The sequence below is a fragment of the Neisseria zalophi genome (genome assembly GCF_008807015.1).
GTDB classification, from domain to species: domain Bacteria; phylum Pseudomonadota; class Gammaproteobacteria; order Burkholderiales; family Neisseriaceae; genus Neisseria; species Neisseria zalophi.
Genome location: NZ_CP031700.1, coordinates 1,671,689 through 1,729,359 on the forward strand (window position 1 = coordinate 1,671,689; position 57,671 = coordinate 1,729,359).

General features: G+C 47.2%; 50 protein-coding genes, 1 other RNA gene and 1 pseudogene (1 of these 52 cut by a window edge). 22 read left to right on the forward strand and 30 right to left on the reverse strand.

Annotation, left to right across the window (positions count from 1 at the left end):
* Positions 1-87 precede the first annotated feature (87 nt).
* Complete coding sequence (locus tag D0T92_RS07745) at positions 88-822, reverse strand: uroporphyrinogen-III synthase (protein WP_151051737.1); 735 nt, start codon at positions 820-822, stop codon at positions 88-90.
* Between the two features lie 472 nt (positions 823-1,294).
* On the opposite strand from D0T92_RS07745, the gene D0T92_RS07750 reads away from it, so the two are divergent.
* Positions 1,295-5,125 carry a DUF3683 domain-containing protein gene (locus tag D0T92_RS07750; RefSeq protein ID WP_151051739.1) on the forward strand — a complete coding sequence of 1,277 codons (3,831 nt, stop codon included), beginning with the start codon at positions 1,295-1,297 and terminating at the stop codon, positions 5,123-5,125.
* 87 nt (positions 5,126-5,212) lie between these two features.
* Here the strand turns inward: D0T92_RS07750 and trmA are convergent, their stop codons facing one another.
* The 5 genes from trmA to D0T92_RS07775 form a co-directional block, all read right to left on the reverse strand.
* Complete coding sequence (gene trmA / locus D0T92_RS07755) at positions 5,213-6,304, reverse strand: tRNA (uridine(54)-C5)-methyltransferase TrmA (protein ID WP_151051741.1); 1,092 nt, start codon at positions 6,302-6,304, stop codon at positions 5,213-5,215.
* 161 nt (positions 6,305-6,465) lie between these two features.
* A complete protein-coding gene (locus tag D0T92_RS07760; protein WP_151051743.1) occupies positions 6,466-7,659 on the reverse strand; it encodes a molybdopterin molybdotransferase MoeA in 1,194 nt (397 codons plus the stop codon).
* Entirely contained in the window at positions 7,653-8,237 is a 585-nt protein-coding gene (mobA, locus tag D0T92_RS07765; RefSeq protein ID WP_151051745.1) for a molybdenum cofactor guanylyltransferase MobA, read from the reverse strand. The genes D0T92_RS07760 and mobA overlap by 7 nt, the downstream gene beginning before the upstream one ends.
* The gene (locus D0T92_RS07770; RefSeq protein WP_151051747.1) at positions 8,237-8,701 is read right to left on the reverse strand and encodes a molybdenum cofactor biosynthesis protein MoaE; all 465 of its coding nucleotides are present in this window, start codon (positions 8,699-8,701) and stop codon (positions 8,237-8,239) included. Before D0T92_RS07770 ends, mobA begins: the two co-directional genes overlap by 1 nt.
* A 2-nt stretch (positions 8,702-8,703) precedes the next feature.
* Complete coding sequence (locus D0T92_RS07775; RefSeq protein WP_151051749.1) at positions 8,704-8,952, reverse strand: MoaD/ThiS family protein; 249 nt, start codon at positions 8,950-8,952, stop codon at positions 8,704-8,706.
* A gap of 280 nt (positions 8,953-9,232) precedes the next feature.
* On the opposite strand from D0T92_RS07775, the gene modA reads away from it, so the two are divergent.
* From modA to D0T92_RS07790, 3 genes are all read left to right on the forward strand, one after another.
* The gene (modA, locus tag D0T92_RS07780) at positions 9,233-9,982 is read left to right on the forward strand and encodes a molybdate ABC transporter substrate-binding protein (RefSeq protein WP_151051751.1); all 750 of its coding nucleotides are present in this window, start codon (positions 9,233-9,235) and stop codon (positions 9,980-9,982) included.
* 70 nt (positions 9,983-10,052) lie between these two features.
* A complete protein-coding gene (modB, locus tag D0T92_RS07785; RefSeq protein ID WP_151053026.1) occupies positions 10,053-10,727 on the forward strand; it encodes a molybdate ABC transporter permease subunit in 675 nt (224 codons plus the stop codon).
* Positions 10,727-11,377 carry a sulfate/molybdate ABC transporter ATP-binding protein gene (locus D0T92_RS07790; protein ID WP_151051753.1) on the forward strand — a complete coding sequence of 217 codons (651 nt, stop codon included), beginning with the start codon at positions 10,727-10,729 and terminating at the stop codon, positions 11,375-11,377. The genes modB and D0T92_RS07790 overlap by 1 nt, the downstream gene beginning before the upstream one ends.
* A gap of 55 nt (positions 11,378-11,432) precedes the next feature.
* Here D0T92_RS07790 and D0T92_RS07795 read toward each other — a convergent pair whose 3' ends face one another.
* From D0T92_RS07795 to lolA, 4 genes are all read right to left on the reverse strand, one after another.
* Positions 11,433-12,926 (reverse strand): surface lipoprotein assembly modifier, encoded by a 1,494-nt coding sequence (locus tag D0T92_RS07795; protein ID WP_191963621.1) that lies wholly within the window; start codon positions 12,924-12,926, stop codon positions 11,433-11,435.
* A gap of 180 nt (positions 12,927-13,106) precedes the next feature.
* Positions 13,107-14,048 carry a tRNA (adenosine(37)-N6)-dimethylallyltransferase MiaA gene (gene miaA / locus D0T92_RS07800; RefSeq protein WP_151051755.1) on the reverse strand — a complete coding sequence of 314 codons (942 nt, stop codon included), beginning with the start codon at positions 14,046-14,048 and terminating at the stop codon, positions 13,107-13,109.
* Between the two features lie 136 nt (positions 14,049-14,184).
* Complete coding sequence (mfd, locus tag D0T92_RS07805; protein WP_151053028.1) at positions 14,185-17,580, reverse strand: transcription-repair coupling factor; 3,396 nt, start codon at positions 17,578-17,580, stop codon at positions 14,185-14,187.
* Between the two features lie 280 nt (positions 17,581-17,860).
* On the reverse strand, positions 17,861-18,481 hold the full coding sequence (gene lolA, locus D0T92_RS07810) for an outer membrane lipoprotein chaperone LolA (protein WP_151051757.1): 621 nt from the start codon (positions 18,479-18,481) through the stop codon (positions 17,861-17,863).
* 219 nt (positions 18,482-18,700) lie between these two features.
* Here lolA and D0T92_RS07815 point away from each other — a divergent pair, with 219 nt between their 5' ends.
* Positions 18,701-19,528 carry a ferritin-like domain-containing protein gene (locus tag D0T92_RS07815; protein ID WP_151051759.1) on the forward strand — a complete coding sequence of 276 codons (828 nt, stop codon included), beginning with the start codon at positions 18,701-18,703 and terminating at the stop codon, positions 19,526-19,528.
* 56 nt (positions 19,529-19,584) lie between these two features.
* Positions 19,585-20,460 (forward strand): cation diffusion facilitator family transporter, encoded by an 876-nt coding sequence (locus D0T92_RS07820; RefSeq protein ID WP_151051761.1) that lies wholly within the window; start codon positions 19,585-19,587, stop codon positions 20,458-20,460.
* A gap of 125 nt (positions 20,461-20,585) precedes the next feature.
* Here D0T92_RS07820 and D0T92_RS07825 read toward each other — a convergent pair whose 3' ends face one another.
* Positions 20,586-21,545 carry an acetyl-CoA carboxylase carboxyltransferase subunit alpha gene (locus D0T92_RS07825; protein WP_151051763.1) on the reverse strand — a complete coding sequence of 320 codons (960 nt, stop codon included), beginning with the start codon at positions 21,543-21,545 and terminating at the stop codon, positions 20,586-20,588.
* Positions 21,546-21,791: 246 nt separating this feature from the next.
* Between D0T92_RS07825 and D0T92_RS07830 the strand changes: the two genes are divergently transcribed.
* From D0T92_RS07830 to ruvX, 4 genes are all read left to right on the forward strand, one after another.
* Entirely contained in the window at positions 21,792-22,193 is a 402-nt protein-coding gene (locus D0T92_RS07830) for an RNA-binding S4 domain-containing protein (RefSeq protein ID WP_151051765.1), read from the forward strand.
* 130 nt (positions 22,194-22,323) lie between these two features.
* Positions 22,324-23,583, forward strand: coding sequence for an RsmB/NOP family class I SAM-dependent RNA methyltransferase (locus tag D0T92_RS07835; protein ID WP_151051767.1), 1,260 nt, complete (start codon positions 22,324-22,326; stop codon positions 23,581-23,583).
* A gap of 233 nt (positions 23,584-23,816) precedes the next feature.
* On the forward strand, positions 23,817-24,365 hold the full coding sequence (locus D0T92_RS07840) for a YqgE/AlgH family protein (RefSeq protein WP_151051769.1): 549 nt from the start codon (positions 23,817-23,819) through the stop codon (positions 24,363-24,365).
* The gene (ruvX, locus tag D0T92_RS07845; protein WP_151051771.1) at positions 24,358-24,816 is read left to right on the forward strand and encodes a Holliday junction resolvase RuvX; all 459 of its coding nucleotides are present in this window, start codon (positions 24,358-24,360) and stop codon (positions 24,814-24,816) included. Before D0T92_RS07840 ends, ruvX begins: the two co-directional genes overlap by 8 nt.
* 59 nt (positions 24,817-24,875) lie before the next feature.
* Here the strand turns inward: ruvX and hpnC are convergent, their stop codons facing one another.
* From hpnC to D0T92_RS07865, 4 genes are all read right to left on the reverse strand, one after another.
* Positions 24,876-25,691 carry a squalene synthase HpnC gene (gene hpnC, locus D0T92_RS07850; RefSeq protein WP_151051774.1) on the reverse strand — a complete coding sequence of 272 codons (816 nt, stop codon included), beginning with the start codon at positions 25,689-25,691 and terminating at the stop codon, positions 24,876-24,878.
* A 95-nt stretch (positions 25,692-25,786) separates the two neighbouring features.
* An RNA gene (gene ffs / locus D0T92_RS07855) (signal recognition particle sRNA small type) lies at positions 25,787-25,883 on the reverse strand.
* A 196-nt stretch (positions 25,884-26,079) separates the two neighbouring features.
* On the reverse strand, positions 26,080-26,904 hold the full coding sequence (locus tag D0T92_RS07860) for a class I SAM-dependent methyltransferase (protein ID WP_151051776.1): 825 nt from the start codon (positions 26,902-26,904) through the stop codon (positions 26,080-26,082).
* Between the two features lie 235 nt (positions 26,905-27,139).
* The gene (locus D0T92_RS07865) at positions 27,140-28,303 is read right to left on the reverse strand and encodes a trans-sulfuration enzyme family protein (protein WP_151051778.1); all 1,164 of its coding nucleotides are present in this window, start codon (positions 28,301-28,303) and stop codon (positions 27,140-27,142) included.
* Positions 28,304-28,534: 231 nt separating this feature from the next.
* On the opposite strand from D0T92_RS07865, the gene folE2 reads away from it, so the two are divergent.
* On the forward strand, positions 28,535-29,308 hold the full coding sequence (folE2, locus tag D0T92_RS07870) for a GTP cyclohydrolase FolE2 (protein ID WP_151051780.1): 774 nt from the start codon (positions 28,535-28,537) through the stop codon (positions 29,306-29,308).
* Between the two features lie 95 nt (positions 29,309-29,403).
* Here folE2 and accD read toward each other — a convergent pair whose 3' ends face one another.
* The 3 genes from accD to D0T92_RS07885 all read right to left on the reverse strand — a co-directional run bounded on the left by accD (position 29,404) and on the right by D0T92_RS07885 (position 32,019).
* The gene (gene accD, locus D0T92_RS07875; RefSeq protein ID WP_151051782.1) at positions 29,404-30,276 is read right to left on the reverse strand and encodes an acetyl-CoA carboxylase, carboxyltransferase subunit beta; all 873 of its coding nucleotides are present in this window, start codon (positions 30,274-30,276) and stop codon (positions 29,404-29,406) included.
* Positions 30,277-30,554: 278 nt separating this feature from the next.
* Entirely contained in the window at positions 30,555-31,337 is a 783-nt protein-coding gene (gene trpA / locus D0T92_RS07880) for a tryptophan synthase subunit alpha (protein WP_151051784.1), read from the reverse strand.
* A 199-nt stretch (positions 31,338-31,536) separates the two neighbouring features.
* Positions 31,537-32,019, reverse strand: coding sequence for an FxsA family protein (locus D0T92_RS07885; RefSeq protein ID WP_151051786.1), 483 nt, complete (start codon positions 32,017-32,019; stop codon positions 31,537-31,539).
* A 131-nt stretch (positions 32,020-32,150) separates the two neighbouring features.
* On the opposite strand from D0T92_RS07885, the gene D0T92_RS07890 reads away from it, so the two are divergent.
* A complete protein-coding gene (locus D0T92_RS07890) occupies positions 32,151-32,882 on the forward strand; it encodes a peptidoglycan DD-metalloendopeptidase family protein (RefSeq protein WP_404821646.1) in 732 nt (243 codons plus the stop codon).
* A gap of 215 nt (positions 32,883-33,097) precedes the next feature.
* Here D0T92_RS07890 and rplI read toward each other — a convergent pair whose 3' ends face one another.
* The 4 genes from rplI to rpsF are packed head-to-tail and all read right to left on the reverse strand — an operon-like array spanning position 33,098 to position 34,489.
* On the reverse strand, positions 33,098-33,547 hold the full coding sequence (gene rplI / locus D0T92_RS07895; protein ID WP_151051788.1) for a 50S ribosomal protein L9: 450 nt from the start codon (positions 33,545-33,547) through the stop codon (positions 33,098-33,100).
* 17 nt (positions 33,548-33,564) lie between these two features.
* Positions 33,565-33,795 carry a 30S ribosomal protein S18 gene (gene rpsR, locus D0T92_RS07900; protein WP_054599043.1) on the reverse strand — a complete coding sequence of 77 codons (231 nt, stop codon included), beginning with the start codon at positions 33,793-33,795 and terminating at the stop codon, positions 33,565-33,567.
* A gap of 6 nt (positions 33,796-33,801) precedes the next feature.
* Positions 33,802-34,098, reverse strand: coding sequence for a primosomal replication protein N (priB, locus tag D0T92_RS07905; RefSeq protein WP_151051790.1), 297 nt, complete (start codon positions 34,096-34,098; stop codon positions 33,802-33,804).
* Between the two features lie 7 nt (positions 34,099-34,105).
* Positions 34,106-34,489 (reverse strand): 30S ribosomal protein S6, encoded by a 384-nt coding sequence (rpsF, locus tag D0T92_RS07910; RefSeq protein WP_151051792.1) that lies wholly within the window; start codon positions 34,487-34,489, stop codon positions 34,106-34,108.
* 260 nt (positions 34,490-34,749) lie between these two features.
* Between rpsF and mutL the strand changes: the two genes are divergently transcribed.
* The gene (gene mutL, locus D0T92_RS07915; protein ID WP_151051794.1) at positions 34,750-36,693 is read left to right on the forward strand and encodes a DNA mismatch repair endonuclease MutL; all 1,944 of its coding nucleotides are present in this window, start codon (positions 34,750-34,752) and stop codon (positions 36,691-36,693) included.
* A gap of 107 nt (positions 36,694-36,800) precedes the next feature.
* Here the strand turns inward: mutL and D0T92_RS07920 are convergent, their stop codons facing one another.
* The gene (locus D0T92_RS07920) at positions 36,801-37,097 is read right to left on the reverse strand and encodes a DUF2288 domain-containing protein (protein ID WP_151051796.1); all 297 of its coding nucleotides are present in this window, start codon (positions 37,095-37,097) and stop codon (positions 36,801-36,803) included.
* 493 nt (positions 37,098-37,590) lie between these two features.
* Here D0T92_RS07920 and D0T92_RS07925 point away from each other — a divergent pair.
* The 5 genes and pseudogenes from D0T92_RS07925 to D0T92_RS07945 form a co-directional block, all read left to right on the forward strand.
* Positions 37,591-38,220 (forward strand): annotated as a pseudogene (locus D0T92_RS07925) (metal ABC transporter ATP-binding protein); the annotation flags it as partial.
* A 76-nt stretch (positions 38,221-38,296) separates the two neighbouring features.
* A complete protein-coding gene (locus D0T92_RS07930) occupies positions 38,297-39,166 on the forward strand; it encodes a metal ABC transporter permease (protein WP_151051800.1) in 870 nt (289 codons plus the stop codon).
* Between the two features lie 125 nt (positions 39,167-39,291).
* Positions 39,292-40,242 carry a metal ABC transporter solute-binding protein, Zn/Mn family gene (locus D0T92_RS07935; protein ID WP_151051802.1) on the forward strand — a complete coding sequence of 317 codons (951 nt, stop codon included), beginning with the start codon at positions 39,292-39,294 and terminating at the stop codon, positions 40,240-40,242.
* Positions 40,243-40,331: 89 nt separating this feature from the next.
* Positions 40,332-40,679 carry a helix-turn-helix domain-containing protein gene (locus D0T92_RS07940; RefSeq protein WP_151049971.1) on the forward strand — a complete coding sequence of 116 codons (348 nt, stop codon included), beginning with the start codon at positions 40,332-40,334 and terminating at the stop codon, positions 40,677-40,679.
* Between the two features lie 26 nt (positions 40,680-40,705).
* Positions 40,706-41,479 (forward strand): IS3 family transposase, encoded by a 774-nt coding sequence (locus tag D0T92_RS07945; protein ID WP_263641710.1) that lies wholly within the window; start codon positions 40,706-40,708, stop codon positions 41,477-41,479.
* Between the two features lie 114 nt (positions 41,480-41,593).
* On the opposite strand, the gene D0T92_RS07950 is transcribed toward D0T92_RS07945, so the two are convergent.
* Entirely contained in the window at positions 41,594-42,223 is a 630-nt protein-coding gene (locus tag D0T92_RS07950) for a nitroreductase family protein (RefSeq protein WP_151051806.1), read from the reverse strand.
* A 355-nt stretch (positions 42,224-42,578) separates the two neighbouring features.
* Here D0T92_RS07950 and D0T92_RS07955 point away from each other — a divergent pair, with 355 nt between their 5' ends.
* Entirely contained in the window at positions 42,579-43,487 is a 909-nt protein-coding gene (locus D0T92_RS07955) for a LysR family transcriptional regulator (RefSeq protein WP_151051808.1), read from the forward strand.
* Positions 43,488-43,607: 120 nt separating this feature from the next.
* On the opposite strand, the gene D0T92_RS07960 is transcribed toward D0T92_RS07955, so the two are convergent.
* Positions 43,608-44,468, reverse strand: coding sequence for a phosphoribosylaminoimidazolesuccinocarboxamide synthase (locus D0T92_RS07960; protein WP_151051810.1), 861 nt, complete (start codon positions 44,466-44,468; stop codon positions 43,608-43,610).
* 289 nt (positions 44,469-44,757) lie between these two features.
* Between D0T92_RS07960 and ppk1 the strand changes: the two genes are divergently transcribed.
* Positions 44,758-46,815 carry a polyphosphate kinase 1 gene (gene ppk1 / locus D0T92_RS07965; protein WP_151053030.1) on the forward strand — a complete coding sequence of 686 codons (2,058 nt, stop codon included), beginning with the start codon at positions 44,758-44,760 and terminating at the stop codon, positions 46,813-46,815.
* 338 nt (positions 46,816-47,153) lie between these two features.
* Positions 47,154-48,623: a DASS family sodium-coupled anion symporter gene (locus D0T92_RS07970; RefSeq protein ID WP_151051812.1), complete on the forward strand. Its 1,470-nt coding sequence runs from the start codon at positions 47,154-47,156 to the stop codon at positions 48,621-48,623.
* 171 nt (positions 48,624-48,794) lie between these two features.
* On the opposite strand, the gene D0T92_RS07975 is transcribed toward D0T92_RS07970, so the two are convergent.
* From D0T92_RS07975 to ampD, 4 genes are all read right to left on the reverse strand, one after another.
* Positions 48,795-49,988 carry an amino acid aminotransferase gene (locus D0T92_RS07975; RefSeq protein ID WP_151051814.1) on the reverse strand — a complete coding sequence of 398 codons (1,194 nt, stop codon included), beginning with the start codon at positions 49,986-49,988 and terminating at the stop codon, positions 48,795-48,797.
* 282 nt (positions 49,989-50,270) lie between these two features.
* On the reverse strand, positions 50,271-52,142 hold the full coding sequence (locus tag D0T92_RS07980) for an NAD(P)-binding protein (RefSeq protein ID WP_151051816.1): 1,872 nt from the start codon (positions 52,140-52,142) through the stop codon (positions 50,271-50,273).
* Between the two features lie 350 nt (positions 52,143-52,492).
* On the reverse strand, positions 52,493-53,764 hold the full coding sequence (locus D0T92_RS07985; RefSeq protein ID WP_151051818.1) for a cell division protein ZipA C-terminal FtsZ-binding domain-containing protein: 1,272 nt from the start codon (positions 53,762-53,764) through the stop codon (positions 52,493-52,495).
* Positions 53,765-53,879: 115 nt separating this feature from the next.
* On the reverse strand, positions 53,880-54,434 hold the full coding sequence (gene ampD / locus D0T92_RS07990; protein ID WP_151051820.1) for a 1,6-anhydro-N-acetylmuramyl-L-alanine amidase AmpD: 555 nt from the start codon (positions 54,432-54,434) through the stop codon (positions 53,880-53,882).
* 235 nt (positions 54,435-54,669) lie between these two features.
* Between ampD and mltG the strand changes: the two genes are divergently transcribed.
* Positions 54,670-55,665 (forward strand): endolytic transglycosylase MltG, encoded by a 996-nt coding sequence (mltG, locus tag D0T92_RS07995; RefSeq protein ID WP_151051822.1) that lies wholly within the window; start codon positions 54,670-54,672, stop codon positions 55,663-55,665.
* A 72-nt stretch (positions 55,666-55,737) separates the two neighbouring features.
* Here mltG and tkt read toward each other — a convergent pair whose 3' ends face one another.
* Positions 55,738-57,671: the 3' portion of a transketolase gene (gene tkt, locus D0T92_RS08000; RefSeq protein ID WP_151051824.1), read on the reverse strand. The gene runs 67 nt beyond the window's last position; only the last 1,934 of its 2,001 coding nucleotides appear in the window; its start codon lies off the right edge, out of view; it ends in the stop codon at positions 55,738-55,740.

Here is a 57,671-nt window from a genome sequence, read left to right on the forward strand (position 1 = left end):
AACCAGCATCTGTTTTGATGAATCCTGACTGCTTTGCGAGGTATCCGGTGTTTCTTCGGGGGGATTCGCTTTGTTTTCGCTCATGCTTCACTCCGTCTCATTTTCGATTTTTCTTTTATAGCGCATTAATACTTCTTTATCCAACCGTTGCACCAGCTTGATATTCTGTGCACCGCCATTGTGTAAAGCTTCTGCAATACGCGGATGATGTGTGAAGTATAACAAGGTTCTTAACGATTCGGCTATTCCCTCAGGCACACCGCAAAATAAAATGCGGACGGCTTCCGACGATGTAATATAAGCAGCCTGCGGCTTAACTGCCTCAAATAATGCCCAATCGGGGCTTATAGGCCGTCTGAAATACACTTCAGCTGTTTCTACTAAAAACCCATGTTTTATCAAATTATTTTTTAAAAAATCGCGCCCGTCATGACCGCGCACAATCAACACTTTCGCAGCAGGCGGCAGCCGTTGCCAAATATCTAAAGCCAATAAAGCTTCACTATCGTTTCCTGTTGGCGGACAAATAATCTCACCCTGATAAAAAGCTGCCAATGCCTGTTTACTGGCTTCGCCGACTGTCAATTGAACGGGGCCGTCTGAAAAAAATTCAATATGGGGTGCTGCAATTTCTATGGCACTCGGACTTACCCAAAAAACTGCATCCGCTTTCTGAAAACGCTCATTTAGTGAACGCAATTCCTGCTCTTCCGATTCGATACGCGTTAAGCTAAACGGAACGGCCTGCCAGCCGGCCGCTTCACATTCGGCTGCATCGGCAGCAATACGTGCTTGCGGACGCATAATCAAGATAACAGGCATCAATTTCAGACGGCCTTTCTTTATACGATTAATAAAACCATTACTTTTTACAATATGAAGCTTCGGTTATACCGAAACAACCGCCCCTATTCAATCACACACCGAGCGACATTAAAACCAACCGCCTTCAGACGGCCTTTATCTTACAAAAAATCAGCGCAGCATGGAATGTATAAAAATCTATCATAATCATTCTGAAATTTTTTCATAGCCCTATCCTACTTCTTATCACTCAATTCATTGTATTATGATACGGATTGTTAACAATAAAATACACAGATTGTTGACAAAAATAGCAGTCGTATTGAAATATCCATATACGATTTAATGATATTTCCCATTGAAAAACAATCGAAATTACATTAAATTAGCTTAATATTTATCCTTATATTTGCACATTAAAACAAATTTTGGTAATTAATACCCATTGCTTTTATAAATAACAAAATTAAAAAATAATACGGAACCACCCATGACCACAGCTACGCCGCAGCGCATACGCGAAATACCTTATAACTATACTTCTTATTCTGACCGTGAAATCGTGATCCGCCTATTGGGTTCGGAAACGTGGGATGTATTGCAGGATTTACGCGGACAGCGCAAAACAGGCCGTTCGGCACGCATGTTGTTTGAAGTGCTGGGTGATATTTGGGTAGTAATGCGTAATCCCTATCTGATAGACGACCTGCTTGATCACCCCCACCGTCAGGCCGCGCTGGTTAAAGAAATGCGTCACCGCCTTAACGAAATCCAAAAACGCCGCGACGATAACGAACAAGTCGCCCTACTCGTGCAAGCCGCAGAAAAGGCAGTAACCGATTTCGACCAAAACTTTGAGCATACCCGCAGCAAACGCAGCCAGATTTTAAGCCGCCTCAGCAAAATCACCAAAAAACATAATATTATGTTCGACGGCTTGGCGCGAGTGTCGCATGTTACCGATGCCACCGACTGGCGGGTCGAATATCCTTTTGTGGTCATCAATCCCGACACCGAAGATGAAATTGCACCGCTGGTTAAGGCATTAATCGAACTCGAACTCACCATTATCCCGCGTGGCGGCGGTACCGGCTATACCGGCGGCGCCGTTCCCCTCGATGCCATGAGTGCGGTTATCAACACCGAAAAACTGGACAAACACCAAGGCGTTCAATACGTTACCCTGCCCGGTTTAGAAGGTGAACATCCGATTATCCATTGCGGTGCCGGCGTGGTTACACGGCGTGTGGAAGAAACCGCCACTGCAAACAAACTGGTTTTTGCGGTCGATCCGACTTCCGCCGATGCCTCATGCGTGGGCGGCAATGTCGCCATGAATGCCGGCGGTAAAAAAGCCGTATTGTGGGGCACTGCCTTAGACAATCTGGCCTACTGGAAAATGGTGAATCCGCAAGGCGAATGGCTGAAAATCGAACGGGTACGCCATAATTTCGGCAAAATCCACGATGAAGAAACCGCCATATTCGATGTGCACACACTCGATTCAGACGGCCGCAATATCGTTAAAACCGAACGCCTCGAAATTCCCGGCCACAAATTCCGCAAAGTCGGCTTGGGTAAAGACGTTACCGACAAATTCCTCAGCGGCCTGCCCGGCGTACAAAAAGAAGGCACCGACGGCATCATTACCAGCGTGGCGTTTGTCTTACACACCATGCCGAAATATACCCGCACCGTATGTTTGGAATTTTTCGGCACCGTTGCCAATGCCACCCCGTCTATTGTCGAAATCCGCGATTATCTGCTCGGCCACGACAGCGTGAGACTGGCCGGTTTGGAACACCTCGACTGGCGCTATGTGCGTGCCGTCGGCTATGCCACCAAAGCCGCCGGTAAAGGCCGCCCCAAAATGGTCTTGATTTCCGACATTGTCAGCGACGACGAACAAGCCGTTAGCGAAGCGGCGGAACATATCGTGAAACTGGCGCAGGCGCGCGACGGCGAAGGCTTTATCGCCGTAACCCCCGAAGCACGTAAAACTTTCTGGCTCGATCGTAGCCGTACCGCCGCCATCGCCAAGCACACCAACGCCTTTAAAATCAATGAAGACGTGGTGATTCCGCTCGAACGCTTAGGCGAATATTCAGACGGCATCGAACGCATCAATATCGAATTATCGATTAAAAATAAATTGGCCTTGTGTGACGCCTTAATCCAATACCTGCAAGGCAAGCTGCCTGTGGATAGAATGGACACCGACCTGCCCAGACAAGAAATCTTGGGCGAACGCGGCAATCATGGCTTGGCACATGTACAAGCAGTTAAAGAGCGTTGGGAATGGCTGTTGGCCAACCTCGACGAACCATTGGGTGTTTACAAACAACGCTACGGTTCGGCTATCCATACCGCGCCGGAAGCGAAAGACAATGAAAGCAGCTTTATTGCTTTCCGCGATTTCCGCTTACGCGTATCGATTAAAGCCGATGTGATGAAACCGCTCGCCGAAATTTTCAGCGGTAAAAGCGACATCAAAATCATGGAAGATTTGGCCAAAATCCATGCCAAAGTCGTTCGCGGCCGCGTATTCGTCGCCCTACACATGCACGCGGGCGACGGCAACGTCCACACCAATATCCCGGTGAATTCCGATGATTACGACATGCTGCAAACCGCCCATAAAGCAGTGGCGCGTATTATGAAAATCGCCCGCAGCCTCAACGGCGTGATTTCCGGTGAACACGGTATCGGCATTACCAAACTGGAATTTTTAACCGACGAAGAAATGCAACCCTTCTGGGAATACAAAGCCAAAGTCGATCCCGAAGGCCGCTTCAACCGCCATAAGCTCATGAAAGGTTTCGACCTCAGCTATGCCTATACGCCGTCTTTCGAACTGCTCGGCGTAGAATCGCTGATTATGGAACAGTCCGACTTAGGAACCATTGCCGAATCGGTAAAAGACTGCCTGCGCTGCGGCAAATGTAAACCCGTGTGCAGCACCCATGTTCCGCGTGCCAATCTATTGTATAGCCCGCGCAATAAAATTCTCGGCGTCGGCCTGTTAACGGAAGCGTTTTTATACGAAGAACAAACCCGCCGCGGAGTGTCGTTACGCCATTTCGACGAGCTCAACGATGTCGGCGACCATTGCACCGTCTGCCACCGCTGCGTGAAGCCTTGCCCGGTGAACATCGACTTCGGTGATGTTACCGTTGCTATCCGTAATTATCTGCGCAAAAGCGGCAAGCGCAAATTCAACCCCGCCGTATCCGCCGGTATGGCATTGCTTAACGCCACCGATCCGCGCACCATCAATATATTGCGCAAAGGCGTGGTTCAAGCCGGCTTCAAACTTCAAAATCTGGCTTATGGCTGGGGTAAAAAAGCGCATATCGGCGCCGGCCGTCAGAAAAAGGCACCGAAAGCGACTACCGGCAGTTCACCCATCAAAGAACAAGTGGTGCACTTTATCAACCGCCCGCTGCCGCGCGATGTGCCCATCCGTACCGCCCGCGCCCTATTGAATATCGAAGACAGCAAAACCGTACCGATTATCCGCAATCCGCAACTAAACGAAGACAGCGAAGCCGTTTTCTATTTCCCCGGTTGCGGTTCGGAAAGGCTGTTCAGCCAAGTCGGCTTGGCCACTCAAGCTATGCTCTGGCATGCCGGTGTACAAACCGTTTTGCCGCCGGGCTATCTCTGCTGCGGCTATCCGCAAGATGCTGGCGGTAATAAAGACAAAGCCGAACAGATGACAACGGAAAACCGCGTCCTCTTCCACCGCTTGGCCAACACCTTAAACTACCTTGATATTAAAACCGTGGTCGTCAGCTGCGGCACATGCTACGACCAATTGGCCAAATACCGTTTCGAAGATATTTTCCCCGGCTGCCGCATTATCGACATTCACGAGTTTTTATTGGAAAAAGACATTAAACTCGACGGCATTACCGGGCAACAATATCTTTACCACGACCCTTGCCACAGCCCTATCAAAACCATGAACCCCACCAAAATGGCGGGCGAATTGATGGGTAAAGAAGTGGTATTGAGCGACCGTTGTTGCGGCGAATCCGGTATGTTTGCCGTGAAACGGCCGGATATTGCCACGCAGGTGAAATTCCGCAAACAGGAAGAAATTGAAAAAAACCTGCAGCAATTGCCGCAAGGCGAACCGGTGAAAATGCTGACTTCCTGCCCCGCCTGTTTACAAGGCTTGAGCCGTTATACCGACGACAACAGCCTGCCTGCCGACTATATCGTGGTTGAAATGGCCAAACATATTCTCGGCGACAACTGGCAAAACGAGTTTGTGGAAAAAGCCAATAACGGCGGTATTGAAAAAGTATTGCTGTAACAATGATTTAAAATCATAACAGGCCGTCTGAAACCTTTTCAGACGGCCTGTTTTTAATCATTATTCCAATCAAAGTATGAACCGGATTTAGGCTTTCTTTTCCAACCACACACCGCTTTCAATGTGATGGGTAAACGGAAATTGATCGAACAATGCCATGCGGCGTATGTGGTGGGTTTCCGATAAAACATCCAAATTACTGCGCAAGGTTTCCGGATTGCATGAAATATAAATCACATTGTCAAACTGCCGCACCAATTTTAGCGTTTCATCATCAATCCCCGCGCGCGGCGGATCAACAAAAATGGTAGAAAAACGGTAGTCAGCCAACACAATGCCCTGTTCCTGCAAGCGGCGGAATGTTCTCACGCCGCCATAGGCTTCGGTGAACTCTTCGGCCGACAATCTGGCGATGTTTACATTATCGCTGCCGTTGGCTTCGATATTCCACAATGCCGCCTGAACAGACGTTTTCGACACTTCGGTTGCCAGCACTTTATCGAAACAGCGTGCCAACGGCAGCGTAAAATTGCCATTGCCGCAATACAGTTCGAGCATATCGCCGTTTAACGGTGCAGCTACCGAGCAGGCCCATGCCAACATTTTTCGGCAGATTTCGGCATTAGGCTGGGTGAAGCCGCCCTCATATTGGCGATAACGGAAGTTTTTCCCGCCCACCTCCAGCGTTTCGGTTACATAATCCTGCTTTAAAATGATTTTTTGCCCTTTACTGCGGCCGATAATGGCAATGCCCAAAGCATTTTGCAACTTTTCCGCTTCCTGCCGCCATGCTTCATCCAATTTCTTGTGATAAATCATGGTCACCAACATTTCACTGCTAAGCGTAGCAAGAAATTCCACCTGAAACCAACGGTTTTTCAAAACCGGCACCGCATCGGCAGCCGCCATCAGCTTCGGCATCAAATCATTAATAGCGGCACAAGCCGGCTCGAATTGGTCGCAGCGCACCAAAGCCCCGCCACCGGCTTTTTTACCCCGCTCAAACATGGCATAAAACATCTCTTCGCCCTCATGCCAAACACGAAACTCGGCACGCATACGGTAATGTTTTTCGGGGGATTCGAATATTTCCAACTCGGGTATATTTAACGGTGAAAAAAGCGTTTGCAGATATTCGGCTTTTTCGTTTAACTGCTGCCGGTATGCGGATAAAGTCATAATGGAAATCAACTGAAATTAAAAAGAATCAGCGGCAGATTATACAGGCTGGTGCCGATATGTTTCACTATAAAACGATTTGATACGGCAGATAGCCGTTTCAGATATCAATTAAGGCCATTTTCAGACAGCCTTAATGTTTTTAACACTTATCAATAAGGCTACACCAACAAATACAGCTTCACCGTATCCCCCTCTTGAATCACCGTGCCGGCGGGCACTTCGCATAAGGCATCTGCCGCCACACAAGTCGCCAACATGGCGGAGCCCTGATTCGGCAATAATTGTGCCGACAATCTGCCGTTTTCATTTATGGCGGTTGCCACGCGCAAGAATTCGCGCCGTTTAATGGCCTTACGGGTAGAGAATGCGGCTTGTGCCGTAACCACCGGCAAACCCAAGCGTTTTTGTTGGCCGGCCAATACATTCAAAACGGGCAACAGCAGCATATTGGCGGTAACAAAAGCGGCTACCGGATTGCCCGGCAACACGAATACGGCAGTGCGGCCGATATGCCCCCAAGCAAAAGGTTTGCCCGGTTTAATCGCCAAAGTGTGGCAGCTTAGCGTGCCTACGCGTTCGACTGCCTGTTTCAAATAATCGGCCTCCCCGACAGATGCGCCGCCGCTGGTAATAATCACATCGGCCGTTGCCGCCGCCTGCTTGAGCGCATTTTCGGTACCGGCCAAATCATCGGGGAGAATACCACCGTCAGTCACGGCCACGCCGCGCGCCTGCAACCATGCCATCATCTGATAGCGGTTGGCATCGTATATTTTGCCTTCTCCCAGCGACCTGCCGGGTTCGGTTACTTCATTACCGCTTGAAAATACGGTGACGTTAAGCGGTTGAAATACCGACAATTGTTCATACCCTTGCGAAGCGGCCAACCCCAATGCGGCGGCATTCAATCTGGTGCCCGCTGCCAACAATTCCTGCCCGACTTCGATTTCTTCGGCTTTCAGGCGCATGTGTTGGCCGGGGCGGATATCAGCGGTAATGTGGACGCTGTCGCCGTCTGTTTCGGTTTGCTCTTGCGGCACCACCGCCGTTGTGCCTTCGGGCAGCGGCGCACCGGTAAAGATACGCACGGCCTGCCCTGCCTGCAATGCCGCTGCCGTAGGTTCACCTGCCTGAATGCGGCTGATAACGGTATAGCTTTTCAGACGGCCTTCCGGATCGCAAACGGCATAGCCGTCCATAGCGCTGTTATCAAACATCGGGCTGGGGTAAACGGCATACAGCGGTTCGGCCAAAATACAACCTGCCGCTTCCGCCAACGGCAATTCAAGTGTAGCCAAACCGCAGGTATGGCTGTCGAGCAATTGTTGCAATGCGGTATCAAAATCTAGCATATCGGTTTTTCTATTTCCTGTTCGGAATTAAAATTCATAAAATTCTGTTCGTTATCAAACTGCACTGCCTGTGCATGTTGCTGTTCCAACCAACCCTGCAAAGTGCGCATACCGGTTGAAAGATACGCAGGTGTGCTTTGCAGCAGACGCGGGCGGATAAACATAACACTGTAATGTGGTTGTGTTGCGGTTTCGGCATAAAATGCATGAACGGACGGCTCTTCCTCGGCAGCGGCAATAAATGTTGCCACCAAATCGTCCGGCAGTAGCAAAGTATCGCACGGCACGATCAACAGCCATTCCGACATATTCAGTTGGATATTGCAGGCGGCCGTGGCCAATGCGGCCAAAGGCCCTAAGCCCTGCCACTGGCGGGCATCGGTGAAAACATTGGGGGTACGTTCGGCATATTCTTCAAAATTGCGGTTCACACTGATAGCAATATTGTCTACCTGCGGGCACAATGCTTCAACCACATAATCTACAAACGCTTTGCCTCTCCACCGCACCAGCCCTTTATCTTTCCCGCCCATACGCAGCCCTTGGCCGCCTGCCATAATTAATGCACTGATTGTCATTATTTCTCCTCCCATTTTAATGCGGCATTTCTGTCGCTCTGTTTCGCCTCCACCCACTTTTCCAGGCCGTCTGAAAAAATTTCTTTTTTCCAAAACGGCGCTTCGGTTTTCAAATAATCCATAATAAATTCCGCCGCCGCAAAAGCCGCCTTACGGTGTGCGGAAGCCGTGAGCACCAATACAATCTGCTCATCGGCTTTCAGACGGCCCACCCTATGGATAACGGTACATGCGGTGAGCGGCCACCGCTTGTCTGCTTCTTCAATAATGCGGGCAATTTCATTTTCGGTAACTTCAGGATAATGTTCCAAAAACAGTGCCGAAAGCGGAACATCGCTATCACGGTCGCGCACCAATCCGACAAAGCCGACGACCGCGCCGGTATTACCGCCCTGCAAGCGCAGGTTGTCGTATTCCTGTTGAAAATGGAAATCGGCGGTTTGGATACGGATAAGCGGCTGCATTATCAGCCCCCCGTTACCGGCGGCAGAAAACCGACTTCGGCATTATCGGGAATGATATCGTTCCAGCTACTGATTTTTTTATTAATCACCAAACGGAAAATATATTGAGTATTAAGATATTGAGCCCACTCGCCGCCGCGGCTGTTCAGCAAAGCCAACAATTCGCTGCCCGTGCCGCCCGACCAGTTGATCTCTTCCCGCTCCGTATTCAATTGCTGCTTGAGCACACCGAAATATAAAATGGTAATCATAATATTCAGGCCGTCTGAAACGGCTTGTCCCTTAAAATAACAAAGAAAAATAGCATTTACTATATAGTAAAGCAGTTTGCGTAAATTGTCTCTTATCCAAACGACGGATAAGCGGATATTGTTACTATTTTAATAGATATTTAGAAAAATAACCCTATAAGCTTACCGGCAATACTTTCAGACGGCCAAACCCCTACCGAATACATCTTTATGCCGATAAAACAAAAACAACATATCAAGTATAATACCGCATGCTTTAAGCTACCGACAAAGAGAAACCATGAAACCACATAAAGCCGTTTGGATATTACTGACTGCCCTAACCGCATTGCCCGCCACTGCCGCCGATATCACCGTATCCGCAGCCGCCAGCCTGAGCAATGCATTTAAAGATATTGCCCAAAGTTATCAGCAACAATATCCCGACGGCAGGGTGCGGCTGAATACCGCCGGCTCCGGCACGCTGTTGCAACAGGCCGTACAAGGTGCTCCGGTTGACGTATTAGCGTTTGCCGATCAGGAAACCATGGATAAAGCCGCTGCCAAGGGCCTGATCCACCCGCAAACCCGCCGTAACTTTGCGCGGAACACCTTAGTCGCCGCCACACCTGCTACAAGCAAGCTGACACTGGCGCAGCTAACCGACTTAACCAAGCCGCAATTCGAACGTATTGCCGTCAGCAACCCAAACAGCGTACCGGCAGGAAGCTACGCCCGAGCGGCATTGCAAAAAGCCGGTGTGTGGCAGGCATTACAACCCAAAATCATCCGCACCCAGCATGTGCGGCAAACTTTAGACTATATTGCCCGCGGCGAAGTAGATGTCGGTTTTGTGTATCGGACCGATGCCGCCTTAATGAAAAATAAAGTCAGGATTTTACGCACGGTGCCGACCGACAAACCCGTTTCCTATCCGATTGCCGTTACGCGTTCGGGCAGGCAACAGGCGGAAGCACAGCGTTTTGTAAACTATGTATTGTCGCCCGCAGGCCGCGCCATATTGGCACGCTACGGCTTCAAACAACCTTAATGCCATATCCCTTATCCAACCGCCCATGCCGATGCCGTCTGAAAACGGCAGCCGCAGAAAGCACGGAAACATGACCGAAGCCCTATCCGTTACCCTACTGCTTTCTTTAAAAGTAGCCGGAACGGCCACCCTGCTCAATATCATTCTCGGCACTGCCACAGGATTTATGCTGGCACGCTGCCGCTTTCCCGGCCGCGACCTGCTCGACACCCTAATAACGCTGCCGATGGTGATGCCGCCGACGGTTTTGGGCTATTACCTGTTGGTTTTATTGGGGCGCAACAGCACATTCGGCGGCTGGCTGAAAGATACTTTGGATATTCAATTGGTGTTTACTTGGCAGGGTGCCGTCATCGCGGCCGCTTTGGTGACTTTCCCTTTGGTTTTCAAACCGGCACGGGCGGCTTTCGAAAGCGTGAACCCGCAGCTTGAACAAGCCGCCGAAGTATTGGGTTTACGCCCTTGGGCGGTATTTTTCCGTGTCAGCCTGCCGATGGCATGGCGCGGCATTCTGGCGGGCATCCTATTGGCCTTTGCCCGCGCGCTCGGCGAATTCGGCGCCACGCTCATGATTGCCGGCAGTATTCCCGGGCAAACGCAAACCCTCTCGATAGCCGTTTACGAAGCGGTTCAAGCCGGAGAAGACGGGCTGGCCAACGGCTTGGTATTGCTGATTTCGGCAGTTTGCATCGTTATCTTACTCGCTATCAGCCATCTGGCACGCGCACGCGACGGGAGAAGCTGATGCTGTTCGATATCGATATCCGCAAACAACTGCCCGCTTTCAAACTAGACATCCGCCTGCATTCCGATGCGAAAAAATTGGTGTTAATCGGCGCATCCGGTTCAGGCAAAAGCCTCACCCTGCGGCTGATTGCCGGCCTGCTCAAACCCGACAGCGGCCATATCCGCATCAACGGCCAAACATGGTTCGACCACCCGAACCACCTGCCTGCGGCACAACGCAAAGCCGGGCTGATGTTTCAAGATTACGCCCTGTTCCCCCATTTAACCGTTGCCCAAAATATTGCATTCGGCCTGCATCATAGCTGGCTTAATCCGCCCAAAAGGCCGTCTGAAAACGTGCGCTATTGGTTAAATTTAATGCAACTGACCCCGTTTGCCGACTGCTATCCCCATCAGATTTCCGGTGGTCAAAAACAGCGCACCGCCTTGGCGCGCACCCTTGCCACCCAACCGCAGCTGCTGTTGCTCGACGAACCCTTTTCCGCCCTCGATACCGAACTGCGCCGCCACACCCGCCAAGAACTGCTGCAACTGCAACAGGCAAACGGCATACCGATGATTCTGATTACCCACGACCCGGCCGACACCGAAATAGCCGATGAAGTTTGGCGCATGGAAAACGGGCGGCTATCGCCCTCAAAAGCTTAAAAAGATTAAAGGCCGTCTGAAAATATTTTCAGACGGCCTTTGATTGGATCTTGAATTAAAAAACCTTACCCATTTCGATAAACATACGGTTTTTCTTATGGTTATAGTAAACATCATTACTTGAAGTACGGCTGTGGCTGAATGTTAAACGCGGTGTGATGCCGTAGAAATGAAGTGCCCGATGCCATAACGATACAGAAGTATACAACTCTTTATCGCTACGTCGTTCGCCTTGGCTGAAAAAGCTCGGCGTCTGATACAGGCGTCTGGCTGCGCCAACCTGCACACGGCTAGACAAACCGCCGTTCCATTCCTGACCCCAACCTACCCGCAAACCGTAGCGGTTGAAATTATCGGAACGGTCTTCTTTATTGCGGTCTTGATAAAAGTCGGTACCGATTAACCAGTTTTGGCGCGCATTCGGATAATAAACCAATGCCCCGCTGTATAAACGGTTATTGATATCGGAACGTACACGCCGTTTATTTTTCAGACGGCCTGCTTCAAACGCCGTCAGGCTTTGCAGATTCGGCTTAATCCAGCGGTTCCAATAAATCCGCGCACCATTGCTATAACTATAAGCATGATTGCCATAAAAACGACGCTCGTGAAACGGCGTAATACCGATATCGTTGCGTTGGTCGGCATAGCCAAAACCGGCTGAAAGGCGTGCGGTCGAATCATTATAGCGCGAATAAGAACGGTATATTTTACCGTATAGATCCGCCCCGGCTTTGGCATAAAAACCTTTATTTAACGACCATTTCTTTTCTGCACCCGCCTGATAGCTGATGCCGGTTGCATCTATCGGCTTATCAAATGTCCAACCTTGGAAACAATCGCTGCCGGGGTAGATTTTCCGATAGTTTTCACACTCGGTGCCCTTCAGCTGCCTGCCGATACGTTGCTGCTCGGGTGCCTGATTGATATTTTGTTCACGCGCAATATTGATGCTGCCATAAAATTGCCACGCATCACGGCGGCGCAGAGCGGTACGGTAGCTTTCAATCAGCTGCAAAACTTCTTCGGGCAGCGCCTCCGCTCTCAAACGGTCGAACTGATCGGCCGCCGCCTCGTTTTGCTGGTCTTCAAACAACGCCTTAGCCATCTGCATACGAACAATAGACGAATCCGGCTGTTCGGCAATCAATTGGCGGTAAAGCTCAACCGCTTTGCCCGATTGGCCCTCAGCCTGCAAAACCAGTGCGCGGCCGAACATAGCCATTTCTTTATCGTGTTGCGGCCATTTTTCATAAATCGGCAGCAAAACCTTAATACCGGGTATGTTTTGAACCATCACTGCGGAATACATCGCTCTATTAAGTAAATCCGTATTGGCAAGCAGCGTTGCTTCATCTACTTCGAGCACTTTTTCCTGTGCAGTCGGTGCAGCAACAGCCGCTTTGTTTTTTTCTTGAAGTACCGGAGGTTTGGCCGTATTGAGGTTTAACTCCAATTCGGGCTTAGGTTGCACAGCTTCAGGGGCATCGGCGGCCACGGCAGAAATCAGCCAGCCGGCCAGCGAGAGGAAAAGTAATGTTTGTTTCATTAGAAATAAGCAGATAGCGTTAGATTTTAATCGGTATAAGCATTAAAAATATCCGTACCATCGCGATACGGATACAGCTTGTTGAGAATTATTTGTATTTTATCACAGAAAACGTTTATTAACAGTATTTAACTATATAAAACTGAAAAAATGAATCGGCCGTCTGAAAAATATCCCGCCCTATACAGCAAAATGCCGCTGCACATCCGCCAAAACCGTTGCCAACATATCGCCCTGATAAGGATCAATACAGCGATCTACCGAAAGTTTACGCAACCATGTCAACTGGCGTTTGGCCAACTGGCGCGTGGCGGCAATGCCTTTTTCCACAAAAGTTTCATAATCATAAAGGCCGTCTGAATACTCCCAAGCCTGACGGTAGCCGACACAACGCATAGACGGCGTATCCAAACCCAACCCCGGGTATATTTGTTTCAGACGGCCCATTTCCTCTAAAAAGCCCTGCGCCAACATATCGCGGAAACGCCGTCCTATTTGGGCATGCAATAACGCGCGGTCTTCCGGAATCAAGGCAACAGTATATAAATCCAACAACGGCTCACGGTTTTTGGCTTCGGCAAAATGGCTGCTCAAAGGCTTGCCCGTCAGCATAAACACTTCCAAAGCCCGTTCGATACGCTGGCTGTCGGCAGGCTCCAAACGCGCGGCAGTGAGCGGATCCACGGTTTTCAGACGGCCATATAAATGCGCCAAGCCGTGCTTTTCCTTTTCCGCCTGCAAAGCAAGGCGCACATCCGCATCCGCTTCGGGCAACTGGTTCAGCCCTTCGGTGAGCGCATGAAAATACATCATCGTCCCGCCGACAATCAAAGGCAATCGACCACGCGCACGGATAGCGTGCACCAACCCGACACAATCACGGACAAAATCAGCAGCGCTATACGTTTGCAAAGGCGAAATAATATCAATCAAATGATGCGGCACCGCCGCCCGCTCCGCCGCCGACGGCTTGGCCGTACCGATATCCATATCGCGATACACCAGCGCAGAATCCAAACTGATAATTTCAACAGGCTGATGTTCGGCTATTTTTAAAGCCAAACCCGTTTTACCGCTGGCCGTCGGGCCGAGAATTGCCAGAGTTTTAGGAAGAGAAGTCATTGGGGGATATTGATTGGAGAAAAGAGGCGATTATAACAAACAGTGAATCATTAGAAATATGAATCTTTAAAAGGGCTGAATAATACCAAAGGCCGTCTGAACCCCTTTCAGACGGCCTTTCCAACACTCAACCCAATCACTTCCCCTGCAATTTCCGCAAAACGGTTTTCACGGTCTGAATGCGGGTTTCTATATTGTCCATCACCGCGCTGACTCTGAGCTTATCGGCGCCGGCCAAGCGGTAATTTTTATTGCTTTGCATCAGCATAATAATATCGGCGGGGTCGATTTGGTTGTTTTTGCCAAAGGTAAACGTGGCGGCTTCGGCGGTGGCGTCTATGGCGTCAATGCCCATTTCTTTGGCAATCAGGCGGATGCGGTGGCTTTCGATCAGGGTTTTAACCGGCTGTTCGGGCAGGCCGAAGCGGTCGACCAGTTCTTCATGTACGGCGTTGATATCCTGCTCGGTTTCGCAGGTAGCCAAGCGTTTGTAGAGCACTAAGCGTTCGTGGATATCGGGGCAGTAGTCTTCGGGCAGTAGTGCGGGGCTATGTAGTTTGATTTCGGTGGTGACACCCAAGGGCGCGTCTAAATCGGGTTGGCGGCCTTTTTTGAGGTCGCGCACGGCTTGCTTGAGCATTTCGGTGTAGAGGCTGAAGCCGACCTGCATCATTTCACCGCTTTGGCCTTCGCCGAGTATTTCGCCGGCGCCGCGTATTTCAAGGTCTTGCATGGCGAGGGTGAAGCCTGCACCCAATTCGTCGGCGGCGGCAATGGCATCCAGCCGTTTTTCGGCGTCTTTGCTGATGTATTCGGGAGTGAGCAGGTAGGCGTAGGCTTGGTGGTGGCTGCGCCCTACCCGGCCGCGTAGTTGGTGCAGTTGGGCAATGCCGAATTTATCGGCGCGGTTGATAATGATGGTGTTGGCATTGGGGATGTCGATACCGGTTTCGATAATGGTGGAACACAATAATACGTTGAAACGCTGTTGCAAAAAGTCGCGCATCACCTGCTCGAGTTCGCGCTCGCGCAATTGGCCGTGGGCAACGGCAATGCGGGCTTCGGGCAACAGGGTTTCCAGCCGTTCGCGCATGTTTTCGATAGTGTCGACTTCGTTATGCAGAAAGAAAACCTGCCCGCCGCGTTTGAGTTCGCGCAAAACGGCTTCGCGTACGCTGGCTTCGCTAAAGGGTTTGACAAAGGTTTTTACGGCCAAGCGGCGGCTGGGGGCGGTGGTAATCAGCGAGAAATCGCGCAGCCCTTCCAATGCCATGCTGAGGGTGCGCGGAATCGGGGTGGCGGTGAGGGTGAGAATATCGACATTGGCGCGCAGGCGTTTGAGCTGCTCTTTTTGGCGCACGCCGAAGCGGTGTTCTTCGTCGATAATTACTAGGCCTAAGTTTTTGAAAACAATATCGTCTTGAACCAGTTTGTGCGTACCGATAACGATATCGACGGTGCCGTCGGCCATGCCCGCTAAAGTAGCTTTGGTTTGTTTGCTGCTGTTGAAACGGGAAAGCGAGGCGACTTTCACCGGAAAATCGGCGAAGCGGTCGCTGAAGTTTTTATCGTGTTGCTCGACCAATAAGGTGGTCGGGGCAAGTACGGCCACTTGTTTGCCGCCCATCACGGCTACGAAAGCGGCGCGTAATGCCACTTCGGTTTTGCCGAAGCCGACATCGCCGCACACCAGCCTGTCCATCGGTTTGCCTTGGGTAAGGTCTTTTAAAACGGCGGCAATGGCAGCGGCCTGATCTTCGGTTTCTTCATAGCCGAAGCCGTCTGAAAAGGCTTGATAGTCGATTTCGTTGAGTGGGAATTTAAAGCCTTCTTGGGCGGCGCGTTGGGCGTATAAATTCAGCAATTCGGCGGCGGTATCGCGGGCTTTTTCGGCGGCTTTGCGTTTGGCTTTGTTCCAAGCGGCGGTGCCCAGCCGGTGTAGCTGCACGTTTTCATGAGCATGGCCGGAATAGCGGCTGATGAGGTGTAGCTGCGAAACCGGCACATAAAGCTGGGCTTCGTTGGCGTATTCGAGCAGCATCATTTCGTTTTCGCCCTCGCCCAAATCCATATTCACCAAGCCCATATAGCGGCCGATACCGTGTTCTTCGTGAACAACGGGGTCGCCGATATTGATTTCGGCCAAGTCGCGCAACAGGCCGTCTGAAACGGCGGCATGTTTGCGGCGGCGCACATTGCGGCTGCGGGCAACGTATTGATAGAGGTCGGATTCGGTAATCACGGCCAGCGGGGGTTGGTCGGGCAGTTGGAAGCCATAGGCCAGCGGGGTTACGGTAATGGCCAACGCTACGCCGCTGTCGAGAAATGCCTGCCAGCCGTCTACGCTTTGCGGTTTGAGGCCGTGCTGGGCGAAAAAGCCGAGCATGGTTTCGCGGCGGCCGGCACTTTCGGCACACAATAAAACCTGCCCGTTAAAGGCCGTCTGAAAATGCTTTAAAGCGGCCAGCGGGGTTTCCGACTGGCGGTTAACGGCCACATCGGGCAATTGATGTTCGGGTGCGCTAAAGTCGGGCAATATCTGCGGATAAAGTTTCAGACGGCCTGCAAACTGGTCTTCACTGAGATACAAATGCCGTGGATGCAAAGGCGGGTAGGTTTCGTCGCCCTGCGCCATCTGAAAACGGGTTTTGACATCGCCCCAAAAGCGCGAAGCTTCGGCATACACATCGCCGACAAAAACCAATAATGCGTCTTCGCCGATATAGTCGAACAAGGTGGCCAATTCGTTTTCAAAAAACAACGGCAGATAATATTCGACACCGGCACCGTAATGGCCGCTGCTTACGGCTTTATAAACGGCGGCGGCATTGTAGTCGGCATCGATTTCTTCGCGGAAACGGGCGCGGAATATTTTTTGCGCGTCGTCATCGGAAGGAAATTCATGTGCGGGCAGCAGGCGGATTTCTGAAATCGGCGCCAGCGTGCGTTGGCTGTCGGGGTCGAATGTTTTGATGCTGTCGATTTCGTCGCCGAATAAATCCAAGCGGTACGGCAGTTCGCTGCCCATCGGAAAAATATCCAAAATACCGCCGCGCATGGCAAATTCACCGGCGGCAATCACATTGGAAACATTGCTGTATCCGGCTTCAACCAGATTTTCTCGCAAGGCTTCGATATCGAGTGTTTGCCCGGTTTTCAGCCAAAATGTGCGCCCGAGCAAAAACGATACCGGCGCCAGCTTCTGCATGGCGGTGGATACCGGCACAATCAAAACATCAGCCTGCCCGTTTTTCACCTGCCATAAAGCCGAAAGCCGCTCGGATACCAAATCGTGATGCGGTGAAAACCGTTCGTAAGGCAGCGTTTCCCAATCGGGCAGGAATACGGCGTTATCTTGCGGGCGGAAAAACTGCCAAGCGGTATGCAGGCGCAATGCCTGTTCTACGTCTTGGGTAAGGATGACCTTCAGTTTTTTTTCCGGCAGATATTGTGCCAACGCCCACGGCAGGCTGCCGCGGGAAAGGCCGTTCCAATGGGATTTTTGAGCGGGGGCGGGAATGGAATAAGTCATGGCAATAGCAAGGGAATCAGGCCGTCTGAAAATAAGGTTTTCAAACATTTTCAGACGGCCTGAATAAATTGAAAACGGTAGATTCTATCATGTATCACCGGCAAATCTAACCGGCATTGGGGGAGCCATAAAATATATGACAAATAAAAAACACACCGATGTAGGGGCGGATATTTAATCCGCCCCTACATGTATGCAATCCGCCCATTCATAAATCAGGCCGTCTGAAATATTGATTCAGACGGCCTGTTATCCCGTTATAGGGCAAACACCCTAAAAATTAATTACTCAATACATCCACGCCTTTGGGCGGGGTAAAGCTAAAGGCGCTGCGGGAAAGTTTGGGCTGCATATTCAAATTGCTGAAGCGGATGGTGGTTTCATTGCCGAATCCGTCTTTCAGCTGCATGGCGGCTAAGGCTTCGCCTTTGAAACCGATGCGGATATATTGATATCCGGCATTGTTTTTCTTGGGCGTGGCGCGTACATAATCAATGCCGCCGGCCGAGCCGTCTTCTTTTAGGGTGTAGCTGCTGTCAAGTGCCGATTTGTTCGACAAAATAGCGGCCGGGCTGTCGCCGATGGTTTGATCTTGTGAAGATTTGGTTACCTGTGCCAAATCAACGTCGTAAAGCCAAATGGTTTTGCCGTCGCCGACAATGGTTTGTTTGTAGGGTTTGGTGTATTGCCATTTAAACAAGCCAGGGCGCAAAATTTGGAAAGAGCCGCTGGTGGTTTGGGTTTTCTTTTTGTTTTTTACGGTTTGGGTAAAGCTACCACTAATGCCGTCGGCATCGGTGTTGAATTTTTTCAGCGCATCAATCGCACCTGCTTGGGCACTGCCGATACCCAAAGCAAACAGGGTGGCGAAAGCGGGGAATAAAATCTTCTTTTGTGTCATAAAAATGTTCCTTTTTCGGAAATAAATTCGTCTGCTGTGTGCAGAACGGCAAGGGCTATATTAAGCCTTTTTGCTGAAAATACAATACTTTGAGTTTTTTTGAAATTATTATGGCTTGTGTGTAAAGGCCGTCTGAATGCCTAAACGCTTATGAACAAGGGTAAAATCACGGCTTGCTTAACCTGAATTTAAACCTTGTTTACCCGTAAAATGTATCACATGAATACAACACAATCCGTTTACCCCGCACTTTTATCGGCCTTACAGGCAAGCAGCCCCGAAGAAAAATGCCGCCAAACCGCCCTGATTTTTTCCGGTTTTTCAGACGGCCTTTTCGATAACCGGCCGTCTGAAAAACCGCTCGATTTCCGCGAAGCCGGCCGCCCCGCCAAACCCGAACTCGTACCCTCCCGCGCCGTACGCGCCCGCAAAATGAATACGCCGGAAGGCTACGCCGCCATGCTGCATGCCATCTGCCATATTGAATTCAACGCCATCAATCTGGCTTTGGATGCGGCCTACCGCTTCCGCAACCTGCCCACTGCCTTCACGGGCGATTGGATTCGCATCGCCAAAGAAGAAGCCTATCATTTCCAACTGATGCGCGGCCGTTTGCAGGCATACGGCTTTGATTACGGCGATTTCGAAGCGCATAACCATTTATGGGACATGGCCTATAAAACCGCTTTCGATCCGCTGTTGCGCATGGCTTTGGTGCCGCGCGTATTGGAAGCCCGCGGTTTGGACGTTACCCCCGCCATACGCGCAAAAGTTGCCCAAAAAGGCGATTTGGCAACCTGCGATGTGCTCGATATTATCTACCGCGATGAAATCGGCCATGTGAAAACGGGCAACCGCTGGTATCAGTATTTATGCGCGGAACGCGGCTTGGAACCGACGGCCTTATTCCGCAACCTTGTCGCCCGCTATGATCTTTTTATTTTCCGTGGTTATGTGAATATCGAAGCCCGCGAACAGGCGGGGTTCAGCCGCTTTGAATTGGATATGCTGGAAGACTTCGAACAAAGTTTGAAAGCCGGCGTCTGAATAATCGGGGTTTTCGGTATCCCCGAAAAATTACAATGGTGTAAAGGAGTTTCAGCGTGGCTTTATCACGACAAAAATGGTTAACGATGGCAACCTATGCCTCAACGCTGACAGCCGTGTTTTTAGTGCTCTTAAAAGCGGCGGCATGGCTGTTGAGTGGTTCGGTGAGTATTCTGGCCAGTTTTGCAGATTCCTTGATTGATCTGGCCGCCAGTGCACTGAATTTAATCGCCGTGCGGGTGGCTTTAAAGCCGGCAGATGCTAACCACACGTTCGGGCATGGTAAAGCGGAGGGTTTATCGGCGCTGGCCCAATCGGCTTTTATCGGCGGTTCGGCGGTTTTTCTATTGCTCAACGCCGTTCATCGTTTAATCAACCCCGAACAAGTACAGTATACCGGCTGGGGTATCGGCGTGATGCTGATATCCGTTGCCGTTACGCTGGCGTTGGTGACTTTTCAGCGTTATGTATTGCGGCAAACCGTTTCCCAAGCGGTGGAAGCCGACCGCCTGCATTATCTGAGCGATATTTTATCGAATGCGGTGGTGCTGGCTGCTTTGGTGATGGCAGCCTACGGTTGGCATACAGCCGATGCTTGGCTGGCGTTGGGCTTAGCGGTGTGGATGTTTAAAAATGCCGCCGATATCGGTAAAGGCGCGGTGAACACGCTGATGGATAAAACACTTTCCGCCGAAACGCTTAACGCTATCCGGCAGGCGGCTTTATCGGTAAACGCCGTAGCAGGTGTGCACAATTTAAAAACCCGCCAAGCCGGCAATACAGTGTTTGTTCAGCTACATATCAGTATGGATGGTGCCATGAGTTTGGAAACGTCGCATCAGGCGGCTAAAAGTGTGGAGGATAAAATCAAAGCCTTATTCGAAGAGGCGGATGTGATTGTACATACCGACCCTGTTCATACCACACTATAAAAAATAAAACGGTTTACACGGCATCCCTATTTTCAGACGGCCTGTAAAAACTCAAGGCCGTCTGAAAACCCAAATAAAAAACAGGCTAATCAGCCTGTTTTTTACATCTTCAATCTTCTACCTGCTTATTTCTCGGTAAATTTACCATAAGCCATAATGCGGTCGAAACGGCGGGTCAGCAAATCGGATAGCGGCATATCTTGCGCCTCACGCAACTGCTCGGCCAATACCTCTTTCACCCGTTTGGTGATTTCGGCATGGTCGCGATGTGCGCCACCTAAAGGTTCTTCAATCGTGCGGTCAATCAAACCTAACTCCGACAGGCGTTTTGCGGTAATCCCCAAAGCCTGAGCAGCTTCAGGAGCTTTTTCGGCGGTTTTCCATAAAATAGACGCACAGCCCTCCGGTGAAATCACCGAATAAGTGGAATATTGCAGCATGTTGATATAATCGCCTACGGCAATCGCCAACGCACCACCGGAACCACCCTCGCCGATAATGGTACACAATACCGGCACGCGCAGTTTAGTCAGCTCGTATAGATTGCGGCCGATGGCTTCAGATTGGTTACGCTCTTCGGCATCAATACCGGGATAGGCGCCGGGGGTGTCGACAAAAGTCATTACCGGCAAATGGAATTTTTCCGCCGTCTGCATCAGGCGCAAGGCTTTGCGGTAGCCTTCGGGGCGCGGCATACCGAAATTTCTACGGATTTTTTCTTTGGTATCGCGGCCTTTCTGATGGCCGATAACCACCACGCTTTGACCATTGAAACGCGCCAAACCACCGATAATCGCTTTATCGTCAGCATAATGGCGGTCGCCATGTAATTCTTCAAAATCAGTGAAAATCGCATCGATATAATCGAGGGTATACGGGCGTTGCGGATGGCGTGATACTTGTGAGATTTGAACGGGGGTGAGTTTATTGAAAATCGACTTGGTCAAATCATTGCTTTTCTTTTGCAGGCGGGTAATTTCATCGGAAATATCTACGGCGGATTCGCCTTGCACAAAGCGCAGTTCGTCGATTTTTTTGGTTAGTTCGGCAATCGGTTGCTCAAAATCCAGAAAAACGGGTTTCATATTTAATGACATGTTTCATGCTCTTATATCAATAGTATTCGGTCGTTATCATACGCTAATAACAAAAAATTGGGCAGGGTTTTGCCTGTAAAGCCGGTCGGATACATTTGCTCCGTTTCCATAAAATAGCTGTAAAATAGCTGTTTTTACTGGCTTTCCGGGCTATTTAGTATAAAGACTCTTATCAAGCCGGATTGCCAATCTTATGCTAAACTCAGCGATACTTCAATCCATAATCACAGCACTATGAACAAGAAGAATGAGCAAACAGCCATGCGGCTCGACAAATGGTTGTGGGCGGCACGCTTTTTTAAAACCCGTGCGCTCGCACAAAAACACATCGAATTAGGGCGTGTGCAGGTAAACGGCTCAAAGGTGAAAAACAGCAAAAACATCAGCACCGGCGATACCATCGATCTAACCTTAAATTCCCTGCCGTATAAAATCAAAGTTTTGGCATTGAACCACCAACGCCGCCCCGCTCCCGAAGCCCGACTGTTATACGAAGAAGATGCCGCCACCGCCACCCGCCGCGAAGAGCAAAAACTGCTCGACCAAGCCAGCCGTGTCAGCGCCGCCTATCCCGACGGCAGGCCGACCAAACGCGACCGCCGCCAGATTGAAAAAATCAAACGTGGCGAATGGTAAGTTGAGGCAACACTCTATCACGCCGCACCTTTAATAATATCGTTTCAGACGGCCTATTATCTTGCCCGTTTAGCACGCTTCCTTATTCGCGTATAATTGCCCGTTTTCCCTATTTTAATAAAGCAGAATCATGACTCCCGCCCAACTCGACCACACCGCCTCCGTCTTATCCGACATGCTGACTTTCAAACAACCGGCCGACGCCGTGCTTTCTGCCTATTTCCGCCAACACAAAAAACTCGGCCGCCAAGACCGTCACGAAATTGCCGAAACCGCTTTTGCCGCTTTGCGCCATTATCAGAAAATCGCCGCCGTTATCCGCCGCCCCCATGCACAGCCGAAAAAAGCAGCCTTAGCCGCTTTGGTTGTCGGGCGCGGCATGAATATCAGCCAGCTTGCCGATTTGATTGATGAAGAAGAGCATGAATTTTTAAGCCATCTGAAAAGCTTGAAAACCACATTTTCAGACGGCCTCAATACCGCAGCGGAACTGCCCGAATGGTTAATCAGCCAAATGAAACCCTATTGGGATGAGCAAGCCCTGCTCGCATTCGGCCGCAGTATCAACCACCCCGCCCCACTCGATTTACGCGTAAATACCCTCAACGGCAAACGCGATAAAGTGGCCGCTGCCCTGCAAAACGAAGGGCTGCCCGCCGAAATCACCCCCTATTCGCCGTGGGGTATCCGCCTAAACGACAAATCCGCCCTCAATAAACACCCGCTGTTTCTCGACGGCACCTTGGAAGTGCAAGACGAAGGCAGCCAACTGCTGGCCTTATTGCTTGGCGCCAAACGTGGGGAAATCGTGGTTGATTTTTGTGCCGGCGCCGGCGGGAAAACACTGGCTATCGGTGCGATGATGGCCAACAAAGGGCGCATCTATGCATTCGATATTGCCGAAAAACGCCTAGCCAATCTGAAACCGCGTATGGTGCGCGCAGGATTAACCAATATCCACCCCGAACGCATCAGCCATGAAAACGATGCCCGTATCGGCCGCTTAAACGGCAAAGCCGACCGTGTATTGGTCGATGCGCCCTGCTCCGGCTTGGGTACTCTGCGCCGCAATCCCGATTTAAAATACCGCCAATCGCCCGAAACCGTGGCCAAGCTGCTCGAACAACAACACAATATTCTTGAAGCCGCCGCCAAACTGGTGAAAGAAAAAGGCCGTTTGGTCTATGCCACATGCAGTATTTTGCCGGAAGAAAACGAGCAGCAAGTTGAGCGGTTTCTGACCGAACATCCCGAGTTTGAATTATTAAACTGCGCCGAATTATTGCAGGCCGCCAAAGTGGATTTGGATACCGGCACCTATCTGCGGCTGAACACAGAACAGCACCAAACCGACGGCTTTTTTGCCGCCGTTATGCAGCGCAAAGCCTAAACGCTCGGGCGAAACAGCCATCGCCGTTTCAAGCTGTTTATCCAAAATATAAAATAAATATTCATTATTTGATTCAATTACTTATATTAACAAACAAGCCGTCTGAAAACCATTCAGACGGCCTGTTTACATAACACTTCCGAAACTTTTATTCCCTACCTTCCAAATACTTGTAAAACACACACCAGCCCCCATTTAAATCAATATAAATTATCTAGAGAAAAATCCTTACTATGAATTTAGCCGACCATTTTCTGGTAGCCATGCCATCTATGGATGATCCTTTCTTTGAAGGCAGCGTGGTTTATTTGTGCCAACACAATGACGAAGGCGCCATGGGTGTGGTGATTAACAAACCCTCACCGGTAACGATGGATTTAATCTTCGCCGCCGCCGATACCACTATCCCCGAACGTTTTCAAAACGAATGGGTCATGATGGGCGGCCCCGTGCAAATCGACCGCGGTTATGTTGTCCACACTCCCGTAGGCAATTGGCAGAACAGTCTGATTGTGAACGACAATATCGCCCTCACCACCTCGCGCGATATTATTGAAAATCTGGCGCAACCCGACACAGTAGATAAAGCCGTTGTCAGCATTGGTTATGCCAGTTGGGAACCCGGCCAGCTCGAACAAGAATTAGCCGATAATGCTTGGGTTACCGTGCCCGCCGATACCCATATTTTATTTGATCTGCCCTATGGTGAACGCTATGGCGCCGCTTTTGCCAAAATCGGCGTTAATCCCAGCTTGATTATGAATGGTGCCGGGCATGCTTAAAGCCCCTAACGGCACCACTTTGGCTTTTGATTTCGGCGAAGCCCGCATCGGTGTGGCCGAAGGGGATGCCGAAGTCGGTACTGCCCACCCCATTACCACGGTTACCGGAAACAGCAACGAAGCCAAATTTGAAACCATCGGTAAATTATTGCAAGAATGGCAGCCGAAGCAACTGGTTGTCGGCCTGCCTTTCCACACCGACGGCACTGAACACGAAATGACCCGCCTGAGCCGAAAATTCGGCCAACGCCTACAAGGCCGTTTCAAGCTGCCGGTTTATTGGGTAGACGAACGCATGTCGTCCCTCTATGCCGAAAGCCTGTTAGCCGAAGCGCAAGTGTTCGGTAAAAAACAAAAACAGGTATTGGATCAGGTTGCCGCACAGGCAATTTTGCAGAGTTTTTTTGAAAGCGGCGCCACCGAATTTTTTAACGGTCGCCCGGAACATTGATCTAAAAATTTTACGATACGAAATCAAATCACGACAGCGGCGGTAAATCACATCGGCCGCTATTTTTTCAAAACAGCACGCTTCACAATCACCCACCAGTCTTTGGCTTCCAGCTTCGGCCTGTTTTCAAATACATTGTATTGATTGTTAGACAGTTTATTTAAAATTTGTTGGCCGCCGAGCATAATCATGCGCAATTCGAAACCGATGCGCCCTTTTAACGTTTTACCCAAAGGCGAACCGGCTTTCAGCATTTTATGGGCACGTTCGCATTGGTAAGCCATCAAACGCTGAAAGGCAAAATCGGCTTTTCCGGCCGCAATTTGTGCTTCGGTCACACCGAATTTAACCAAATCGTCTTGCGGCAGATACACTCGGTTTTTTTCCCAATCCACCGCCACATCCTGCCAGAAATTAATCAATTGCAAAGCGGTACAAATACCATCGCTTTGGGCAATACTGAGCGGATCATGTTCGCCATAAAGATGCAGCATAATCCTGCCGACAGGATTGGCAGAGCGGCGGCAATAATCCACCAATTCGCCAAAATTCTGATAACGTTTTTTTTCTACATCCTGCTTAAATGCTGAGAGCAAATCATAAAACGGCTGCAACGGCAGATTGAACGGTTGGATAGCACGGGTTTGCAAATGTTGCATCATCGCGGTTTGTGGCGTTTCACCACGGGCAATGGCATCCAATTGCGCCGACAGCGCATCCAATTGTTGCAAGCGTTCACTATTGGAAGCTTCCCCTTCATCGGCAATATCATCGGCAGTGCGGGCAAACGCATAAACGGCATGAATAGGTTTACGCAAACGCCGCGGCAATACCAGCGAGCCGACAGGGAAATTTTCATAATGGTTAACCGACATATTTTTTCCAATAGCTAAACAAACAACCGCATCAATATCAAATATTAAAACAAAAGCACCGACGGCGTGATTGCAATCGGTGCTTTAGGAATAAGGGCGGCGAGCCAAACCCCCGGCACTAGCGCATCAGAGTGGGCTGCTGGCTTCCGCCCCTGACCCGTTGCTCCGAATTACCATGCGGGGAGACCCGCCAAAGATTGATTATTATAACGGCTTTTTATCCGTATACCAAGCAATAAATCTATTTTTGGGCGTAATAATATTGATGCTTATCGAATCATTTTAATTCTGTATACATTTTAGCCATCAAATAAAAATAAAGCCGTCTGAAATGTTTCAGACGGCCCCTCATCATCTTTAATCATCACTTATTTCACTATTCATCTTTTTACACCAAATCAACACGGATAATACGTTGATCAAAAACCCGCCGCCCCCATTTGGTGCGGTAAATCATTTGAAATAGCCAAGGGTAGCGGTGGCCACAGTAATCACTTAGAAAAAGCACACGGCTGACACGCAGACCAGATTGCCACTGTTCCATTTCTTTCGGCTCTTTTAACGACCATTCAAATTCAGGGCGGTTTTTACTCATTTTACCCAGTGCATCATGGTGCTTGGCACGCCCTACGGCTATGGTAGGAACCATATCGAAAATAACCGATACCCTCGGCAGCAAACGGCCGATCATGGCAAAAAATGCCTGAACTTCGGCCAATTTGAAATACATCAATACCCCTTCAATCACCAACAACACTGGTTTTCCATGAGCCGCAACAGTTTTTGCCCACTCCTCGTCAAACATCGAACCGCTCAAATACACATTACCCGACTCGGGCAACAAATGACGGCGCACCTCAATCACATCCGACAAATCCAAATCATACCAAGCCGTAACCGCAGGTTTGCCCAAGCGCTCAAAACGTGCATCCAAGCCCGCCCCCAATTGCACCACGACCGCATCGGGATATTCCGCCAAAAACCGCTTGATTTCTTCATCAAATAAAGCTGCCCGACCGCAGCATCCTGGTTGAGACATTTTGGACTTGGCAAAAATGCTAAAATCATAATCTATCTGTTTCAGCATATCAGCTGCAACCGCATCGCGAATCAATGCATCAGGGCGGTCATATTCGACTGCTTTTGCCCATAAAGTAATCAACATGGTTTCCGATAAAGTGCTCATAGATTCAGAAGATAATGGTGCATTCATAACAACCCCTCCGACTTTAATTTCACCGCATTGCCTAATACACTATCAGGCTCGAGACAACTTAACCGTACTTAAATACATCATAGCGCCATAAACAGTAAAGATTATCATTCCAAACTGTTAATTTTAATTATAATCCAAACCATCATTTAACCCATGCAATAAGGGGGCGCTATCCGCCCCCTATTAACAACATCTTATTTTACAACTTACTTCAAACCTTTCAGACGGCCTATTAGGTGTTTAAAGAAACATCTAAAGCAGCGGATACATCTGCCCAAATATCTTCAATATCTTCCACTCCTACCGAAAAGCGCAATAAACCCACTTTAATACCGGCAGCCGTTTTAATTTCATGAGGTACGCCGCTGTGTGATTGTGAATAGCAATGGTTCACCAAACTTTCCACGCCGCCCAGACTGGAAGCCATCTGAATAATATTCAGATTTTGAATCACGCTGTTTGCCGCTTCTTTCGTATCATTTTTTAACCAAATCGTTACCACACCACCGAAACCGCGCATCTGCCGTTTGGCCAATTCATGATGCTCATGCGAAGGCAGCCCCGGGTAAAACACTTTTTCAACGGCAGGATGTTGTTCCAAACGCCTTGCCAATTCCAAAGCATTTTCACAATGCCGCTGCATGCGTAATGCCAAGGTTTTAATGCCGCGCAACACCAAAGCGCAGTCCATCGGCCCAGCTACACCACCGGTATTCACCATCATCGAACGCATAGGTTTGGCCAAAGCTTCGCTTTTTACCACCACTACACCCATCAATACATCGGAATGCCCGCATAAATATTTGGTTGCCGAATGAAACACAATATCACAGTCCATATCGAGCGGATTTTGCAAATAAGGTGAAGCAAACGTATTGTCCATACCCACCAACACGCCGGCCGCCTTGGCTTTCTTCGCCAACGCAGGAATATCAACCAACCTCAACAAAGGATTAGACGGCGTTTCCAGCCACAACATTTTTACGTTGCTATTTTCCGCCAACACCTTATCAAAATTACCAGCATCGGTTAAATCGGCAAACACCACATTCACCCCCCATTGTGCATAAACTTCGGTGAGTAAATCGTAGCTGCCACCGTAAATATCACTTACCGCGATAATGGTATCGCCCGGCCGCAGAAAAGTACGGTATACACAATCAATACCGGCCATACCACTACTAAAAGCAAATCCGGCCGCGCCATGTTCCAATGCTGCAACCGTATCTTCCAAAACCTTTCGGGTCGGATTGCTTAAGCGTGCATAACGAAACGGCACATTCTCACCGATGGCTTTGAGCCGGAACATACTGTTCTGATAAATCGGCGGCATAATCGCACGATTGTGTTCATCGGAATCATAACTGCTGTGGATGGCTTCGGTAGCAAATTTCATGACAAAACCTTTCGAGTGGAGGTAGATAAATTCTATCACTATCTAAAAAATAGACACAATCAATGTTATGCAGAAATCCAAGTGATATAATTAACCGCTAAAATGAAAAGCAAACGATTACAGATACCGCACAGGCCGTCTGAAAAAACCGTTTCAACCGGCCTTGTATTTTCGGGCAAACACCCACACATAAAGGCTTTCAGCCTTTTCGATTCAAAGGAAATCTACCGCATGAACGCCATTGCAGACGTGCAATCCACTCGCGATTTACGCAACCTACCGATTAATCAGGTCGGTATTAAAGACTTACGTTTTCCTATTACACTGGATACTGCCGAAGGTCGGCAAAATACAGTTGCCCGCCTAACCATGACCGTCTATCTGCCTGCCGATCAAAAAGGCACGCACATGTCGCGCTTCGTCGCACTCATGGAAAAACAAACCGAAGCCTTATCTTTCGACCGTCTACACACACTTACGGAAGAAATGACGACATTGCTGGACTCGCATTCCGGCAAAATCAGCATATCGTTTCCGTTTTTCCGTAAAAAAGCTGCACCGGTTTCAGGCATCCAATCCATGCTTGATTATGATGTCACCCTCACCGGCGAAATCAAAAACGGCGAATACAGTCATACGCTTAAAGTGCTCGTACCCGTTACCAGCTTGTGTCCGTGCTCTAAAGAAATCTCACAATACGGCGCCCACAATCAACGCTCACATGTAACCGTTACCCTCACTTGCAGCAGCGAAATCGGCATCGAAGAAGTGATTGATTGTGTGGAATCGCAAGCATCCTGCCAGCTTTACGGCTTACTCAAACGCCCTGATGAAAAATTCGTGACAGAACAGGCCTACGAAAACCCCAAATTCGTCGAAGATATGGTACGTGATATTGCCACCCGTTTATTGGCCGATAAACGTATATGCGGATTTATTGTCGAAAGTGAAAACTTCGAATCCATACACAATCACTCTGCTTATGCCTATATCGCACATCCCTAAAAATATTATGTTAAAGTGAATAATCAACGTCACTTTTTTCTATAAAAACAAGGCCGTCTGACTTTTCAGACGGCCTTGTTTTTATATTTATCCGATTATACCGGCAAGGTAACCGCTTCCTGACGGCGCAACAAAGTAATCAGATTGCTAATACGGGTTTTCATTTCACGGCGGTCGACAATCTGATCAATCGCCCCTTTTTCCAATAAAAACTCGGCACGTTGGAAACCTTCAGGCAAGGTTTCGCGTACGGTTTGCTCAATCACACGCGGACCGGCAAAACCAATTAATGCTTTCGGTTCGGCCAACACAATATCGCCCAAGAAAGCAAAACTGGCCGACACGCCGCCCATAGTCGGATCGGTTAAAACCGAAATAAACGGTAAATTTTTCTCAGAAAGCAAATGAAGAGAGGCACTGGTTTTCGTCATCTGCATCAAGGAGCTCAAACCTTCCTGCATACGGGCACCACCGGAAGCAGCCACACAGATAAATGAGCAATTATCGGCGGCGGCACGGCGCACACCCTCGACAAAGCGCTCTCCTACAACCGAACCCATAGAGCCGCCGATAAAGCGGAATTCGAAAGAAGCAACCACAACAGGCAAGCCGTTCATCGTACCTTTCATCACCACCAATGCATCATCTTCTCCGGTTGCTTTACGTGCGGCAGAAAGCCGGTCAGGATATTTTTTACTATCTTTAAATTTCAGAATATCTACCGGTTTGACATTGGCACCTATCTCCTCACGCCCTTCTTCATCAAGCAACAAATTAATCCGTTCACGGGCAGACAAAGGATTATGATAGTCACATTTCGGGCAAACCTGTTGGTTTTGCTGCAAATCAGTTGTATAAAGCGTAGCGGAACAATTGGGGCACTTATACCATAATCCTTCCGGAACAGTAGATTCGTTTTTGTCTTCACGTTTGATTTTAGGAGGAAGGATTTTATCTAACCAGCTCATTGAAAGCTCCTTTATTGTTTTCGGACGGCTTATTTTGCCGCCTGCGGCTATATATTTATACATACCGCGGTTTGGTTGGCGTCTTAATATTATTGATACGGCATCTGCTAGAAACCGAAAATATTAAGTCATTATTATGAATGGTATATGAGGGATAACCACAAAATAAATAGAAGTAACGTATTTTTGAAAATATGGCCGCCAATATAAGCCAGCAAGAGTCGGATTGGCAACCGCTATTTTTATTTAACAATCTGCTTTATAGCCTGACACGATTTCTAAATAGCAGCTTTTAGCGTGGCAACCAATGCACCAACCGCTTCTGCTTCACTGCCTGAGTGGCTTTCTATTTCTTTTACAATACGGCTACCGATAATCACCGCATCAGCCACCGCAGCGATTTTACGCGCGCTGTCTGCATCCGAAATGCCAAAACCGACACCGATAGGTACTTGGATATGGCGGCGTAAAACCGCCAGCTTGGCAGCGACTTCATCGGTATTTAACGAAGCCGAACCAGTAACACCCTTCAGAGAAACATAATAAACAAAACCGCTTGCCAATTTACCGATAGCCGCCATCCGTTCTTCGTCGGTTGTCGGAGCAATTAGGAAAATACAATCCAAGCCGTTGGCTTTTAAGCTATCGTATAACGGTGAAATGGTTTCCACGGGCGAATCAACGGTTAATACACCGTCGACACCTGCTTCTGCCGCACGTTGGGCAAACTCAGCATAGCCCATTTTATGCACAGGATTCAGATAGCCCATCAAAATAACCGGTGTTGTTTGGTTGGTTTCTCGGAAAGCTTTCACCAAATCCAATACATCACTCAATGAAATGCCTTTGGCTAAAGCACGTTCCGCCGCCCGTTGTATAGTGGGGCCATCTGCCATCGGATCGGAAAAAGGCACGCCCAGCTCGATAATGTCGGCACCGTTTGCCGCCATACTGTGCATTAAAGCCAATGTAGTCCGGATATCAGGATCGCCGACAGTAATATAGGGAATCAGAGCCTTGCTACCGCTCTGTTTGTTAAAAACTTGCTGAATTCTGCTCATATTTATATATCTGTTGTCCCGAATTGATATTCGAGGTGCTCCGTGTTGCATTAAGTTGTTAAGTATAACATTTCTTGTATTTGGTCTGAACGATAATTTACACATAATAGACTGAACTATTTTTCCATGCTTTGGCAATGTTCAAGGCCGTCTGAATTTTTTTCAGACGGCCTTGAAAAGAATGACAAACATTTTCTGCTTAATCGGGTTTGTGTTCGATATAATTTTGTTTATCTTTTTCAGACGGCCTAGTCACCGTGTATTCACCTTCAATAACGTCATCATTATCCTGAGTATGCGGTTTGGTAAAGGGATTTTCACCGCGACCACTACCGAATGTCTGCTGCTGCATCGTGGCAATAGGCTTACCTTTAAAAGGCAACAGCAAAAACAATCCGATCAGCAAAGAAACAAAACCCGGACTCATAAATAAAAGTGCTGCAACCGCATAACGTATCGGCCATAGCATTTCATACATAGAAATTTGTTCGCCCGAACGAATTGCCGCACCTGCCAAAAACACACCGGAAAGACCAGTATGCCTCAACATCATCATACCTACCACAAAACTAAGAATCATCAAGCCAAATGTTGCAGCACCTCCCATAAAATCCGCTACCCATACGATAGACATGATTTCCAAAAACAACAGTACCAAAAACCCGATACCGAAAAAACGCATAATGTTTTCCTTGATAATATTGATTGTTATCTAAACCGCTAAAATAGAGCCAATCACTGTCCCTTTCAAGCATGACAGTTGTCAAAACGAGTAAAATCCAAGTCGTAAAAAAAAGTAAAGCTTAATAGCAAATGCTGTCTGAACGTGTCATAACAGGGGGAAAATTTGCTATCCTTACGCCCATGAATATACAAATCCCTTTTTATACCACTCTAAAAAAACATGCAGCGCTTCTCTCTTTAGCCGTATTGGCCGCCTGTGCGGGCACACCTACGGACGGCCCTGTACCTGAAGGACATTACCGCGTACAGCGTGGTGACAACCTTTACCGTATTGGCTTACGTTTCGGTCAAAGCCCCAATACATTAGCGGCATGGAACAATTTAAGAGATCCTTCTAAAATAGAAGTCGGGCAAGTCTTGCGTGTTCGTTCCACCTCTTCTTCAACGTCGTCTTCTCGTTCCCACTCGACAAGCACGGTTAGCCCAACCAACCGCCTGCATATGCAATGGCCAGTAGATGATGGAAAAGCCAATATTATTAAAGCATACAACGGCACTTCAAATAAAGGCATCGATATCAGCGGTGTACGCGGCACCCCCATTAGGGCGGCGGCCGATGGTAAAGTACTATATGCAGCCGAAGGTTTACGCGGCTATGGGAAACTGATTTTAATCAGCCACAACAGCAACACACTAACAGCTTATGCCCATAACGATACCTTCTTAGTAAGAAAAGGGCAAACTGTAAAAGCCGGCCAGGCTATTGCCACTATGGGCAGCAGCGATACCGACCGGGTGAAGTTGCATTTTGAAGTCCGTATTAACGGAAAAGCAGTGAATCCTACACCATATTTAAATTAATTATTTTGTTATTTTTAATCTAGGTTTATTTATCAATTAAGTAGGCCGTCTGAAAATTTTCAGACGGCCAATTATTTTGTAATGTGTGCAAATAAATCAGATTAAATATTATCGTTTACTTTATATGTTTAAAACTATGTGCAACGAATAAAAAAGCCATCTGAATATTTCAGATGGCTTTGAAAAATTATTAATGCTTTTGGAAAACAACCTGATTATTCGGCAGGAACCACAGCAACGTTAATTTTAGCAATTGCATCAGTATGCAAAGCAACTTCTACTTCGTACTCGCCGATTGCTTTCAGCGGGCCGTTAGGTAGGCGTACATTGGATTTAACTGCTTCAATACCGCTTTCAACAATAGCTGCTGCAATGTCGGCATTGGTAACGGAACCGAACAGACGGCCGTCCACACCAGCTTTTTGAGCCACGGTAATGGTTTGTCCGTCCAATTTTTGTTGGCGTGCTTGCGCATCGGCCAAGATTTCGGCTTGTTTGGCTTCCAATTCGGCACGGCGTGCTTCGAATTCTTTCATATTGGCTTCAGTGGCGCGTTTGGCTTTTCCTGAAGGAATCAGGAAGTTGCGGGCATAGCCGTTTTTAACGGTTACGATATCGCCCAAATTGCCCAAGCCACCGATTTTTTCTAACAGAATAATTTGCATGGTTTTATCTCCGTTAATTATTTATGTTGGTCGGTGTAAGGCAGCAAAGCCAAGAAACGGGCACGTTTTACGGCAACCGCCAATTGGCGTTGGTAATGTGCTTTAGTGCCGGTGATGCGTGCCGGAATGATTTTGCCGTTTTCAGAAATGAAGTCTTTCAACAAGTCTACTTGTTTGTAATCGACTTCTTGGATTTTTTCAGCCGTAAAACGGCAGAATTTTCTACGTTTGAATGATTGACGAGCCATTGTCGTTTAACCTTTATATTCTTTAATGTTCTGTATCCGCAACATCGGATTCCGATAACGTTGGCTTCTTTGTGCCAAGAAACCGCTGGCTTCTATTTGAACGCCTTCGCGATGTTGCCAATTAAGCGCTTCCTTACCGATCAGTTTGGCGGGTAGTTCGAACTTCACCAAACATTTCTGCCCGTTTTCTTCCTGCCAAGATTCATGTTGCAACATGATTTCTAAAACCGGAATCCCTGCGGGCGTGTATCTTAATGCTTTGCACTCGATAATTCGGGCGGTAAGAGAGAAAAGATTGTTCAATCTTTAATTACGCTTCGCTGGTTTCTGATTCTGCTTTTGCTGCCGAATTGCTTTCGAGCAGATTTTTAGACTTTTCGTCTTTCATCATCGGAGAAGCTTCGGTTACAGCGTGTTTGGTTTTGATGGTCAGATGACGCAATACGGCATCGTTAAAGCGGAAAGCGGTTTCCAGCTCTTCAACCACTTCAGGCGTGGTTTCGATGTTCATCAAAACATAATGGGCTTTGTGGATTTTGTTGATCGGGTAAGCCAATTGGCGACGGCCCCAATCTTCTAAACGGTGGATAGTGCCTTTTGCTTCGGCAATCATGGTTTTATAACGTTCAACCATAGCGGGCACTTGCTCGCTTTGATCCGGGTGAACGATAAACACGATCTCATAATGACGCATGTTATCTCCTTGCGGTTTTAAGCAGCCTTTTACCATGCGAAGTAAAAGGCAAGGTTGGAAAACGGGAAATTATAACGGGTTTGCGGCGGCAAAGCAATCAAATAAGTTCGCTTACCTTATTTATTTATCAAAACAAATATTCAAACAACCTTACCAAACACACACGACCAAACCGACATTTCAGACGGCCTGTGGTTTATAATAAGCGCCACTGTTTTTAAACACCACTCTATTTCATTGAAACTTCGGAAAATATCATAATGAACCGTATTGCTGCCCTGCCTGATCATCTTGTCAATCAAATTGCTGCCGGAGAGGTGGTTGAACGCCCGGCCAATGCCTTAAAGGAAATTGTTGAAAACAGTATTGATGCGGGGGCAACGATAATTGATGTTGAGCTTGGCGGCGGCGGCATCCGCTTGATTAGGGTTTGCGACAACGGCAGCGGTATTCATGCCGATGATGTGGATCTTGCCTTACACCGCCATGCCACCAGCAAAATCCAATCGCTGAGTGATTTGGAACGTGTTGCCAGTATGGGCTTTCGCGGGGAGGGTTTAGCCAGTATTGCATCGGTCAGCCGCCTAACCCTCACCAGCCGCACAGCAGAGAGTGCGCACGCCCATCAGGTGAAAGCGGAAGACGGCAAACTCAGTGCCAGCAGCGCAGCCGCCCATCCGGTCGGCACCACGGTTGAAGTGGCCGAATTGTTTTTCAACACACCGGCACGGCGCAAATTTTTAAAATCCGAAAATACCGAATACGCCCATTGCGCCACCATGCTCGAACGCCTTGCCTTGGCGCATCCGCATATCGCTTTTTCGCTCACGCGCGACGGGAAAAGTGTTTTCAAATTACCCGTTCAAAGTTTAAACGAACGCATCGCTGCTATTTTAGGCAATGATTTTCAGACGGCCTCTTTGCCGGTAGACAGCGGCGAAGGGATTATCCGGCTAAGCGGTGCCATTGCCAAACCGACGTTTACCAAAGGCAAAAACGACAAACAATATTGTTTTGTGAACCATCGTTTTGTACGCGACAAAGTGATTCTGCATGCTGTCAAACAAGCTTATCGCGATGTATTGCACAATGCGCTCACGCCTGCTTTCGTGCTGTTTCTCGACCTGCCGCCCGAAGCGGTTGATGTAAACGTACACCCGACCAAAACCGAAATCCGCTTCCGCGACAGCCAGGCCGTGCACCAATTGGTTTTCCATACCTTAAATAAAGCACTGGCCGACACCCGTGCCGACCAAACCGAAAGCGTGAGCAATGCCGGCAGCGTATTGCATGAAATGTTAGGGGTACAAACACCGTCCGAGCCGCATCAAACGTCTTCTGCCAGCCCCACCCATACGGCAACAGACTTCGGTGCCAACCGTTTGAACGACCACGGCAAATCCGCCCCTGCGCCCTATTCCGCTGCCCGACCGCCGCAACAACGCACGCTTTCACTGCGGGAAAGCCAAGCGGCTTTAAATACTTATGCCGAGTTATACCGCAGTACGGACACCCCTAAAGAAGACATCGAGCTAACCCAATTCGAGCAGGCCAGATTGGGCGATAACAGGCCGTCTGAAAACCATAACACCGATACCGTGCCGCCAAGCGCCGAACTGCCGCCGCTAGGCTTTGCCATCGCCCAGCTTTTAGGCATTTACATCCTTGCCCAAGCCCAAGACAGCCTGCTGTTGGTTGATATGCATGCCGCAGCGGAACGGGTAAACTATGAAAAAATGAAAAAGCAACGCGAAGCGCTCGGCAGCCTGAAAAGCCAACGTCTGCTGATTCCGGTTACCTTTAACGCGTCGCATGAAGAAATGGCCGCTTTTAGCGACCATAACGAAGCATTACGCGACTTCGGCCTTGAATTATCAGATATGGGCAACAACACCTTAGCCGTCCGCACCGTGCCGGCGATGTTGGGTAAAAGCGATGTGGCCGAACTTGCCCGCGACATGCTGAAAGAAATCGCTCAAACCGGCAACACCCAAACGGTTGAAGCGCGTGAAAACCAGATTTTGGCTACTATGGCCTGCCACGGTTCCATACGCGCCGGACGCCAGCTCACCATGCCCGAAATGAACGCCCTGTTGCGCGATATGGAAAACACACCGCGCAGCAACCAATGTAATCACGGACGGCCGACTTGGGTAAAACTCACATTAAAAGATTTAGACGCTTTATTCCTACGCGGGCAATAAATCCAATAATAAAGTAATAAAGGGGCATATATTTTGCCCCTTTATTTTTATATGATATTTTTGTGATGGGGCCGTCTGAAACATCCCATCACAAAATCAAAGATACATTAATCACGGCAGGGCTGTATCAATACCCAAGGAGCAACCACCACCGCCCACATTTCCTGATTATCCGCCAAAAACCGCCGTGCCTGATCTTCGCTAACCAAGCCGAATTTTCCCGCATCCATCCATTTTTTCAGTTCCGTCGCATTATCTTCAGACATTAAGCGTGCGGTGGCAATCAAATCCAAACCGGCATCCACATAAACCGCCGCACCGCGCGCAAAATGCGGCTGGAGTTCCTGCCATGAAATACGCGCCGTTTCCAAATTCAGCTTATCGTCCAACACATCATCACTCATCAGGGCTTACCCTATATTGTAATTTAAAAACAGGATTGTACCGCAATGTACCTATTCTGCTGCAACCCGATATTTTATCTGTTTCATATTTTTATCTATTTATAAATCCGAATCAAAACTAAAATAAAAATATTTTTATTAAAATGAAATTTGCATATTATGTACTGCACCGTTCAGACGGCCTTTTAACACTTAGCGGCGATTGGTTTTACAAACATAATGTTATACAGTATCATCAGCACTTTATCGCTATTCAAACGGCTTTAAAGCCGTCTGAAACCTATACATAAAATATGATGATGAACTCCATCTTATTAACCGGTTTACTCCAACGCCTCTTACTGGCCTTTGTCGCACTCATATTCTTATGGGGCGTTTATTTTTGGGCGACGGCAGCATGAGCATTGTGGTTGACAACCTCACCGTCAGTTATCGCCGCCGACCAGCCGTACATCACCTGGATACCGAATTTTCCGATGGTTGCATGTGTGCCGTTTTCGGCCCCAATGGTGCCGGTAAATCCACCTTGTTAAAAGCGCTGATGGGTTTATTAAAAGCAGATACCGGCAATGTCCGCCATGTCGGCCTGAAGCGCAGTGATATTGCCTATCTGCCGCAGCAGTCCGATGTTGACCGCAGCCAACCGATTACTGTTTTTGAATTGGCCGCTTTGGGTTTATGGTATGAAATCGGCTTTTTCGGCCGTGTAAATGCCAAACAGCGCGAACGAGTGATGCAGGCTTTAGAACGCGTCGGCATGGCAGAGACTGCCAACCACCAGATTGCTCATCTTTCCAACGGGCAGTTTCAACGGGTTTTATTTGCCAGAATGTTGGCACAAGATGCCAAATTTTTATTACTCGACGAACCATTTAACGCTATTGATGCCGGCACTACTCATGTACTGCTCGAAGTTTTACACGGCTGTCATCAAACGGGGCAGTCAGTTATCGCGGTCTTGCACGACTATGATCAGGTACGCACCTACTTCCCCGAAACACTATTGATTGCCCGCAAAAAAATTGCCGAAGGGGCAACCGAAAGCGTTTTAACCGAAGAAAATATGCAGCAAGCCAATGCCGTGATGCAGCAACACGAATTAGAAGCATGGTGTAAAGACTAAAATCACCTACCTTTATCAAAGGCCGTCTGAAAAAACATCATAATTTAGATAGCTCCTAACTGAAACCGCCTACCTTATGTACGAATTACTTTTCGAACCGTTTACCGAATTTGATTTTATGCGCTATGCGCTCGCGTCAGTGATTTTCTTATCATTGAGTGCAGCGCCCGTTGGCGTATTTTTGGTGATGCGGCGCATGAGCCTGATAGGCGACGCACTCAGCCATTCGGTACTGCCTGGTGCGGCAGTAGGTTATATGTTTGCCGGCTTGAGTATGCCCGCTATGGGCGCAGGCGGTTTTGTTGCCGGCATGATTATGGCACTGCTGGCAGGCTTGGTCAGCCGTTTTACCACACTGAAAGAAGATGCCAACTTTGCTGCCTTTTATTTGAGCAGCTTGGCCATCGGTGTGGTTTTGGTCAGCAAAAACGGTAGTAGTATTGACTTGCTGCACCTGCTGTTTGGTTCTGTTTTAGCAGTTGACCTACCTGCTCTACAAATGATTGCCGTTTGTGCCAGCATTACCTTGATTATATTGGCTATTATTTATCGCCCATTAGTATTGGAAAGTATTGACCCTTTGTTTTTAAGGGCGGTAAACGGTAAAGGCGGCTTCTGGCATGTGTTATTTTTGATTCTGGTCGTGATGAATCTGGTTGCCGGTTTTCAGGCGCTGGGTACATTAATGTCGGTCGGCTTGATGATGCTGCCTGCTATCAGCGTTCGCCTATGGGTGAAAAATATGAGCGCATTGCTGTTGTTTTCAGTGATTACCGCACTTGTCTGCGGTACCGGCGGATTATTGTTTTCCTATTATGTTGAAATCCCTTCCGGCCCTGCTATTATTTTATGGTGTGGTGTGTTTTATCTTTTTTCAGTTATCTTCGGCTTCGAAGGCGGTGTGATTTCCAAATGGCTGAGACATAAAAAACACCTTGCCATATAAAGATATGATTGTGTATTGATGCTTTACTGCCGTTCAGACGGCCTATCCCCAACCGATAGACAGCAATACATATTACGTTGTTTTGCTTACTTAATATTGTTATGTTATATCACAAGGAGACTATTATGAAACATTGGAAAATCGGTGTTATCGCTGCTTTATTGTCCGGCAGTCTTTATGCCGCCCCGCTGCCCGTTGTCACCAGTTTCAGTATTTTGGGTGACGTTACCCATCAAATCGGTGGTGAACGGGTAAGCGTTCAAAATCTGGTCGGCCCCGATCAAGATACCCATGCTTATCACCTAACCAGCGGCGACATTAGAAAAATCCGCAATGCCAAACTGGTGCTATTGAATGGTTTGGGCTTGGAAGGTGCCGATGTACAACGTGCCGTTCAACAAAGCCGTGTCCCCTATGCCGAAGCCGCGGCTGGTATTACCGCATTAAAAGCGGATGACGACCATGATGACCACGATCATGATGACCATGATCACGACCATGATCACGACCATGATCACGATCACGACCATGCACACGGTCATCACCACCACGGCGAGTTCGACCCACATGTTTGGTCGGATCCAGTATTAATGCAAACCTATGCCCGAAATGTTGCCAATGCATTAATTAAAGCAGACCCGCAAGGTAAAACTTACTATCAGCAACGTTTAAACAATTATCAAGACCAATTGAAACAACTCCATGCAGAAGCACAAAAATCATTTAATGCTATTCCGCAAGCCAAACGTAAAGTCTTGACCGGACACGAAGCTTTTGCCTATATGGGCAAACGCTATAATATCCGCTTTATCGCACCGCAAGGCGTCAGCACTTCTGATGAACCATCGGCCAAAGAAGTGGCAGCGATTATCCGCCAAATCAAACAAGACGGTATTAAAGCTATCTTTACCGAAAACATTAAAGATACCCGTATGGTGGAGCGTATTGCCAAAGAAACCGGTGTAAAACCCAGTGGCAAACTTTATTCTGATGCACTGAGTAAAAATACACAGGCCGATACATACATTAAAATGTATCGCCATAATGTGCGTGCATTAAGTAATGCCATGAAATAATTCATATTATCAATAATTAGGCCGTCTGAAATTTGAACTGCACCCCAAAAGTTGGACACTTCTCCAATCCATTAAGGTGCAGTTTTCTTATGAGCAAATATACATTAGACTTTAAATACCAAGCCGTACAATATTATCAGCGCGTACGCAGCCAACAGCGTACTGCCGATCACTTTAATATTTCCCGTACCCATTTACGCCGTTGGATAGCCGCATACAACCAAGGCGGCATCCGCGCACTTGAGCATCCGCAGGCCATTATGATCATCAAACGCAAAAACCCCTTTATCGTCGATAAACCCGACCACGAAAAAACACAGGCGGAACTAATCGAAGAGTTGCGCTATATGCGGGCGGAGAACGACTATCTAAAGGAATTAAAAGCCCTCAGGCAGAAAGAAGCGGTCGCCAAAAAAGCGAAGCCGTCCAAGCACTGAGGGCAAAACATCCGCTTAAATACCTGCTGCACAGTGCTGCACTGCCCAAAAGCAGCTTTTATTACCATCACGGATGCCCCGACCCAGACGAACAGGACAAAGCTACCGTTGCCGAAGTTTATGCCCGACATCAAGGGCGTTACGGATACAGGCGGATTGCCGCCACTTTGTCATGGAATAAGAAAAAGGTTGCCCGTTTGATGAAACTGTTGCAATTGAAAGCCAAAGTGCGTCCGAAAAAAGCCTACCGCCATCCGGCAATGGGAGAACCGTCGGATAATATTCTGAACCGCCGCTTTGAGGCGCAAAAACCTAATGAGAAATGGCTGACTGATGCCACCGAATTCAAGTGCAGCAATGGTAAACTGTATCTGTCACCGATATTGGATGTATTTAACCGCGAAATCGTCGCTTATGCGATGAGCCGCCGCCCGAACAGCGAGATGGTGGAAAGAATGCTGAATGATGCGGTCTGTAAGCTGACAAAGGCAGATAAAGTGCTGCTGCATTCCGATCAAGGTGTGCTGTACCGTACGGAAGCCTACCGCCGCACGTTGGCAGAACACGGCATAGTGAAAAGTATGTCGCGTAAAGGCAATTGTTGGGACAATGCACCGATGGAAAGCTTCTTTGCGATACTGAAGACGGAATGCTTTTATCAGGAAGGCAAAGTTTCGACAACAGAGCTGATGCAGACAATAGATGACTATATACGATACTACAATCATGACAGATGTAGTTTGAAATTGAAAAAGCTGAGTCCTGTGGCATACAGAACCCAGCTCGAAAAGGCAGCCTGAAAAGGCTTTTATGTTTGTCCAAGATTTGGGGGGCAGATCAATTTTCAGACGGCCTAATTATTTATAGTTGCTGTTTATTCGGATTATATTCAAATACAGCAATAACTATATTTATTAAACAGTTTCACTTACTTTAAGATTAGAACCAAAAACTTTAAAGCGGTGCTCTAAAGGATCTAATTCCTTATCATCTGCAGGCCCCGCTATCCCGCCAAAAACCATTTGCGCATATAACTGCCATGAATCGGGAATCGACCATTCGGCAGCCACATATTCATCAATCATCGGATTATAATGCTGTAAATTGGCGCCTATACCTGCAGAAGCAAGTTTCACCCATATAGCATATTGAACCATGGCGTTGGTTTGTGCCGACCAAGTCGGGAATAAATCCGCATAAGCTGGAAAATTTGTCTGTAAACCCCGAATAGCACTCTTATCCTCAAAAAATAATACCGTAGCAGCAGCTTTTTTAAATTTATCCACCTGTTGTCTTTTCTGCCCAAACTGATCACAAGCAACAATAGAAGTCAGTGCCTCTTTCGCCAGCTCCCATAATTTTTCATGTTCCTCACCGAACAACACAATCACACGGGTTGATTGGCAATTAAATACCGATGGTGCATGAAGCACAGTATGCCCTATCATTGCAGTGATTTTTTCTTGATCTACCGGCAATTTTTTATCTAATGTATAAACCGAACGACGAATAGCTTCGGCATGTTGTAGTTCTTGACAGGGCATAATGTTCTTCCTCACAATAAATTACTTTAATAATTGAAAACTTTTTATCACAAATGGTTTTCTTTATTATATTTATACATACAATAATATTTAAATATTCGCTGTAATTTTACATAAAACATACAGTCAAAATTTCAAAATATGGCAAAATATTAAAATTCAATATTCCCAAGCATAATAAATAACCAATAAAGAAAACAACAACTAAAAATTAAAGTTATAATAATTTGTTTGACTATATTTTATTTTATATTTAAAAATAGCCATTTCCTGCTTATATGGTATATAGTATATAACTTTCCTCTTTATTAATATATAGATTCCCAATCAAAAGAACTTTTCCAGAAAAGAAATCATGGATACCTTATTTAGCTTAAAAGTATTCCGTCAGGTCATACAAAGCGGTAGTTTTACCCGCGCGGCCGACCAACTCAATATTTCCACGGCGATGGCCAGTAAACACGTTAACCATCTGGAAAAAACCGTGCAGGCAAAGCTGTTGCACCGTAACAGCCGTAATTTGCACCTTACCGAAGCCGGCGAAGAATATTATCAACAAAGTGCCTACGCACTTGATATGCTGGAAGCGGCCGCCCGAAAAGCGGCCAGCGGCAACAACAAACCGCAAGGCACCCTTAAAATCACCATGCCGCAATGGTTTGCCAACAAACGCTTTAGTAACTGGTTGGAAGAATACCGCCAACGTTACCCGCAAGTTACCCTGAATTTAGACCTGAGCAACCATCATATCGATTTGATTGCAGAAGGTTTTGATTTGGCCTTGCGCGTTTCCAACACCCCCAACCCCTCGCTGATTGTCAAACCCTTAACCGATATCGAATTCATTATGGTTGCTTCTCCGGATTATCTGCGTCACCACGGCGTGCCGCAAACACCGGAAGAAATCAAAAATCATCCGGCCATATTGCCTTCCTATGTAGACGTTTCCAACGTGCAAATCAAAGATAAAGACGGCAACACACATGATTTTTCCCTTGATCCGGTAGTGTTAAGCAGCAGTACCTTGATGACTGGCAGCCTGATACGCTCCGGCGTCGGTATCGGCTATCAGCCTTTATGGTGTGTGGAAGACGATTTAAACTCAGGCAAACTCGTGCGCCTGTTTCCTGATTACCAAGCACGCAATATCCGCTTATATGCCGCTTATGTGGACAGAACGTTTTTAAGTGCCAAAGTGCGTAGCTTTATCGATTTCCTCGAAGAAAAAACAACCTCTACGAGTAAGCCCCCCAAAGCTTTTTAAACCGTTTTTAAACATATAGTTTCAAACAAACTATTGAATAATAAAGGCCGTCTGAAATCATTTCAGACGGCCTTTATTATTCAATTATGCCTGCATGGCACTTCATCGGTATTCAATCGATTAACGAGTAAGCAGGCTTAATGCTTCCTGATACTTCTCAACGGTTTTCCGAATCACTTCTTCCGGCACTTTCGGTGCGGGTGCTTGTTTATTCCAGCCTCTTTGTTCCAACCAATCGCGCACAAACTGTTTATCGAAAGAAGGCGGATTGGTGCCGACACGGTATTGGTCTGCCGGCCAGAAACGGCTTGAATCCGGCGTTAACACTTCGTCCATCAACGTCAGCGTACCGTCTTCATCAATACCGAACTCAAATTTGGTATCGCAAATAATGATGCCGCGTGTTTTGGCATATTCGGCCGCTTCAGTGTACAACTGAATGGCTTTATCACGCACTTGGGCCGCCAATTCTTTGCCGATAATTTTTTCGCAGGCTTCAAAGCTGATGTTTTCATCATGATCGCCCACTTCGGCCTTGGTCGACGGAGTAAAGATCACTTCCGGCAGCTGTTGTGCTTCCTGCATGCCCTCCGGCAGCGCGATACCGCACACCGCACCTGTTTTTTGATATTCTTTCCAACCGCTGCCTGCCAGATAGCCACGCACAATCGCCTCCACTTTTACCGGTGTGAGTTTTTTGGCGACTACCGCGCGTTTCTCAAGCGTTTTGGCTTCCGCTTCGGGCAATACATCGTAAACTGTATCGCCGGTAAAATGATTCGGCATAATATGCGCCAGTTTGCCAAACCAAAAATTAGAAATTTGTGTGAGTATCTCGCCTTTTCCCGGAATAGGATCATCGAGAATAACGTCGAATGCGGAAAGCCGGTCGGAAGCCACCATCAACATACGCTTATCGTCTATTTCATAAAGATCGCGGACTTTGCCGGAATAAATTTTTTTCAAACTGATTGAAGACATGGTTTTCTCTTTATCGGAGGTTTTAGATCGGAAAATATTATTTTAACGGAAATCCCCCTCAAGCGTGCAGATTGTTCACAATCATCAGATAATCAAGCAAACCGATACCAATCTTTTCCACATTGTTTTTTGTTGTTCGCAAGCTTATATTAATGAACAAATATCTAATCAGGCCGTCTGAAATGTTCAGACGGCCTGATACTGCCGATTTATCCGTTCACAGGCAAAACACGTTATACTTTAGTCATTACCCTATTTTGCCATTGTTTTCTTCAAGGAACCCGCCATGATGCCCGAACAAAACCGTTTACTTTGCCGAGAATTGAGCCTGCTGGCATTTAACCGCCGTGTTTTGGCACAAGCACAAGATACACGCGTACCGTTGTTAGAACGTTTGCGTTTTTTATGTATTGTGTCATCCAATTTAGACGAGTTTTTTGAAGTGCGCATGGCTTATCTCAAACGCGAGATGAAGCAAAATCCCAACACCCTGCTCGATAACGGTAAAACACCGGCCGAGACCATTGCTAATGCACAACAAGAAGCCCGTGCGTTAATACGCGAACAATATGCTTTATTCAATGAAGTTTTACAACCGGCTTTAAGTAAAGAAGGCATTCATTTCTACCGCCGTCACAACTGGACGACCCAACAACGGGAATGGATCGAGGATTATTTCGATCGTGAATTGCTGCAAATCCTTACCCCCATTGGTTTGGATCCTTCCCACCCTTTTCCCCGACCGCTGAATAAATCCCTTAATTTTGCCGTCGAGCTGCTTGGTAATGATGCTTTTGGCAGGGCTTCGGGGATGGCGATTGTGCAGGCACCGCGTATTTTGCCGCGAGTGATTAAACTGCCGCCTGAAATCTGTAATGGTGAAAGTGGTTTTGTATTCCTTTCCTCTATTCTGCATGAATATGTAGACAAACTTTTTCCGGGTATGGAAGTCAAAGGCTGCCATCAATTCCGCGTAACCCGCGACAGCGACTTAACCGTTGATGAAGAAGACTTGAAAAATTTGCGCACCGCTATTCAAAGTGAGCTGAAAGACCGTGAATACGGCGACGGCGTGCGCCTTGAAGTGGCAGAAACCTGCCCACCGCATATTTATGAATTTCTACTCAGCCATTTCAAGTTGGATAGATCTGAAATGTATCAAGTAAAAGGGCCGGTGAATCTGGTGCGCTTAATGTCCGTACCCGATATGGTCGATCGCCCTGATTTAAAGTTTCCGCCCCGCACGGCGGGGTTGCCGAGAAGCGTTAGAAAAGGCAAACCCATTATTGAAACCATTGCATCGGCACCTTTATTGCTACACCATCCTTATCAGTCATTCGAGCCAGTTGTCCGCTTTATTCAAGAAGCTGCTATCGATCCCGATGTGGTTGCCATTAAAATGACGATTTACCGCACCGGCAGCAATTCGGAACTGGTTAAAGCATTGCTGCACGCTACTCAGGCAGGGAAAATCGTGACTGTAGTCGTGGAGCTAATGGCACGTTTCGACGAAGCCAATAACCTTAACTGGGCGCAACAGCTTGAAAATGCCGGCGCACACGTGGTTTACGGCGTATTCGGCTATAAAGTCCATGCCAAAATGGCACTGGTTATCCGCCGTGAAAACGGTGTCCTCAAACGTTATGCCCACTTGGGTACAGGCAACTATCACCAAGGCACCTCCCGCATCTATACTGATTTCGGACTGATTACCGCCGATGAAGAGATGACCGCCGATGTAAATACCCTGTTTATGGAAATCACCGGTTTAGGACAACCCGGACGTTTAAACAAACTGTATCAAAGCCCGTTTACCCTACACCCGATGATTATGGACAGTATCGAACGGGAACGGCTCAATGCCGAATCCGGCCGGCCGGCATGGATTATTGCCAAAATGAATTCGTTAATCGAACCTAGTGTTATCGAAGCACTCTATGCCGCCAGTGCTGCAGGCGTACAAATTGATTTAATTGTGCGGGGTATGTGCGCACTACGTCCCGAAGTGCCCGGTTTATCAGACAATATCCGGGTGCGTTCGATTATCGGCCGCCAGTTAGAACATGCCCGTGTATATTATTTCTACAATGACGGCGAAGAAGATACCTATATTTCCAGTGCCGACTGGATGGGTCGTAATTTTTTCCGACGAATCGAAACCTGTACCCCTATCGAGCAGCCTGATTTAAAAGCCCGTGTCATTCATGAAGGTTTAACCTTAGCCTTGCAAGACAACCGTCAGGCTTGGCTCATGCGCCCTGATGGTAGTTATGTCCGCGCAGAATCAGATAAAGATGGCAGCGAAAAAAGCTTGCAAGATGAACTTTGGGCTGAGTATGGCATTTAACATTCTATTTCCCATTATTTAGGAGGCCGTCTGAATATTTTTCAGACGGCCTCTTTCTTTGTTTTTAGATTTAGAAAAAATTTATTAATTTTTTAATATTTATCATAATTTAAATTTATATACTTTCATTTTATAAAAAGCCAAAAGCTTTTTTGCTATCCACAACAAAAATAAAACACAGTACCAACAATAATTAATTTAAGTATAAAATATATGAATAATATTAAACTTAAGTGTGGAACAAACATACACTTCAAGTATCCAAAAAGATCATCAGGCAGATAATGATTTCTGCCCATTGGCTAATCATTTATATATTGATAATAAGGATAAGCAGAATGGAAAATAAACTTGGCTTCAAGCCGATACCGGCAGTAATTGCTATTGCATTGGCGTTATTGATTTGGTTTGCTATTCCCGTGCCCGAAGGTGTCACACCGCAGGCATGGCATCTTTTGGCAATGTTTGTCGGCGTGATTGCCGCTATTATCGGTAAAGCTATGCCGATTGGTGCATTATCTATTGTCGCGATTATGCTGGTTGCGGTTACCGGCGTCACTTCCGACAACCCGGGTAGTGCTATTCAAGATGCTCTGAGTAGTTTTTCCAGTTCGCTGATTTGGTTGATCGGTATTTCCATCATGATTTCACGCGGTATTTTAAAAACCGGTTTGGGTGCACGAATCGGCTACCTGTTTATTTCGCTTTTCGGTAAAAAAACACTCGGTATCGGATACAGCTTAGCTTTATCGGAACTGATATTGGCACCGGTCACACCGAGTAATACCGCCCGCGGCGGCGGCATTATCCATCCGGTGATGAAAGCCATTGCCTCCAGTTACGATTCCGATCCGGAAAAAGGTACGCAAGGCCGTATCGGCCGCTACCTTGCTTTGGTCAACTACCACAGCAATCCGATTACTTCAGCTATGTTTATTACTGCAACCGCTCCTAACCCGCTGATTGTAGATATTATTGCCAAAGCCACCAATTCTAATATCCATCTGAGCTGGGGCACTTGGGCTTTGGCTATGCTGCTGCCGGGTTTGGCTGCTATGTTGTTAATGCCGTTGGTTTTGTATTTCGTTTATCCGCCCGAAATCAAAGAAACACCCAATGCCGCACAATTTGCCAAAGAGCGACTGAACGAATTGGGCCACATGAACCGTGGTGAAAAAATTATGCTGGGTATTTTTGCCTTATTGCTGATTTTGTGGGCAGGCATTCCGGCCATGCTGTTGGGTGACGGTTGGCGTGTGGATGCCACAACCACGGCATTTATCGGCCTTTCTCTATTATTATTATCGGGCGTGCTATCTTGGGATGATATTTTGAAAGAAAAAAGTGCATGGGATACCATCACTTGGTTTGCCGCTTTGGTGATGATGGCAACATTTTTAAACAAACTCGGTTTAATCACATGGTTTTCCAGTGTATTGGAAAGCAATATTCAGCAACTCGGTTTAGGCTGGGTAGGCGCATCCACCCTACTCTTGTTGGCCTATATGTATGCGCACTATATGTTTGCCAGCACCACCGCCCATATTACCGCCATGATGGGGGCTTTCTACGCTGCCGGTATCGCACTGGGTGCCCCACCGATGTTGTTTGCCCTAATCATGGCAGCCGCCTCCAGCCTTATGATGACACTCACCCACTACGCCACAGGCACATCACCGGTGATTTTCGGTTCGGGCTACACCACATTGGGCGAATGGTGGAAAGCCGGATTTGTAATGAGCGTGGTGGATTTATTGATATTTATCTTTATCGGCGGCATTTGGTGGAAAGTGCTCGGTTATTGGTAATATAAACCTTACATAGTTATTAATTCAGACGGCCTCCTCTACCTTCATCTAACTTTAAATGAGGCCGTCTGAAAAATATCGGCTTGATACCATCAAAAAATCCTCTGATTCCCGCTTAGATTAACTACGCAGGAATCAGAGGATTTTTATTTATATACAAGATATTATTTTTTACAATACTTTCACAATGCTTTCGCACAGATAACGGATATTGTCTTCGGTAATCCCTGCCACATTGATACGGCCGGAACGTACGGCATAGATGGCAAATTCGTCTTTCAAGCGGTCAACCTGCTCGGAGGTTAAGCCTGAGAATGAGAACATACCGTTTTGTTTCACAATAAAATCAAAATCCTGCTTAGCACCGTATTCTTTCAACATATCCACAAATTTTTGACGCATTTCTTTAATGCGACCGCGCATTTCATCCAACTCGGCAATCCATTGCGCTTTCAATGCTTCATCTTTTAATACCAAAGCAACCGTATTACCGCCATGTGAAGCGGGATTAGAATAAAGGGTACGGATAATAACTTTTACTTGACTGAAGGCACGGTTGGCCGCTTCTTCATCGGCAGCGACTAAGGTAAACGCACCGACACGTTCGTTATACATGCCGAAATTTTTAGAATAAGAGCTGGCCACCAATAATTCTTTTTTCACTTTGGCAAATGCACGCAAGCCGTAGGCATCTTCTTCCAACCCGTTGGCAAAGCCTTGATAAGCAAAGTCAAATAAAGGCAGCCAACCTTTTTCGGCAGACATTTTCGCCAATGTATCCCATTGTTCGGAGGTTGGATCAATACCGGTCGGGTTATGGCAACAGCCATGCAATAAAACCACATCACCCTCACCGGCTTGGCTTAAATCTTCAATCAAACCGTCCCAATCCAAGCCATGGGTGTTTTTATTGTAATAGCGGTAATCGCGGATATTCACGCCCACCGCTTTGAAAATCGCATTATGATTAGGCCAGGTTGGCGCGGAAATCCAAATATTTTTAGCCTCGGTTTGGCGTTTGATAAACTCTGCCGCTACACGCAAAGCACCTGTTCCGCCCAAACTTTGTGCGGTTTTGGCACGTTTATTAGCAATGATTTCGCTATCGGCGCCAAACAACAATTTTTGTGTTTGCGCATTATATTCAGCCACACCGTCGATGGTTAAATAGTTTTTGGTATCTTCTGTTGCCAATAGGCGCTTTTCCGCCTCTTTCACAGCTTTTACAATCGGAGTTTTGCCTTGGGCATCTTTATAAACACCGATACCTAAATTCACTTTTCCGGAACGGGTGTCGGCTTTAAATGCTTCGCCCAAGCCTAAAATGGGGTCTGCGGGTGCGGCTTCGATTTTATCGAAAAACATGCTTATACCTTTCTCAATCATTTTAAATAAACATAACAGGTTATTTACAATTTCTATATCTTACGCTCATTAACAGAAGATGAAAACAGCCCGATTATGAAATTCACAAGCAAATATTCAAACTTATGAAACTCACTGTATTTTATCCACCAAGTATTTCAATATTTTTCAGACGGCCTCATTCTCATAAAAAATGAATATATATTAGTCTTAAAAAATCCGCCTCTCTTTTTATACCAAAAATATAAAAAAGAGAGGCGGATTACTTATTTTAAATTATCTTTAACCTTGTGCCAAAGCTTCGCCAACAGCACGATGTGCTTGGTCAATAGCACCGTGAACATAAGGCATCCAACCGGAATCGGATCCGGCCATGAAAATATTACCTACAGGCTTTTGCATGGCTCCTGTTGCCTTTTCCGTGCTTTGTTCCGAATCCCACAAACCGGTTTGCTCATAGCTATAGCCATGTGCCCAACGGTTTAAGGTTACTGAAACCAATACATCATCCAAGTTTTCTCCGGCTACCTGATAGATACTGCGAAGCTGATCAAGCATTTGTTGTTTCAGATTATCAAAATTTTGCTGATAAAGTGCCCGACGGCCTTTTTTATACATTTCACGGGCGGTTTTTCCGGAAAAATCAGTGGCAATATGCACCATGTGGATAATCATCGGTTCGTCTGCAGTTTGTGGGAACTGATATCCGCCCATGCTGACAGGATCATCCAATTTAACCAAGCAATAGGCTGCATTAGGCGCATACAACGAATGCACGCCGAGTTTTTGGAATGCCTGCGAGTTTTTCACTGCCGCTTTGCCATATACCATCGGTATTTTCACATTGGTTTTAGCAGCATTTTTCTGAGCTTCGGGCATTTGCGGAATCACACGTGCCGCCAAGGCACTATGCCCTGCAAAAATAGCCTGTTTGGCCTGCACCTGTTTAAGATTAGCGCCATCGCGAGGCAGATAAGCAACGGCCACACCCTCATTATTATTTTCAAGTAATAAAGCCGTGCTGTTTAAACGGATATGTATCTTATTTTCCGGCACATCCAATTTACTGTAATCGAACTTGGCCAACACAATATCTTCCATCGTATCGCCTGCTGCAACGGCAGGAATCATTCTGCGCACCAACATACGCGCAATAGAGGCATTACCGTCAGGGAAATGATAGATATAGGGTTCTTCTTCGTATTCTTCCGTTTCCAAACCCAAATTCTGTACACCGGGATAACCGTCGTCTAAAGCCTCTTGTACGGAAATGGCATTAATCGCATGACCCCAATATTCCGAACTGATATTTTTAAGATATTTCAACGCACCTTCAGGCAATTTGACATAGTTTTTTAAGAAATCATAATAACTGGTGTTTTCGGCAAATTCCTTACGCCCGCTTTTGGTTTTGCCTTTAAGATAATCGGCCGGTTCGGCATAAAGCTTCATTAATGCCTGTTTATCTTCATCTGGTAACGGGAATTTTTCAATCACAGCAAGCGAATCTTCTTCATCTACCATGGGGATGCCACTCACCACAGCATCCTTGCCGAATGCCGCCTGATTAAAGAAAACCCCTTCTTTCAATTTACGGGTTTGTTCATATAAATCTTGATGAAAATATTGTTCGAATTTGGTGTAATCAATGCCCAAATCTTCCAGCAATGCCAAAGATTCTTCCGAATATTCGGATTTGGGCGAGTCAATCGATTCGCTGCCTGCATAAGAAATCAATAAACGACCGTCTACCGTAAATTCATTACGCTGTGCATGACCGCCGAAATCTTCGTGATTATCCAACAATAAAATTTTGGCATCAGGGCGTTGCTTTTGATAAAGATAAGCAGCTGTCAGCCCGCTCAAACCGGCACCTACTACCACTAAGTCATACTGTTCCTCCGCCTTACCGGGTAATTGATAGTTTTCTCCTTGTAAGGCAACACTATGAGCAGCAGTTTGTACGCCATCGGTATCACCACGTAAACCGAGCAGAGCAGGTGGATAATAATCGGCATTAACTGCTGCTGTGCCCGAACCCGCACTATTGGGCGAAAAAAGACGATAAACCGAATCACAACTGCTTAACATTAATGTACCGGCAACGGCTGTCGTACCTTTAAGGAAGGTACGGCGTGAGAAAAGACGTTTCATATTATGTTCCTAATTTTATTTTATTACACAAGTAATACTGTTCAATGACTCGATATCCAAAAATTATTGCTTAAATAAATACATTGAATACCTTTCCAAACAGTATATTTTATCAAATAACAATCAAAATAATAAATAAGAAAATTATATTTAAATAAAAATATTTATTATCAAAGCAATCAAATACCATGCAATTATTTTTCATTGTTTGATTACATTCTTCTGAAAAAAATAATAAAAAGTCGAATCCTAATTTTATTAGAATCCGACCTTTTTATGATTTGCTAATGTAATCTATTGGCTAGAGTATACCCGATTTCAGACGGCCTCTATCATCATATTTTCATCCATTATGAAAATAAACGTTTGGCCAGCTCGCCTGCCGGTTCGATACCGACTTTCTTCATTTCCTCCTGACGCGCCAATACATAGCTGCGTACGTCTTTCAACCATTGGGTAGAAAGTTCTTCCAATTTATCGTTGACCAAATCCAAGCCCAAGGTGCTGGAAAGTTTAACGGCCAAATCCATAAAGCGGTCAAACTGTTTCCCACCTGCCGGCACATGGGTAATGTCAAACAACATGCTAAAACCACGATAGGCTTGGCTGGAAAGCAGGCTGGATGTAAACGGGGAATTATCAAGTGTTACGATGCTGAATAAGGTTTCGCCTTTTTCATCCGACAAATGGAATGCTCCGTCGACACCCAATTCAAAACCTAAGTTTTCAACGGCCGAACGCAATTCCAATCCGCTGACGGTACCGCGTGAAACCAAATGCATGGCAATGGTTTGATCGACACGGGCACAAAGCTCGTCGAGCGGGCGGGCAACATTCAGGAAGGTTTCAATATCGGTCAGCATCAGGCCGCCATCCATTTTTTCGGCAAAACGGTTGATTTGTTCACCGAATTGCTCAAGCTCCTGAACCGTAGCCAAGCCGCTTCTGCTAATGGCCTGAAGGCCGATAATAAAGCCTTGATAATAAACACTCGGAATCGGCTCCGCAATTTGAAAACGGTCGTCCATCGTGCAGCCGGCAATTTGAAAACGGTGGCGGCTGGAAAGGCGTGGAATAGAATGCAATTCTTGCGGCTCGCTTAATGAGATATAAGCCATATAGTCGAAACGGTGGTCGAACCACGGTAATTCGAGTTTGGTCAGATCTTTTAAATCCAGCAACAGTTTGCGTTTGCCGTAAAGCTTGGTTTGTGAAAATACCGGCGCATCCATCCGTTTGAAGTTATATTCTGTATCAATCTCTTTGATTTCAGGCTCGATAACGGTTTCGGTAAAATCATCTTCCATTTCGATTTCGACATCGGGCTTGGCCGCCGCAACTTCGGAAACCTTAGCGGCAAACAAATCGTTTTTGCCTTGAAATGCCACATCCTCGGAAATATCTTTTTGACGCAGCGGCCGTATCGGGCTGCCACTCTGATCTGATGTTTGGCCGTCACGTACAAAATCGGTTTTGCTGTTTAACAGCGCATCTTTATCGGCATGACCGAATTGGGCACGCACTTGCTGGCGGTATTTGTTTTCTTGGTACATGTTGTAAACGATAATGCCAAGAATAATGGCAAGACCCAAAACAACAATAATCAGTATTGTTTCACTCATAATAATTTATGAATCCGTATTAAGTTAGTCGGACGGTGTATTCTCTTTGGATTATAACGAAATTTCGCCGGTTATGGCAGACTTGCTGCCATTTGAACCATGATTTTTTTAATCTTTAACAGCGCACCACTTTAATACCATATGCATATACACGCTGCCAATCAAAAAAATGACCCGGATCGCTTTTCCTACCCGGTGCAATATCTTGATGACCGGTAACAGCCTCAATCGGATAATGACGAGCAATTTCTTCCAGCAAAGTTGTTAAGCTTTGATATTGCGCATCGGTAAAAGGTTCGAAATCACAGCCTTCCATTTCAATACCAATCGAATAAAGATTGCATTTTTCGCGACCGCGAAACGACGAAACACCAGCATGGTAGGCCATATCGTCACATGAAACGAATTGGACTATTCTGCCGTTTCTATCGATAAAAAAATGGCTGGATACGCGCAATTCGTGAATCACGCCGAAAAAAGGGTGTGCTTCGGGATTAATGCGATTGGTAAACAATTTTTCTACCGCACCATTACCATATTCAAAAGGCGGCAAAGAAATATTGTGTATCACCACCAATGAAACCCGTTCGTTTTCCGGACGGGCTTCGAAATTAGGCGAATCCACCCGTTGCGCAGGCGACCACCAGCCCTGTTGCCATTTTTTTTCCATAAGCTTTTCTTTATATTACGTTTCAGACGGCCTCATAATGAGATTATGCTTTATAATGCGCCGTCTGCCTGATAGTATCGGGCAATCATGACTGCTTATTCCATCAAAAAACCTTTTATCAGGAAATAAGCCGTAAATGCGGTTATCAGGTAATAATTTAACTGTATTGCCACCGTCGGCAGCCGTTTTCCCGGCTGTACCGGCCGATTAAAATTGTAATAGAACGAATCCTACCATGTTGAAAAAATTGTTTAAATGGCTTGCCGGTCTCTTTATCGTACTGATTGCCGTTTTGGCGGTTTTATTGTTTCTCCCCAAAGACAACGATAAATCTTTCCGCCTTAGAGTAGAAAAAAATCAAGGTATGTCTTCCGTCAGCCGTACTTTGGATGAAAACGACGTAATATACAGCCGCCATGCCCTAATGGCTACAGCGTATCTTTTCGGTGTACATAACCGCCTGCATACAGGCTCATACCGCCTGCCGAAGAAGGTTTCCTCATGGCAGATTCTGCAACGACTACGCAGCGGCCGCCCCGACTCGGTAACCGTCCGTATTGTGGAAGGTATGCGTTTTGCCCAAATGCGTAATATCATTAACCAAACCGATGATATCAAGCACGAAACCAAAGGCTGGAGTGATGAAAAACTGCTGCAAACCATCGACCCCGATGCCGTAAGCACCAATCCCGAGGGTTTGTTTTTCCCCGACAGTTATGATATCGATGCCGACAGCAGCGATTTACAAATCTACCGCACTGCCTACCGTACCATGCAAAAAAATTTACAAGCGGCATGGGATGAAAGACAAAGCGGGCTACCATATAAAAATCCGTATGAACTGCTGATTATGGCCAGCCTGATTGAAAAAGAAACCGCTCATGAAGATGACCGCCGTCATGTATCGTCTGTTTTTGTCAACCGCCTCGCCATCGGTATGCGCCTGCAAACAGACCCGACCATTATCTACGGCATGGGAGACAAATATAAAGGCCGTATCCGCCGCTCAGACTTACGCCGCGACACACCCTACAACACCTACACCCGCAGCGGCCTAACCCCTACCCCGATTGCACTACCGGGCAAGGCCGCCTTAGAAGCTGCCGCCCACCCTTCAGCTGAAAAATATTTATATTTTGTTTCCAAAATGGATGGTACCGGATTGAGCCAATTCAGCCATACTTTGGAAGAACACAATGCCGCCGTGCGAAAATATATTTTAAAAAAATAACCCTATCTATATATAAAAAGCCGTCTGAAATCTTTTTCAGACGGCTTTTTTCTCAATACAAGATTTATATAATCACTCGGCGTTATTTTCCAATACAACTTTCACAGTATCTACAACGTTTTCAACCGTAAAACCAAATTCTTTAAACAATAACTCAGCGGGTGCAGATTCACCAAAACGGTCAAGACCGACAACGGCACCGTTCAAGCCGGTATATTTATACCAGCCGTCTGAAACACCAGCTTCAACAGCAATACGCGGTAAATTTTTCGGTAAAACACTTTCACGGTAAGCCGCATCTTGTTTATCGAACACATTGGTTGACGGCATGGAAACCACGTTTACGAAAACATCTTGTTCCGCCAATACTGTTTGTGCATTCAATGCCAACTCCACTTCCGAACCGGTGGCAATAATCACCGCCTGAGCATCGCCTTCGGTTGCTTTGCTCACCACATAACCGCCGCGCTTGATATCGGCCAACTGCGCCTCGTCGCGTTGGATAAACGGCAGGCTTTGGCGGCTGAAAATCAGGCAGCTCGGATGATCAACTGCTTTCACCGCTTCAGCCCAAGCAACCAACGATTCAACCGTGTCACAAGGACGCCATACGGCCATATTCGGAATCAGGCGCAAGGTAGCGGTTTGTTCTACCGGTTGGTGGGTCGGGCCGTCTTCACCCAAACCAATGGAATCATGGGTGAACACAAAAATCGGATTGATTTTCATCAGTGCCGACATACGCAAGGCATTGCGGGCATATTCGCTAAACATCAAGAACGTTGCGCCAAACGGTTTCAAACCACCATGCAAAGCCATGCCGTTCATCATCGCGGCCATACCGAATTCACGCACGCCGTAATGGATATAATTGCCACCTTTATCACGGCTTACCGATACGCTGTCAGACCAATCGGTTAGGTTGGACGGGGTTAAATCGGCAGAACCGCCGACAAACTCAGGCAATACTTTCGCCAAAATCTCAATGCTGTTTTGACTGGCTTTACGGGTCGCAATCTTTTCTGCTTTGGCATTCACCTCTTTCAAGGCCGTCTGAACATATTCATCGAAATCTTCCGGCAATGCTTTGTTCATGCGGCGGACGAATTCGGCGGCTTCTTGCGGGAATTTGGCTTTATATTCGGCAAACAGCTTATTCCATTCGTTTTCCAACTTGGCACCTTTTTCTTTGGCATTCCAAGCATCATATACTTCCTGCGGCACTTCAAACGGGGCGTAATTCCAACCCAAGTGCTTACGGGTCGCTTCCAACTCTTCGGCACCTAAAGGCGCACCATGTGTTTTGTGACTACCCTCTTTATTGGCGGAACCTTTGCCGATTAAGGTTTTACAGCAAATAATAGACGGCTTGCCTGTTTCGGCACGCGCCGCTTCAATCGCTGCTTTCAAAGTGGCTGTATCATGACCGTTGACATCCGGCACCACATGCCAGCCGTAGCTTTCAAACCGCTGCGGGATATTTTCGGTAAACCAGCCGTCTACTTTGCCGTCGATAGAAATATTATTATCGTCATACAAAAGAATCAGTTTACCCAATCCCAGCGTGCCGGCCAGTGAACAGGCTTCGTGAGAAACCCCTTCCATCAGGCAGCCGTCGCCTAAGAATACATAAGTATAGTGATCGACAATATTCAAGCCGTCTTTATTAAACTCGGCCGCCAACAGTTTTTCAGCCAACGCCATACCCACCGCATTCGCCACCCCCTGCCCCAACGGGCCGGTAGTGGTTTCCACACCATCGGTATAACCATATTCGGGATGGCCGGGGGTTTTGCTGTGCAATTGGCGGAAGTTTTTTAAATCGTCAATCGAAACGTTATAGCCCGTCAGATGCAACAGGCTGTATAAAATCATTGAAGCGTGCCCGTTTGATAAAACAAAACGGTCACGGTTATAGAATTTGGGATTGGCAGGATTGTGGTTTAAAAATTCGTGCCACAACACTTCGGCCATATCAGCCATGCCCATCGGCGCACCCGGGTGGC

Coding starts and splice junctions, on each gene's coding strand:
- D0T92_RS07745 (WP_151051737.1), bottom strand. CDS start 822: ATGCCTGTTATCTTGATTATGCGTCCGCAAGCACGTATTGCTGCCGAT.
- D0T92_RS07750 (WP_151051739.1), top strand. CDS start 1,295: ATGACCACAGCTACGCCGCAGCGCATACGCGAAATACCTTATAACTAT.
- trmA (WP_151051741.1), bottom strand. CDS start 6,304: ATGACTTTATCCGCATACCGGCAGCAGTTAAACGAAAAAGCCGAATAT.
- D0T92_RS07760 (WP_151051743.1), bottom strand. CDS start 7,659: ATGCTAGATTTTGATACCGCATTGCAACAATTGCTCGACAGCCATACC.
- mobA (WP_151051745.1), bottom strand. CDS start 8,237: ATGACAATCAGTGCATTAATTATGGCAGGCGGCCAAGGGCTGCGTATG.
- D0T92_RS07770 (WP_151051747.1), bottom strand. CDS start 8,701: ATGCAGCCGCTTATCCGTATCCAAACCGCCGATTTCCATTTTCAACAG.
- D0T92_RS07775 (WP_151051749.1), bottom strand. CDS start 8,952: ATGATTACCATTTTATATTTCGGTGTGCTCAAGCAGCAATTGAATACG.
- modA (WP_151051751.1), top strand. CDS start 9,233: ATGAAACCACATAAAGCCGTTTGGATATTACTGACTGCCCTAACCGCA.
- modB (WP_151053026.1), top strand. CDS start 10,053: ATGACCGAAGCCCTATCCGTTACCCTACTGCTTTCTTTAAAAGTAGCC.
- D0T92_RS07790 (WP_151051753.1), top strand. CDS start 10,727: ATGCTGTTCGATATCGATATCCGCAAACAACTGCCCGCTTTCAAACTA.
- D0T92_RS07795 (WP_191963621.1), bottom strand. CDS start 12,926: ATGAAACAAACATTACTTTTCCTCTCGCTGGCCGGCTGGCTGATTTCT.
- miaA (WP_151051755.1), bottom strand. CDS start 14,048: ATGACTTCTCTTCCTAAAACTCTGGCAATTCTCGGCCCGACGGCCAGC.
- mfd (WP_151053028.1), bottom strand. CDS start 17,580: ATGACTTATTCCATTCCCGCCCCCGCTCAAAAATCCCATTGGAACGGC.
- lolA (WP_151051757.1), bottom strand. CDS start 18,481: ATGACACAAAAGAAGATTTTATTCCCCGCTTTCGCCACCCTGTTTGCT.
- D0T92_RS07815 (WP_151051759.1), top strand. CDS start 18,701: ATGAATACAACACAATCCGTTTACCCCGCACTTTTATCGGCCTTACAG.
- D0T92_RS07825 (WP_151051763.1), bottom strand. CDS start 21,545: ATGAAACCCGTTTTTCTGGATTTTGAGCAACCGATTGCCGAACTAACC.
- D0T92_RS07830 (WP_151051765.1), top strand. CDS start 21,792: ATGAACAAGAAGAATGAGCAAACAGCCATGCGGCTCGACAAATGGTTG.
- D0T92_RS07835 (WP_151051767.1), top strand. CDS start 22,324: ATGACTCCCGCCCAACTCGACCACACCGCCTCCGTCTTATCCGACATG.
- D0T92_RS07840 (WP_151051769.1), top strand. CDS start 23,817: ATGAATTTAGCCGACCATTTTCTGGTAGCCATGCCATCTATGGATGAT.
- ruvX (WP_151051771.1), top strand. CDS start 24,358: ATGCTTAAAGCCCCTAACGGCACCACTTTGGCTTTTGATTTCGGCGAA.
- hpnC (WP_151051774.1), bottom strand. CDS start 25,691: ATGTCGGTTAACCATTATGAAAATTTCCCTGTCGGCTCGCTGGTATTG.
- D0T92_RS07860 (WP_151051776.1), bottom strand. CDS start 26,904: ATGAATGCACCATTATCTTCTGAATCTATGAGCACTTTATCGGAAACC.
- D0T92_RS07865 (WP_151051778.1), bottom strand. CDS start 28,303: ATGAAATTTGCTACCGAAGCCATCCACAGCAGTTATGATTCCGATGAA.
- folE2 (WP_151051780.1), top strand. CDS start 28,535: ATGAACGCCATTGCAGACGTGCAATCCACTCGCGATTTACGCAACCTA.
- accD (WP_151051782.1), bottom strand. CDS start 30,276: ATGAGCTGGTTAGATAAAATCCTTCCTCCTAAAATCAAACGTGAAGAC.
- trpA (WP_151051784.1), bottom strand. CDS start 31,337: ATGAGCAGAATTCAGCAAGTTTTTAACAAACAGAGCGGTAGCAAGGCT.
- D0T92_RS07885 (WP_151051786.1), bottom strand. CDS start 32,019: ATGCGTTTTTTCGGTATCGGGTTTTTGGTACTGTTGTTTTTGGAAATC.
- D0T92_RS07890 (WP_404821646.1), top strand. CDS start 32,151: ATGCTGTCTGAACGTGTCATAACAGGGGGAAAATTTGCTATCCTTACG.
- rplI (WP_151051788.1), bottom strand. CDS start 33,547: ATGCAAATTATTCTGTTAGAAAAAATCGGTGGCTTGGGCAATTTGGGC.
- rpsR (WP_054599043.1), bottom strand. CDS start 33,795: ATGGCTCGTCAATCATTCAAACGTAGAAAATTCTGCCGTTTTACGGCT.
- rpsF (WP_151051792.1), bottom strand. CDS start 34,489: ATGCGTCATTATGAGATCGTGTTTATCGTTCACCCGGATCAAAGCGAG.
- mutL (WP_151051794.1), top strand. CDS start 34,750: ATGAACCGTATTGCTGCCCTGCCTGATCATCTTGTCAATCAAATTGCT.
- D0T92_RS07920 (WP_151051796.1), bottom strand. CDS start 37,097: ATGAGTGATGATGTGTTGGACGATAAGCTGAATTTGGAAACGGCGCGT.
- D0T92_RS07930 (WP_151051800.1), top strand. CDS start 38,297: ATGTACGAATTACTTTTCGAACCGTTTACCGAATTTGATTTTATGCGC.
- D0T92_RS07935 (WP_151051802.1), top strand. CDS start 39,292: ATGAAACATTGGAAAATCGGTGTTATCGCTGCTTTATTGTCCGGCAGT.
- D0T92_RS07940 (WP_151049971.1), top strand. CDS start 40,332: ATGAGCAAATATACATTAGACTTTAAATACCAAGCCGTACAATATTAT.
- D0T92_RS07950 (WP_151051806.1), bottom strand. CDS start 42,223: ATGCCCTGTCAAGAACTACAACATGCCGAAGCTATTCGTCGTTCGGTT.
- D0T92_RS07955 (WP_151051808.1), top strand. CDS start 42,579: ATGGATACCTTATTTAGCTTAAAAGTATTCCGTCAGGTCATACAAAGC.
- D0T92_RS07960 (WP_151051810.1), bottom strand. CDS start 44,468: ATGTCTTCAATCAGTTTGAAAAAAATTTATTCCGGCAAAGTCCGCGAT.
- ppk1 (WP_151053030.1), top strand. CDS start 44,758: ATGCCCGAACAAAACCGTTTACTTTGCCGAGAATTGAGCCTGCTGGCA.
- D0T92_RS07970 (WP_151051812.1), top strand. CDS start 47,154: ATGGAAAATAAACTTGGCTTCAAGCCGATACCGGCAGTAATTGCTATT.
- D0T92_RS07975 (WP_151051814.1), bottom strand. CDS start 49,988: ATGTTTTTCGATAAAATCGAAGCCGCACCCGCAGACCCCATTTTAGGC.
- D0T92_RS07980 (WP_151051816.1), bottom strand. CDS start 52,142: ATGAAACGTCTTTTCTCACGCCGTACCTTCCTTAAAGGTACGACAGCC.
- D0T92_RS07985 (WP_151051818.1), bottom strand. CDS start 53,764: ATGAGTGAAACAATACTGATTATTGTTGTTTTGGGTCTTGCCATTATT.
- ampD (WP_151051820.1), bottom strand. CDS start 54,434: ATGGAAAAAAAATGGCAACAGGGCTGGTGGTCGCCTGCGCAACGGGTG.
- mltG (WP_151051822.1), top strand. CDS start 54,670: ATGTTGAAAAAATTGTTTAAATGGCTTGCCGGTCTCTTTATCGTACTG.